The 56,969-nt window shown below is 60.7% G+C and carries 50 protein-coding genes and 2 pseudogenes; 31 read left to right on the forward strand and 21 right to left on the reverse strand.

From position 1 onward, the window contains the following. Window positions 1-97 precede the first annotated feature (97 nt). Together KGB29_RS05450 and KGB29_RS05455 are read right to left on the reverse strand one after the other, a co-directional pair. The gene (locus KGB29_RS05450; protein WP_150814370.1) at window positions 98-730 is read right to left on the reverse strand and encodes a response regulator; all 633 of its coding nucleotides are present in this window, start codon (window positions 728-730) and stop codon (window positions 98-100) included. 39 nt (window positions 731-769) lie between these two features. Then, complete coding sequence (locus KGB29_RS05455; protein ID WP_150814371.1) at window positions 770-2,128, reverse strand: cache domain-containing protein; 1,359 nt, start codon at window positions 2,126-2,128, stop codon at window positions 770-772. A 349-nt stretch (window positions 2,129-2,477) separates the two neighbouring features. Between KGB29_RS05455 and KGB29_RS05460 the strand changes: the two genes are divergently transcribed. From KGB29_RS05460 to KGB29_RS05475, 4 genes are all read left to right on the forward strand, one after another. Then, window positions 2,478-4,535, forward strand: coding sequence for a carbon starvation CstA family protein (locus KGB29_RS05460; RefSeq protein WP_150814372.1), 2,058 nt, complete (start codon window positions 2,478-2,480; stop codon window positions 4,533-4,535). 2 nt (window positions 4,536-4,537) lie between these two features. Beyond that, window positions 4,538-4,735 (forward strand): YbdD/YjiX family protein, encoded by a 198-nt coding sequence (locus KGB29_RS05465; RefSeq protein ID WP_007976534.1) that lies wholly within the window; start codon window positions 4,538-4,540, stop codon window positions 4,733-4,735. Between the two features lie 313 nt (window positions 4,736-5,048). Continuing rightward, complete coding sequence (gene katG / locus KGB29_RS05470; protein WP_150814373.1) at window positions 5,049-7,262, forward strand: catalase/peroxidase HPI; 2,214 nt, start codon at window positions 5,049-5,051, stop codon at window positions 7,260-7,262. Window positions 7,263-7,368: 106 nt separating this feature from the next. Continuing rightward, the gene (locus tag KGB29_RS05475; RefSeq protein ID WP_150814392.1) at window positions 7,369-7,563 is read left to right on the forward strand and encodes a tail fiber assembly protein; all 195 of its coding nucleotides are present in this window, start codon (window positions 7,369-7,371) and stop codon (window positions 7,561-7,563) included. A gap of 86 nt (window positions 7,564-7,649) precedes the next feature. On the opposite strand, the gene KGB29_RS05480 is transcribed toward KGB29_RS05475, so the two are convergent. From KGB29_RS05480 to KGB29_RS05495, 4 genes are all read right to left on the reverse strand, one after another. Continuing rightward, on the reverse strand, window positions 7,650-8,054 hold the full coding sequence (locus tag KGB29_RS05480) for a hypothetical protein (protein ID WP_150814374.1): 405 nt from the start codon (window positions 8,052-8,054) through the stop codon (window positions 7,650-7,652). A 661-nt stretch (window positions 8,055-8,715) separates the two neighbouring features. Continuing rightward, complete coding sequence (locus KGB29_RS05485; protein WP_150814375.1) at window positions 8,716-9,111, reverse strand: GtrA family protein; 396 nt, start codon at window positions 9,109-9,111, stop codon at window positions 8,716-8,718. Window positions 9,112-9,119: 8 nt separating this feature from the next. Further along, window positions 9,120-10,133, reverse strand: coding sequence for a glycosyltransferase family 2 protein (locus tag KGB29_RS05490; RefSeq protein ID WP_150814376.1), 1,014 nt, complete (start codon window positions 10,131-10,133; stop codon window positions 9,120-9,122). A 38-nt stretch (window positions 10,134-10,171) separates the two neighbouring features. After that, window positions 10,172-11,428, reverse strand: coding sequence for a hypothetical protein (locus KGB29_RS05495; RefSeq protein WP_150814377.1), 1,257 nt, complete (start codon window positions 11,426-11,428; stop codon window positions 10,172-10,174). Between the two features lie 648 nt (window positions 11,429-12,076). On the opposite strand from KGB29_RS05495, the gene KGB29_RS05500 reads away from it, so the two are divergent. Further along, the gene (locus KGB29_RS05500) at window positions 12,077-12,529 is read left to right on the forward strand and encodes a cupin domain-containing protein (RefSeq protein ID WP_150814378.1); all 453 of its coding nucleotides are present in this window, start codon (window positions 12,077-12,079) and stop codon (window positions 12,527-12,529) included. Between the two features lie 15 nt (window positions 12,530-12,544). On the opposite strand, the gene KGB29_RS05505 is transcribed toward KGB29_RS05500, so the two are convergent. Then, a complete protein-coding gene (locus KGB29_RS05505; RefSeq protein ID WP_150814379.1) occupies window positions 12,545-13,432 on the reverse strand; it encodes a LysR family transcriptional regulator in 888 nt (295 codons plus the stop codon). Between the two features lie 192 nt (window positions 13,433-13,624). Between KGB29_RS05505 and KGB29_RS05510 the strand changes: the two genes are divergently transcribed. From KGB29_RS05510 to KGB29_RS05540, 6 genes are all read left to right on the forward strand, one after another. Continuing rightward, window positions 13,625-15,043: an MFS transporter gene (locus KGB29_RS05510; RefSeq protein ID WP_371319471.1), complete on the forward strand. Its 1,419-nt coding sequence runs from the start codon at window positions 13,625-13,627 to the stop codon at window positions 15,041-15,043. A 157-nt stretch (window positions 15,044-15,200) separates the two neighbouring features. Continuing rightward, window positions 15,201-17,204, forward strand: a complete 2,004-nt coding sequence (locus KGB29_RS28705) for an aminotransferase class I/II-fold pyridoxal phosphate-dependent enzyme (RefSeq protein ID WP_150814381.1) — start codon at window positions 15,201-15,203, stop codon at window positions 17,202-17,204. A gap of 27 nt (window positions 17,205-17,231) precedes the next feature. Then, the gene (locus KGB29_RS05525) at window positions 17,232-18,014 is read left to right on the forward strand and encodes a transporter substrate-binding domain-containing protein (RefSeq protein WP_090456270.1); all 783 of its coding nucleotides are present in this window, start codon (window positions 17,232-17,234) and stop codon (window positions 18,012-18,014) included. A gap of 167 nt (window positions 18,015-18,181) precedes the next feature. After that, a complete protein-coding gene (locus KGB29_RS05530; protein ID WP_150814382.1) occupies window positions 18,182-18,895 on the forward strand; it encodes an ABC transporter permease in 714 nt (237 codons plus the stop codon). A gap of 5 nt (window positions 18,896-18,900) precedes the next feature. Then, a complete protein-coding gene (locus tag KGB29_RS05535; protein WP_150814383.1) occupies window positions 18,901-19,599 on the forward strand; it encodes an ABC transporter permease subunit in 699 nt (232 codons plus the stop codon). Then, window positions 19,599-20,603, forward strand: coding sequence for a DMT family transporter (locus KGB29_RS05540; RefSeq protein ID WP_150814384.1), 1,005 nt, complete (start codon window positions 19,599-19,601; stop codon window positions 20,601-20,603). Before KGB29_RS05535 ends, KGB29_RS05540 begins: the two co-directional genes overlap by 1 nt. Here KGB29_RS05540 and KGB29_RS05545 read toward each other — a convergent pair. Continuing rightward, window positions 20,559-21,044: pseudogene (locus tag KGB29_RS05545) on the reverse strand (TetR family transcriptional regulator C-terminal domain-containing protein); the annotation flags it as partial. The gene KGB29_RS05540 and the pseudogene KGB29_RS05545 sit on opposite strands and share 45 nt — an antisense overlap. Window positions 21,045-21,211: 167 nt before the next feature. Between KGB29_RS05545 and KGB29_RS05550 the strand changes: the two are divergent. Next, window positions 21,212-22,228 (forward strand): succinylglutamate desuccinylase/aspartoacylase family protein, encoded by a 1,017-nt coding sequence (locus KGB29_RS05550; protein ID WP_150814386.1) that lies wholly within the window; start codon window positions 21,212-21,214, stop codon window positions 22,226-22,228. Window positions 22,229-22,424: 196 nt separating this feature from the next. On the opposite strand, the gene KGB29_RS05555 is transcribed toward KGB29_RS05550, so the two are convergent. Beyond that, window positions 22,425-22,793: a type 1 fimbrial protein gene (locus KGB29_RS05555; protein ID WP_150814387.1), complete on the reverse strand. Its 369-nt coding sequence runs from the start codon at window positions 22,791-22,793 to the stop codon at window positions 22,425-22,427. Window positions 22,794-23,056: 263 nt separating this feature from the next. Here KGB29_RS05555 and KGB29_RS05560 point away from each other — a divergent pair, with 263 nt between their 5' ends. Both KGB29_RS05560 and KGB29_RS05565 read left to right on the forward strand, forming a co-directional pair. Further along, entirely contained in the window at window positions 23,057-23,518 is a 462-nt protein-coding gene (locus tag KGB29_RS05560) for a hypothetical protein (protein WP_150814388.1), read from the forward strand. A gap of 363 nt (window positions 23,519-23,881) precedes the next feature. Then, window positions 23,882-26,017 carry a calcium-binding protein gene (locus KGB29_RS05565; protein ID WP_150814389.1) on the forward strand — a complete coding sequence of 712 codons (2,136 nt, stop codon included), beginning with the start codon at window positions 23,882-23,884 and terminating at the stop codon, window positions 26,015-26,017. A 277-nt stretch (window positions 26,018-26,294) separates the two neighbouring features. Here the strand turns inward: KGB29_RS05565 and KGB29_RS05570 are convergent, their stop codons facing one another. The 8 genes from KGB29_RS05570 to KGB29_RS05605 all read right to left on the reverse strand — a co-directional run bounded on the left by KGB29_RS05570 (window position 26,295) and on the right by KGB29_RS05605 (window position 34,970). After that, window positions 26,295-27,395: a polyamine ABC transporter substrate-binding protein gene (locus KGB29_RS05570; protein WP_150815053.1), complete on the reverse strand. Its 1,101-nt coding sequence runs from the start codon at window positions 27,393-27,395 to the stop codon at window positions 26,295-26,297. A 131-nt stretch (window positions 27,396-27,526) separates the two neighbouring features. Beyond that, window positions 27,527-28,342, reverse strand: a complete 816-nt coding sequence (locus tag KGB29_RS05575; RefSeq protein WP_150815054.1) for a carbon-nitrogen hydrolase family protein — start codon at window positions 28,340-28,342, stop codon at window positions 27,527-27,529. A gap of 569 nt (window positions 28,343-28,911) precedes the next feature. Continuing rightward, window positions 28,912-29,679: a phosphonate ABC transporter, permease protein PhnE gene (gene phnE / locus KGB29_RS05580; protein WP_150815052.1), complete on the reverse strand. Its 768-nt coding sequence runs from the start codon at window positions 29,677-29,679 to the stop codon at window positions 28,912-28,914. Next, on the reverse strand, window positions 29,676-30,503 hold the full coding sequence (locus tag KGB29_RS05585) for a PhnE/PtxC family ABC transporter permease (protein WP_150815051.1): 828 nt from the start codon (window positions 30,501-30,503) through the stop codon (window positions 29,676-29,678). Before KGB29_RS05585 ends, phnE begins: the two co-directional genes overlap by 4 nt. Beyond that, window positions 30,497-31,294 (reverse strand): phosphonate ABC transporter ATP-binding protein, encoded by a 798-nt coding sequence (locus KGB29_RS05590; protein ID WP_150815050.1) that lies wholly within the window; start codon window positions 31,292-31,294, stop codon window positions 30,497-30,499. The genes KGB29_RS05585 and KGB29_RS05590 overlap by 7 nt, the downstream gene beginning before the upstream one ends. Then, entirely contained in the window at window positions 31,291-32,142 is an 852-nt protein-coding gene (locus tag KGB29_RS05595; RefSeq protein ID WP_090456250.1) for a putative selenate ABC transporter substrate-binding protein, read from the reverse strand. Before KGB29_RS05595 ends, KGB29_RS05590 begins: the two co-directional genes overlap by 4 nt. A gap of 276 nt (window positions 32,143-32,418) precedes the next feature. Further along, window positions 32,419-33,597 carry a trans-sulfuration enzyme family protein gene (locus tag KGB29_RS05600; RefSeq protein ID WP_090456246.1) on the reverse strand — a complete coding sequence of 393 codons (1,179 nt, stop codon included), beginning with the start codon at window positions 33,595-33,597 and terminating at the stop codon, window positions 32,419-32,421. Continuing rightward, window positions 33,594-34,970, reverse strand: coding sequence for a pyridoxal-phosphate dependent enzyme (locus KGB29_RS05605; RefSeq protein ID WP_090456244.1), 1,377 nt, complete (start codon window positions 34,968-34,970; stop codon window positions 33,594-33,596). Before KGB29_RS05605 ends, KGB29_RS05600 begins: the two co-directional genes overlap by 4 nt. A 276-nt stretch (window positions 34,971-35,246) precedes the next feature. Here KGB29_RS05605 and KGB29_RS05610 point away from each other — a divergent pair, with 276 nt between their 5' ends. The 7 genes from KGB29_RS05610 to KGB29_RS05640 all read left to right on the forward strand — a co-directional run bounded on the left by KGB29_RS05610 (window position 35,247) and on the right by KGB29_RS05640 (window position 43,401). Continuing rightward, window positions 35,247-36,608 (forward strand): flavin-containing monooxygenase, encoded by a 1,362-nt coding sequence (locus tag KGB29_RS05610; RefSeq protein ID WP_191626136.1) that lies wholly within the window; start codon window positions 35,247-35,249, stop codon window positions 36,606-36,608. Continuing rightward, window positions 36,608-37,018, forward strand: a complete 411-nt coding sequence (locus tag KGB29_RS05615) for a RidA family protein (RefSeq protein ID WP_003201555.1) — start codon at window positions 36,608-36,610, stop codon at window positions 37,016-37,018. The genes KGB29_RS05610 and KGB29_RS05615 overlap by 1 nt, the downstream gene beginning before the upstream one ends. A 10-nt stretch (window positions 37,019-37,028) precedes the next feature. Next, on the forward strand, window positions 37,029-37,703 hold the full coding sequence (locus KGB29_RS05620) for a DUF1028 domain-containing protein (RefSeq protein ID WP_090456242.1): 675 nt from the start codon (window positions 37,029-37,031) through the stop codon (window positions 37,701-37,703). After that, window positions 37,696-38,865, forward strand: a complete 1,170-nt coding sequence (argE, locus tag KGB29_RS05625) for an acetylornithine deacetylase (protein WP_150815047.1) — start codon at window positions 37,696-37,698, stop codon at window positions 38,863-38,865. Before KGB29_RS05620 ends, argE begins: the two co-directional genes overlap by 8 nt. A 35-nt stretch (window positions 38,866-38,900) precedes the next feature. Next, window positions 38,901-39,941: an ABC transporter substrate-binding protein gene (locus KGB29_RS05630; RefSeq protein ID WP_102671907.1), complete on the forward strand. Its 1,041-nt coding sequence runs from the start codon at window positions 38,901-38,903 to the stop codon at window positions 39,939-39,941. 852 nt (window positions 39,942-40,793) lie between these two features. Further along, complete coding sequence (locus tag KGB29_RS05635) at window positions 40,794-42,209, forward strand: purine-cytosine permease family protein (protein ID WP_150815046.1); 1,416 nt, start codon at window positions 40,794-40,796, stop codon at window positions 42,207-42,209. Window positions 42,210-42,333: 124 nt separating this feature from the next. Beyond that, entirely contained in the window at window positions 42,334-43,401 is a 1,068-nt protein-coding gene (locus tag KGB29_RS05640; protein ID WP_154947376.1) for a GGDEF domain-containing protein, read from the forward strand. Here the strand turns inward: KGB29_RS05640 and KGB29_RS05645 are convergent. From KGB29_RS05645 to KGB29_RS05660, 4 genes are all read right to left on the reverse strand, one after another. Next, a complete protein-coding gene (locus KGB29_RS05645; RefSeq protein WP_154947377.1) occupies window positions 43,398-43,757 on the reverse strand; it encodes a cupin domain-containing protein in 360 nt (119 codons plus the stop codon). The genes KGB29_RS05640 and KGB29_RS05645 overlap by 4 nt on opposite strands. A 13-nt stretch (window positions 43,758-43,770) precedes the next feature. Further along, window positions 43,771-45,168, reverse strand: coding sequence for an NAD(P)/FAD-dependent oxidoreductase (locus KGB29_RS05650; RefSeq protein ID WP_223616256.1), 1,398 nt, complete (start codon window positions 45,166-45,168; stop codon window positions 43,771-43,773). A 70-nt stretch (window positions 45,169-45,238) separates the two neighbouring features. Continuing rightward, window positions 45,239-46,513 (reverse strand): nucleotide disphospho-sugar-binding domain-containing protein, encoded by a 1,275-nt coding sequence (locus tag KGB29_RS05655; RefSeq protein ID WP_150815042.1) that lies wholly within the window; start codon window positions 46,511-46,513, stop codon window positions 45,239-45,241. 99 nt (window positions 46,514-46,612) lie between these two features. After that, window positions 46,613-47,545, reverse strand: coding sequence for a GntR family transcriptional regulator (locus KGB29_RS05660; RefSeq protein ID WP_150815041.1), 933 nt, complete (start codon window positions 47,543-47,545; stop codon window positions 46,613-46,615). Between the two features lie 198 nt (window positions 47,546-47,743). On the opposite strand from KGB29_RS05660, the gene KGB29_RS05665 reads away from it, so the two are divergent. The 10 genes and pseudogenes from KGB29_RS05665 to KGB29_RS05710 all read left to right on the forward strand — a co-directional run. Beyond that, window positions 47,744-48,799 (forward strand): spermidine/putrescine ABC transporter substrate-binding protein, encoded by a 1,056-nt coding sequence (locus KGB29_RS05665; RefSeq protein WP_150815040.1) that lies wholly within the window; start codon window positions 47,744-47,746, stop codon window positions 48,797-48,799. Window positions 48,800-48,881: 82 nt separating this feature from the next. Then, window positions 48,882-49,742 carry an ABC transporter permease gene (locus KGB29_RS05670; protein WP_150815039.1) on the forward strand — a complete coding sequence of 287 codons (861 nt, stop codon included), beginning with the start codon at window positions 48,882-48,884 and terminating at the stop codon, window positions 49,740-49,742. After that, the gene (locus tag KGB29_RS05675; protein WP_150815038.1) at window positions 49,739-50,545 is read left to right on the forward strand and encodes an ABC transporter permease; all 807 of its coding nucleotides are present in this window, start codon (window positions 49,739-49,741) and stop codon (window positions 50,543-50,545) included. Before KGB29_RS05670 ends, KGB29_RS05675 begins: the two co-directional genes overlap by 4 nt. After that, window positions 50,538-51,617 carry an ABC transporter ATP-binding protein gene (locus tag KGB29_RS05680; RefSeq protein WP_150815037.1) on the forward strand — a complete coding sequence of 360 codons (1,080 nt, stop codon included), beginning with the start codon at window positions 50,538-50,540 and terminating at the stop codon, window positions 51,615-51,617. The genes KGB29_RS05675 and KGB29_RS05680 overlap by 8 nt, the downstream gene beginning before the upstream one ends. Before the next feature lie 32 nt (window positions 51,618-51,649). Further along, window positions 51,650-52,933, forward strand: coding sequence for a nucleotide disphospho-sugar-binding domain-containing protein (locus KGB29_RS05685; RefSeq protein ID WP_150814623.1), 1,284 nt, complete (start codon window positions 51,650-51,652; stop codon window positions 52,931-52,933). After that, entirely contained in the window at window positions 52,926-53,294 is a 369-nt protein-coding gene (locus tag KGB29_RS05690) for a cupin domain-containing protein (RefSeq protein WP_008049636.1), read from the forward strand. Before KGB29_RS05685 ends, KGB29_RS05690 begins: the two co-directional genes overlap by 8 nt. Window positions 53,295-53,549: 255 nt before the next feature. Continuing rightward, a complete protein-coding gene (locus tag KGB29_RS05695) occupies window positions 53,550-53,894 on the forward strand; it encodes a cupin domain-containing protein (RefSeq protein ID WP_007976122.1) in 345 nt (114 codons plus the stop codon). 5 nt (window positions 53,895-53,899) lie between these two features. After that, entirely contained in the window at window positions 53,900-54,973 is a 1,074-nt protein-coding gene (locus tag KGB29_RS05700) for an aminoglycoside phosphotransferase family protein (protein WP_150814622.1), read from the forward strand. Then, window positions 54,954-56,462, forward strand: a complete 1,509-nt coding sequence (locus KGB29_RS05705) for an aldehyde dehydrogenase family protein (RefSeq protein ID WP_150814621.1) — start codon at window positions 54,954-54,956, stop codon at window positions 56,460-56,462. The genes KGB29_RS05700 and KGB29_RS05705 overlap by 20 nt, the downstream gene beginning before the upstream one ends. A gap of 27 nt (window positions 56,463-56,489) precedes the next feature. Further along, window positions 56,490-56,945 (forward strand): annotated as a pseudogene (locus KGB29_RS05710) (NTP transferase domain-containing protein); the annotation flags it as partial. Window positions 56,946-56,969: the final 24 nt, after the last annotated feature.

A 56,969-nucleotide genomic window follows, 5' to 3' on the forward strand; every position in this document is an offset into this window, starting at 1 on the left:
GGCGTCGGCATTGCCAGCAATGTTGTCGACTGACACAACGCCTTCGCGAGCAAGCCCGCTCCCACAGGTTTTTGCAGTGAACACAGGGTTCGCGGTGTTAGCGGGAAATAAGCCCATGATCGATCGCGTATTTGACCAGCGCCGCCGGCTTGTCGATGTTGAGCTTGCGTCGGATGCTCAGGCGATGGGTTTCCACCGTGCGCACGCTGATGTCCAGTTCCCGGGCCATTTCCTTGTTGTTCAACCCCTGCGCCATCTTCGACAACACCTGGCTTTCCCTCGGGGTCAGTTCGTTGTCGGTGTTCCTGTCGGCGATCAGCCGCTGGGCGATTTCCGCGCTGTAGAAGGTTCCGCCGCTGGTGATGGCTTCGATGGCGGCGATGATTTCCCGTGACGGGGCGTTCTTCAGCACGTAGCCGCTGGCGCCGGAGCGCACCGATTCACTGACGTATTCGTAATTGTCGTACATGCTCAGCACCAGCACCTTGAGCGACGGGTACTGGCTGCGCAGCACGCGGGTCAGTTCCAGGCCGTTCATGTCCGGCAGGCTGATGTCGACCAGCAGCAGGTCCGGCTGGCAACGTCCGACCATCTTGATGGCCGCGGCGCCGTTTTCCGCTTCACCGACCATTTCCAGGGGCGACATCACGGCCAGCAGCGCCTTGATTCCGTCGCGGACCAGGGAGTGATCGTCGACCAGGGCGACGCGGATCGGGGAGGGCAGGTTCATCGCAGCTATTCACTCTTGTAGTTTTGGGCCGGGTCAGCGTTATGCGTCTGGTTTCATTGGCAGCCGCACATCCAGCTCGCTTCTGCCCGGCATCGAGATCAATTCGAAGCGCCCGCCAAAATGTTCGACGCGTTCGCGGATGTTACGCAAGCCAATGCCAGCCTGACGACGTTCGACCTGGGCGACGTTGAAACCGATACCGTCGTCGACCACCGTCAGCCGCACGGACTCGTCGCAGCCGCGCAGTGTAATGGACACGTTCTTCGCCCGGGCGTGGCGTTCAATATTGGTCAGTCCTTCCTGGACGATTCGGAACAGCGAAACAGCCGCGCCGTCGACCAATTGGCAGTCGAATTCATTTTCGTCATAGGTCACGGTCAGCCCGCTGCGCTGTTCGAATTCGGCAGCCAATTGGCCGATGGCCGCCGGCAGGCCGAGGGTGTCGAGCAGGGACGAGCGCAGATCATGGGAGAGGCTGCGGACTTCGCCGATGGCATCGCCCAGGCGCTCGGTGGCGTCTTTCAGCGTGCTCAAGCCCTTGTCGGGGGCCTGTCCGCGTTCCAGCAAATGGCTGGCCAGTTCGAACTGGAACTTGATCGAGACCAGCACCTGGCTGATGCCGTCGTGCAACTCGCGGGACACCCGTGATCGTTCTTCTTCCTGCAGGCTGACGATGCGTTGGGTCAGGCGCTGCAGTTTCTTGTCCGCCAGGCGATGCTCGCTGACGTTCAGGGTCATGCCGGTGGCGAATACGAACAGCACCGCGACGAGGGCGACCACGGCAATCGCCATCATGGTCTTGCGGATGCCCATGGCCACTTCGGCACGGGCCTGCTGGGTGGCGCGTTCGACATCCTCGAGGTAGATGCCGGTACCGAGCATCCAGCCCCAGCGATCGAGCATCACCACGTAGGCGAGCTTGTCGGTCACCTGGCCGGAGGAGGGTTTGTTCCAGGCATAGCGTTGAAAACCTTCGCCCGATTGCGCGCTTTTGAGCAGCGCCTGGATCACCGGCAGGCCGTGGGGATCTTTCATGTCCCACAGGTATTGGCCCACCAGTTCCGACTGGCGCGCATGCATCAGGCTGCGGCCTTCGTGGTCGTAGACGAAGAAGTAGCCGTTGATGCCAAAGCTGAGCTTGCGCAGTTCTTCCAGCACTTGTTGTTGGGCACGGGCATCGCCGTGGCCGTCGTCGTACAGGGGCGCGATCAGGCTCTGGGCCATTTCCACGTAGTTTTTCAGCTCCGCGCGCTTGCTCGCCAGAATGCTGTCTTCGATCAGTTGCGCCTGTTGATCGCCCAATTGGCGATTGAGGGAAATCACCAGCGCGCAGATGACGGCAATGGCCAGCACCAGCGGCAGAATCCCGAGGGCGACGATCTTGTGTTTGAGCTGCATGTTGACTCCTGCCCGCGCGAAGGCTCGGGATCATATGCCAAAGATACATAGCCTTGTTGGACGGAATGACCATTGGCCGGGGTGAAATGCGAAACCAATGTGGGAGCGGGCTTGCTCGCGAAAGCGGTGGGTCAGCTGACATCAATATTGACTGATCCACCGCCTTCGCGAGCAAGCCCGCTCCCACAGGGAGATCGGCGTCATCTACGTAGAACTACGTAGACGCCACGTACGTAGTAACGCGGATTTATTTGTGGACGACATGCGCAGATATTGGGCCAGCTCCGCACTGCGGACACAATTATAAAAATTACCGCCGCAGTCACTGGCTGTCGGCAGGAGACACGCTATGCCCCGTCTGGCTAAACACCTCGCCTGGTTTGCCGTGGCTGTCCTGGGAGCGATTGCGCTGAGTGTCGTGGCCCTGCGCCGCGGCGAAGCGATCAACGCCCTGTGGATCGTAGTCGCAGCCGTCGCCATCTACCTCGTTGCCTACCGCTACTACAGCCTGTTCATCGCCAACAAAGTGATGCAGCTCGACCCCAATCGAGCCACTCCGGCTGTGCTCAATAACGATGGTCTGGACTACGTGCCGACCAACAAACATGTCCTGTTCGGTCACCACTTCGCGGCCATTGCCGGTGCAGGTCCGCTGGTCGGCCCGGTGTTGGCGGCGCAGATGGGCTACCTGCCCGGCACGCTGTGGCTGATCGCCGGCGTGGTGCTGGCCGGTGCCGTGCAGGACTTCATGGTCCTGTTCATGTCCACCCGCCGCAACGGTCGTTCCCTGGGCGACATGGTCCGTGAGGAAATGGGCCGCATCCCCGGCACCATCGCGCTGTTCGGCTGCTTCCTGATCATGGTCATCATCCTCGCGGTGCTGGCGCTGATCGTGGTGAAGGCCCTGGCCGAAAGCCCTTGGGGCATTTTCACGGTAATGGCGACCATCCCGATCGCGATGTTCATGGGCATCTACATGCGCTACATCCGCCCGGGTCGCATTGGTGAAATCTCGGTGATCGGCGTGCTGTTGCTGCTGGGCTCGATCTGGCTCGGCGGGCAGATTGCCGCGGATCCGGTGTGGGCCAAGGCCTTTACCTTTACCGGTATCCAGATCACCTGGATGCTGATCGGTTACGGTTTTGTCGCGGCGGTATTGCCGGTGTGGCTGATCCTGGCACCCCGTGACTATCTCTCCACCTTCCTGAAAATCGGCACCATCGTCGCCCTGGCCATCGGCATCCTGGTGACCATGCCCGAGCTGAGAATGCCGGCCCTGACCCAGTTCGTCGACGGCACCGGTCCGGTTTGGAAGGGCGGTCTGTTCCCGTTCCTGTTCATCACCATCGCCTGTGGCGCGGTCTCCGGTTTCCACTCGCTGATTGCTTCCGGCACCACGCCCAAGCTGCTCGCCAGTGAGGGGCATGCCCGTTACATCGGTTACGGCGGCATGCTGATGGAGTCGTTCGTGGCGATCATGGCCATGGTCGCGGCTTCGGTCATCGATCCGGGTGTGTACTTCGCCATGAACAGCCCGGCCGCCGTAGTCGGTGCCGATGCGGTCGCGGTTGCACAAACCGTCAGCAGCTGGGGCTTTGCCATTACCCCGGAAGCCCTGCAAGCGGTCGCCCATGACATCGGTGAAACCACCATCCTGGCCCGTGCCGGCGGCGCGCCGACCCTGGCGGTCGGGATCGCGCAGATCCTGCACCAGCTTCTGCCAGGTGAAAACACCATGGCGTTCTGGTACCACTTCGCGATCCTGTTCGAAGCGCTGTTCATCCTCACCGCAGTCGACGCCGGTACCCGTGCCGGTCGCTTCATGCTCCAGGACTTGCTCGGCTCTTTCGTGCCGGCGCTCAAACGCACCGAATCCTGGACCGCCAACCTGGTGGCCACCGCCGGTTGCGTGGCCATGTGGGGTTATCTGCTGTACCAGGGCGTGATCGATCCACTGGGTGGCATCAACACCCTGTGGCCGCTGTTCGGCATCTCCAACCAGATGCTGGCCGGTATCGCCCTGATGCTCGGCACCGTGGTGCTGATCAAGATGAAGCGCCAGCGTTATGTGTGGGTGACCTTGCTGCCGGCCGTATGGCTGCTGATCTGCACCACCACCGCCGGCTTCATCAAGCTGTTCGACGCCAACCCGGCGATCGGCTTCCTGGCCCTGGCGAAGAAGTACAGTGATGCGCTGGCCAATGGACAGGTGCTGGCCCCGGCCAAGAGCATCGACCAGATGCAGCATGTGATCTTCAACGCCTACACCAACGCGACCCTGACTGCGCTGTTCCTGTTCGTGGTGTTCAGCATCCTGTTCTTTGCGCTCAAGGTCGGCATCGCTGCCTGGGGCACCAAGGAACGCACGGATAAAGAAGCGCCATATCAAGCGCTGCCGGATGCCTGATCATGTTCAATGACCTGAGTCGCCTCGGTAAATACCTCGGTCAGGCCGCGCGCCTGATGGTCGGCATGCCCGACTACGACAACTACGTCGAGCATATGCAGACCAAGCACCCAGACAAACCGGTGATGGACTACGAGGCGTTCTTCCGCGAGCGCCAGGAGGCCCGTTACGGCAGTAAAGCCGGACCGAAGTGCTGTTGAGTGACATAAAAAACCGGCTGAAAGGCCGGTTTTTTATTGAATACAGGAATGCCCTGATGACAACGTCCTTGCAGCCAATGCTGCTCATCCACTGTGCAACTCGTTACTGATTTGAACTGTTTATCAGCTATCTCCAAAGATGAAGCGACAGTTTCCCCGACCGGGACTTTAATGGAGGGTCTGGAGCGACTGATCGCGGGGCTGTCATAGCCTCAAGGCTATGGATCCCATACCGAAAAGCTATTTCATCAATCGGTGATCCGGAGCCACGCTCAAAGGTGGTTAGCTGAAAACAAAATCAAGAGGAGATGCCATGTCAACTGAATCGAAATGCCCGTTCAATCACGCCGCTGGCGGTGGCACGACGAACCGCGACTGGTGGCCGAACCAACTGAACCTGAAGATCTTGAGTCAACACTCGCCCAAGTCTGACCCGCTGGGAGGCGACTTCAACTACGCCGAAGCCTTCAAGAGCCTGGACTTCCAGGCGCTGAAAAACGACCTGACTGCGCTGATGACCGATTCCCAGGATTGGTGGCCAGCGGACTTCGGTCACTATGGGCCTTTCTTTATCCGCATGTCCTGGCACGCCGCAGGCACCTATCGCACCGGTGACGGTCGGGGTGGTGCCGGTTCCGGCCAGCAACGTTTTGCGCCGCTCAACAGCTGGCCGGACAACGTCAGCCTCGACAAGGCCCGTCGGCTGCTCTGGCCGGTCAAGCAAAAGTACGGAAACAAAATCTCCTGGGCCGACCTGATCGTCCTCGCCGGCAACGTCGCACTGGAATCCATGGGCTTCAAGACCTTTGGTTTTTCCGCTGGCCGCCCCGATGTCTGGGAACCGGACGAAGACGTCTACTGGGGGGCTGAAGGCAAGTGGCTGGGTGGCGACGTGCGTTATGGCAAGGATGCCGGGCAAAATCCCGTAGAGCGCACTCTGGAAACCCCCCTCGCAGCCGTGCAGATGGGCCTGATCTACGTAAACCCGGAGGGCCCTGAAGGCAACTCCGATCCAGTTTCCGCCGGGATAGATATCCGTGAAACCTTTGCGCGCATGGCAATGAACGATGAGGAAACCGTCGCGCTGATCGCGGGCGGTCACGCCTTCGGCAAAACCCACGGTGCGGGTCCCGTCGATCATGTCGGACCTGAGCCCGAAGCCGCCGGCCTCGAACTGCAGGGCCTGGGCTGGAAGAGCACGTTCGGTACCGGTAAAGGTGGCGACACCATCTCCAGCGGCCTGGAAGTCACCTGGACCACCACGCCAACCCAGTGGAGCAACAACTACCTGGAGAACCTGTTCGGTTACGAATGGGAACTGACCAAGAGCCCGGCGGGGGCAAACCAGTGGAAGCCGAAAAACGGCGCGGGTGCCGGCACCATTCCGGATGCACACGATCCGTCCAAACGGCGCGATCCGACCATGCTGACCACGGACCTGTCGCTACGCTTCGACCCGATCTATGAACCGATTTCGCGGCGCTTCCTGGCCAATCCAGACCAGTTGGCCGACGCCTTCGCCCGTGCCTGGTACAAGCTGATTCACCGTGACATGGGTCCGCTCTCACGCTACTTCGGCCCGGAAATGCCGAACGAAGAACTGCTGTGGCAAGACCCGATCCCTGCCGTCGATCATCCGCTGGTCAATGACAGTGACGTGGCGGGCCTGAAAAGCAAGGTGCTGGCGTCCGGCCTGTCGGTCTCGCAGCTTGTATCTACAGCTTGGGCGGCGGCTTCCAGCTTCCGTGGCTCCGACAAGCGCGGCGGTGCCAACGGCGGGCGTCTGCGCCTGGCACCGCAAAAGTCCTGGGAGGCCAACCAGCCAGAGCAACTGGCCAATGTGCTGGCCAAGCTCGAAGGCATCCAGAACGAGTTCAATAGCGCGCAAACCGATGGCAAGAAAATCTCCCTGGCCGACCTGATCGTGCTCGCCGGTGGCGCGGGTGTCGAACAGGCTGCGAAAAACGCCGGCCACAGTGTGACGGTGCCGTTCAGCCCGGGACGCATGGACGCCAGCCAGGAACAGACCGATGTCGAGTCCTTCGGATTCCTTGAACCGATTGCCGACGGCTTCCGTAATTACCTGAAGCAACAGTACCGGGTGCCGGCCGAAAAATTGCTGATCGACAAGGCACAACTGCTGACGCTCAGTGCGCCGGAAATGACGGTATTGCTGGGTGGCTTGCGCGGGTTGGACATCAATGTCGGCCAGAGCAAACACGGTGTGTTCACCACGCGTCCGGAAGCCTTGACCAACGACTTCTTCACCAACCTGCTGGATATGGGCGTGGAGTGGAAGCCCGTGTCGGATGCCCAGCAAGAGTATGAAGGACGTGATCGCAAAACCGGTGCAGTGAAGTGGACGGGCACCCGGGTTGACCTGGTCTTTGGTTCCAATGCGCAGTTGCGTGCGCTGGCTGAAGTCTATGCCTGCGCCGATGCGCAGCAGAAGTTCGTCAAGGACTTCGTCGCTGCGTGGACCAAAGTGATGAATTTAGACCGGTTCGACTTAAACCGCACTGTCTAGAGGGGATGTTGTCATAACGCTGGCATTACCGGCAAAAAGTGCCTCGGCTCGCCCTCCGGCTCCGACATCAGCGGAGGGCATCCAGCGACCATAAACCTTGGCGATCATGGTCCAGTCTTTGTGGCCAAGCTCGTCGCTGGAAGAAATCAAGGCGTCGAACACTTCCACCAGGGACTTCCTGCTGGATCAAGCCACGCGAGCCATCAACCCGCTGCAGGACGCAGTGGATATCGATGACGCCACCCCTGACGATGTTGCGCTGCTGAAGACATGGAAGCAGTACCGGGTTGCTCGTCAGTAAATCAGTCTGACACTTTTGCCATTGCTGTCTCCAGCAGGGCTATCAGTGCCGCGGGGAGGTGGCAGAGTTGCTCTGCACCTACATAATCAAACGTTCGAGGCTGAGCGACTATTAATAGCTGTCACGAGAGGCGTCGGCGTATCCGGCGAGAGTTGCATTGGTTCGCTTTGACATACCAGTGATTTTTCAACCCTGCGCCGCTCACGCTGGCGAAAGGCTCTGATTGTCGGAACCGTCAGGACAAGGGAAAAAGGCCAGAGCACCAGGGCAGTCAGGATGACCATGACGCAGGTGAATCGGTCAAAACTGCTCGCACCAACAAACACCAGCACTTTTTCAAGAACTATGTTCGGTTCGATCGGTGAAGGGGTGTGGTTCATCCAATCATGACACCACTGCTTGACTTGGAAACATAACCCAACGAATAAGGCAAAAATCCAGACTGCCCCCAAAGAAAAGCCAATCAGCAGCGTGGTTATGATGATTTCCATTTAAGACCTATCCCTTTGAGAACTGATCAGCGTGCAAAGTTACTCTGGAGTTATGACAGCCGCAAGTGGCATATCGGTGGCCAGATCAATGGGAGATCGGCGGCCAACGCTTCCACTCTGAGCGGCTTGGAAGAAGTCGACAGCTGCCCGCGTCGCAGCTGTGCTTGCGGACGCGCTCAAGCGGGCTGACCAGCGAGCGAACTGGCTGCAATTGCTGACCATGCCCGAGCCAGGGGATTGACTTGCGAGCAAGCCTACGACTCGCATCACTGATGCCGATGATCCTGGATGATCCATTCAGGAATAACCCGGAATCGAGCACCTCTCTGCTGGCTTTCGATCTGGATGGCCAAGTCCTGTTTGTCGACGATGGTCCAAGTGTCAGTCCGATCGAAGGGGCTGTTGCTGGCGCAAGTCGGGCTAGCAGCTGCACCTTGCACGAACTGGTTCAACGCAGCCTTCATGCTTGCCAGGTCAGGCATGGATATGCGGAAGGCAGAAGTAGTGCAGATGCGCCTTCAGAGCGACATACGAAGTCGGGGCCCGCTTTAGCAGTTAGGGTAATGATCAATAGCAATACCAAATAGATCGCGACCTGATTCAGCGTGACCTGGCGATTCGGTAGCTCATGTCTTGTATTGATGATTAAAACTCCTTGTTCTCATGCCGTGTTTTCGCTAAAAACGAAGTACTTACATGTGAAGAATCCAAAAAACGCAACCGCTATTATCGCAAGAATCTGAATGATCTGATGGGGGTAATGCAGAATGTCGACAAGGATGTACAGGAGCATAAAGTTAATCAGGTACCCGGTTATATGCATCTGTACATAACGGGTTAGTGCTCCCCGATTTTTTTTCTGAGAAAATGTCCATTTGTAGTTGGCGATATAGCCAATGGCGACGCCTGTTAAATACATTAGCGTCATCGACAGTTTTTCACCTCTCCCGGAATACACAATCAATAGATACCCGAGGTAAAGCAAAGAGTTATTAACTAGACCGACGATGCCGTAGCGAATTAATTGGCCAAAAGAAGGAGAGGTGAAAAAGCTCATTCAGTCAACTACCTTCTATCTTCTTCGACGGGGGAAGCTGACGGTGAGCTACGTGCAGTTATGTCTTGTGTCTCTCGTCGCGATTCGTAGGTTTTCTGTCCTATGATGTACAAGGGACGCCGTTTGGTTTGGTCAAATGTCTTTCCGACATATATTCCAACGATGCCTTGTATTGATATCACAATGCCGCCAATGAAGAATATCGAAACCATGAGACTGGTCCAGCCTTGCACTACTGCACCATGGAGCATGGTGGTGAGTATGAGGTAGGCTCCGTAAATAAATGACAGTAAGGCCATGGAGAAACCAAGCTTTACCGCAAGTCGAAGTGGCTTGTCTGAGTATGCGATAATTGTTTCCATAGCCAAATTCCAAAGCTTTGAAAACGTATAAGTGCTTTTCCCATCCAGGCGTTCCGCGTGCTCAATCTCAATTCCTGTACTGGCAAAGCCTGTCCAGTGAACCAGTGCGCCAAAAAAGCGGAGTTGCTCTCGCATTTGACAGACGTTATCTACAACTTTTCGGGAGATGATACGGAAGTTTCCGCTGTCGCCATTATATTCAAAGTCTGCCAAGTAGCTGAACGTCTTGTAGAACAGCCAGGAAGTTGCTCGCTTAAGCGGGGGGTCGCTTCGTTTTCCCCGCAAAGCTAGAACAATGTCGTAACCTTCTTGGGCTTTGGCATAGAGGCGTGGAATTTCTTCAGGGCGATCTTGAAGATCGCAGTCCATTACGACAGCCCATTGCCCTCGGCAAGCGTCCAAGCCGGCGGTTATTCCATAGTGTTGGCCGAAGTTTCGACTTAACTGAATGCCGCGAACCCGCGGGTCGGCCTCAGCGAGGCGCTCTATAATCTGCCAGGAGCGATCGCCCCCACAGTCTTCGATCAACAAAATTTCAAAGTCGATCGAAATCCTTTCAAGGGACTTTCTTAATCTGGAGTAAAGCTCGTCAAGTGTGTTCTCGGCCTTGTAAACCGGAACAATGACTGAAATATGTGGCCCGACCGCTTTTGGTGTCATGGTTTTATGTCTTATTTAGTTGTGGGCTCGACAGGTTTTTACCAAAATTTCGCATTAAAAAGGAGCTCCTGCCTGTAAAAAAACAACCCGAAAGCTGCGTGCAAAAAGAATAATGCTAGACACAGAGTGTATTTTATTTTATCGGTTTTCTTTTTGGTAAGGTTTTTTGTGTTTTTAAACAAGAAGGCGACAGAAAACAGGAACACCAGGTACAGCCCCATTTGCCCGCTCCACCAGAAATTCCCGTCATACATTCTGTATCCGCTTTCTGCGAAAAAATACGTAAGAACTAAGCCCATGAAAAGGCAGCAGGAAGAAAAAATTATAGCTTTGTCTTGTATAAATCTTCTTGGGTAACACAGAAAAACCAGCAGTGGAAACGCTATCGATAGAATGAATTTCGGAAGCAGAAAGTTGGAGTAATGAGCCATTGTCTCAAAAGGCATAACCACGATATGGCTTTCCGTGTTGCCGGTAGCTTGTGAGAGGCCCTGGAAGAAAAATGTTTGGAAAAATTGCAGGCCAAGCACTGTGAAGATCGGGAGAAAAAATGAGAAGTATATGTATTTGCTCGTCAGTGCTGGCTTCAGTCTGTGGGTCACCAAGAGAAATAGCACGAAGGCAGGCAGCACAATCATTAAGAAATTCGGCTTTGAAATTCCGCAGAAAAACAAAGATAGAGCGAGTGCGATGCCACTGGGCAAGTCGTTGTTCGATGTGCTGTTTGCTGATTTGAGCGCATAGCAGAAAGCAAGGAGGGAGAGAGGCTTTAGAAGCAGCATGGTAGGGCTGTGATAAATGCTGATTCCGATGTAGCCGAAATAGAGGTGCTGGTCTATAGGGAAGAGTAGTTGCAATGGTGTAACAAGGAGGAGGCAGACTGAGAACAGTATGGCGATGATTGTAGGCGCGTTCTCTGTCAGTATTTTATAGTTTAAGGCTGAAAGAAAAAATATCGACAGCACTATTACGATAGTTGACGACTGTGCGTAGCTGATAAAAAATATGTTCTTTGCGAGAATAGTCAAGAGGTGGTAGAGCGGGTGCGGCAGTATCAGCTTTTGGCCTTCTTCCATTTCGCTTGCCCACTTCAAGTGAGCAACGTAGTCATATGCGTTTGCTGATAGCGTGCTTATCAATGGTTCGAATATAGCTATGCAAATTGCCAGCAGTGCGACATAGGCAATTAAGTTTGTCAGATGTTTCGATTTTGTATTAGAGATGGTGTCGAATTTGTTTGTGACGTGCTCCCCTCTATTATTGCTGATTGGTTCAGCCGGTTTAAGTGATGTCATTCTTGTTCTTCCCTCTATGTGTTTTGTTCTTGCACGAATTGTGAGGCGGAAAATAAATGGAAGCAGCGAGTATACCCGCTGGACGTTGACGCTGCTCCTTTCGGTGGCGCCACACGCCATGAGCTTCCGATTCGATGGTGAGAAATTCGGTCGGGCTCACAGCCCACCGCTGCTGGATGCTCGTCTGTCAGGAGGAGAGGCCAATGCTTCCACGCAGGCCGGTCTATGGGATGTCGTCGGCTACCTGTGTGCACGGTCGTGGTGGTGCCAGGCTATATATACGAACCCCAAAGGGGGCTTTTTGAGGGCCTGAAAACCGCAGCCTGCGCGGCCCTCAGGGCTACCCTTCACGATGATGAATCTGGATCGCTTCGATCTGGCGTAGTCAAAAGCCTGAATTTGCCGCGACCTGAGTGGGATCGGGTCGCGGTCACTTCATCTTCGGCATTGACCACGATGCCAGTGGTCATTTGGCGTGCCCACAGCTGCGGGTTTGTATCCGTAGGTATCCGCAACGCCCGCCGTTACCGGGGCATACAAAACCGCCGTTTCCCGACACCCGGGCGATACACGGCGGCCTTCAAATGGAACCACCGACACCGCGCCACTTTCGGCGCGGTCTGGCGTGGTTCAATTGGAGGAAAGACAATGTTGCGTATCCACACCCGTCACACCCTCGGCAAGCTTGGTCTGGCTCTGGCTGCCGCAGGACTCGCAACTGTAGCGAGTCTCTCTCAAGCCCAGGAAGCACAGCCGGCCCCGGCGATGAAAAGCTGGCAGCAGGGCCTGCATCGCACCGACCTGGTACGCGAAGACCTGGGCGCTGCCGATCGCGAAGTCCTTCAAGTACTCGTGGACTTCGATCACGGCGTGACTTCACCCAAACATGCTCACCCGGGCGTCGAGGTGGCGCACGTGATCAGCGGCACCTTCGAGTATCAACTGGAAGGGCGGGCACCGGTGACGCTCAAGGCCGGTGATTCGTTGTACATCCCTGAAGGCGTCGCCCATGTGGCGAAGAACGTGGGTGGAGGCAAGGCCTCGGAACTGGCGACCTACATCGTGAAGAAAGGCGAACCGCTGCTGATCCTGAAGGAGTAGGCGAGCGCCGCCGGGTCATTGCGCACTGCAAACCTCCCACACGCACCCGCGTAGCCAGCGATGGGCCGGGTCGGCGTCCATGCGCGGGTGCCACAGCATCGAAACAGTGATCGCCGGCGTGGCGAATGGCAGGGCAAAGCAATGCATTCCCTGGCACAGGTTGCCGACGTGCCGCTGCGGTACGCTGGCGACCAGGTCTGAAGCCCGCGCCAAAGCAATCGCCGAAGAGAAGCCAGCGACAATGGTGGCAATGTCGCGCGTCAGTCCCAGCTCATTCAAGGCGTCGTCCATGACGCCTTTTTCGTGGCCCCGGCGCGAGACCAGGATGTGCCGGGCGGCGGCATAACGAACCGCTGTCATCTCGCCTCGAGCCAGTGGATGACCCTTGCGCACCACGCCAATGAACCGGTCGCGAAACAGCATCCGGGTCCGCACTTCCGGGCTGGTCGATTCGCCGATCACACCGGTTTCCAGGTCCACCGAGCCGTCGCGCAGCAGGGTGCTGTCCTTGTTCAGCTTCTGCACGAAATTCAGGCGGACACCGGGTGCTTCCTGGTGGAGGCGGGCGATCAGTGGTGGTCCGAAATTTTCCACGAAGCCATCGCTGGTGCGCAGGGTGAAGGTGCGCGCCAGTTGATTGAGGTCCAGTGCCTCGGCGGGGCGCAGGACGGCTTCGGCATCCTGCACGAGTGCGCCGACGCGTTCACGCAGCTCCAGCGCCCGGGGCGTGGGAACCAGTCCGCGACCGGCCCGCACCAGCAGCGGATCACCCGTGGTTTCGCGCAACCGCGCCAGCGCCCGGCTCATGGCTGAGGGGCTCAGGCGCAAACGCTGCGCAGCGCGGGCCACGCTGCCTTCTTCGAGCAACACGTTCAGGGTGATCAACAGATTCAGATCGGGCATGGAGTGAATCCTTGTGGGAGCGAGCTTGCTCGCGATTGCAGAGTTTCAGTCGACATCAATGGTGGCTGGCGGGGCCCCATCGCGAGCAAGCTCGCTCCCACATTTTCGAGTGTGGCGTTGTATGCACGTATAAAGTGCAAATGCTGCGTCTTCCGCCATGTTAGGTGCGGGCTTAGGCTCCAGACAACCTATTTGCGGAGTCGCGAGAAAATGAAGTCCATATCGATTCGGGGTGCCTTGGCCAGCCTGTCGTTATCCATGTTGCTGTCGTCCCTGGGCACCAGCATTGCCAACGTGGGTTTACCGACACTGGCCGCAGCGTTCTCGGCCTCCTTCCAGCAAGTGCAATGGGTGGCGCTCGCTTACCTGCTGGCGATCACGGCGCTGATCGTGAGCGTCGGCCGGCTCGGCGACATCATTGGCCGTCGGCGATTGCTGCTGATCGGCATTGCGGTGTTCACCGTCGCCTCGTTCCTGTGCGCCCTGGCGGCCAGTCTGTGGTTGCTGATTGCCGCAAGGGCCTTACAGGGCATCGGCGCGGCCATCATGATGGCGTTGACCATGGCGCTGGTGAGCGAGGCAGTGCCCAAGGCAAAAATGGGCAGTGCGATGGGCCTGCTCGGCACCATGTCGGCTATCGGCACGTCGCTCGGCCCGACCCTCGGCGGTTTTTTGATTGCCAATCTGGGGTGGCAGGCGATTTTTCTGGTCAATGTGCCGTTGGGTGTTTTGGCGATTGGGCTCGCGCATCGTTTTTTACCGAAAGATTGCCGTGAGAAGAGGGTGGATCGAGCGGTTTTCGATGTCCTCGGCACCCTGGTACTGGTCTTGACACTGCTGGCCTATGCGCTGGCGATGACCCTCGGGCGTGGCAGTTTTGGTCCGCTGAACACGGCACTGTTGCTGGTGGCGATGGTTGGAGCGGGCGTGTTTGTGTTCGTCGAGCGCACAGCCGAGTCACCGCTGGTTCGACTGACGATATTCCGCAACCTGCAACTGAGCGCAGGTTTCGCCATGAGCATGCTGGTGACGACCGTGGTCATGGCCACCCTGGTGGTGGGGCCGTTTTATCTCACCGGCGCACTGGCGTTGAATGCAGCGAGCGTTGGCCTGGTGATGTCGGCGGGGCCGCTGGTCGCTGCACTGGCCGGGGTACCGGCGGGTCGATGGGTCGACGGATTGGGCGCACATCGATCCACCACACTCGGATTGATTGCCATGTTGACCGGCGCTTGCATCCTGCCCGCCGTGCCAACGGGCTTCGGTGCGTTCGGCTACATCGTGCCACTGGTGGTCATTACCGCCGGTTACGCGCTGTTCCAGGCGGCCAACAATACCGCCGTCATGTCGAATATTGCGACGCCGCAGCGTGGCGTGGTGTCCGGTTTGCTCGGGTTGTCGCGCAATCTTGGCTTGATCACCGGCGCTAGCGTGATGGGCGCAGTGTTCGCCTTCGATTCGGCCAGCAACGATGTTTTGCAAGCGCAACCCGAAGCCATCGCACAGGGAATGCGGTTGACGTTCGTGGTCGCCGCCGGGCTGATCCTCGTCGCCCTGGCGATTGGCGCAGTCAGCAAAATCGTTTCACGTCGCCTGATCGCGCCGTGCTGAAAAACGGCGCGACTGTCGTGAAAACGACCTGTTTGCGCTGAACGCGAAGCCTCGCGAGTTTTCTGTTGAACGAGTGTTCAGTCTGGACTATGTTGAGGGCCACCTTCCCCCGGCTGGTTGCGGGCTTGCGTTTCTTCAATTCGAACGAGGCACTGGCATGCGGTTTTCACCCTTTGTTGAACGGATCAGTGGCCAAGGCGTTGCCGCCTGGGATATCCACTACGCGGCCAGCGCTGCGCAGCGCAACGGCGAGGACGTGATCATCCTCAGCGTCGGCGACCCGGATTTCCCCACTCCCGATTTCATTACCGATGCCGCCATCCACGCCCTGCGCGAAGGGGATACCCACTACACCGAAATCGCCGGTCGCCAGGCCCTGCGCGAGGCCATTGCCGGCCGCTACAGCCAATTGATCGACCGCGAACTGCAGGCGACCAACGTCATTCTCACGGCAGGTGCGCAGAACGCCTTGTTCGCCACCTCGATGTGCCTGCTCGGTGCCGGCGACGAAGTGATTGCCTTCGATCCGATGTACGTCACCTACGAAGCGACCCTCAAGGCGTCCGGCGCCACGCTGGTGCGGGTGCCCTGTGCGGCGGACTCGGGTTTCCGCCTCGATGCCGCCGTGTTGGCCAAGGCCATTACCCCGCGCACCCGGGCGATTTTCTTCTCCAACCCGAACAACCCCACCGGTGTGGTGCTGGGTCGTGAAGAGCTGCAAGCCATCGCCGACCTCGCCATTGCCCATGACCTGTGGGTGGTGGTGGACGAGGTCTACGAGAGCCTCGCCTATGAGCGTGAACACCAAAGCCTGGCAGCGTTGCCGGGCATGGCCGAGCGCTGTGTGGTGATCGGCAGCCTGTCCAAATCCCATGCCATGACCGGTTGGCGCATCGGCTGGGTCGTGGCCAATCAAGCCCTGGTCAACCATGTCGAAACCCTGGTGTTGAGCATGCTGTACGGCTTGCCCGGGTTTGTCATGGAAGCGGCGCTCAAGGCCGTGCAGTCCCATGACGAAGTCACCCACGGCATGCGCGAGATCTATCGTCGGCGCCGCGATCTGGTGGTGTCCGGCCTGGCCGATTGCCCGGGCATCAGTGTGCTCAACCCCGATGCCGGCATGTTCGTGCTGGTGGACGTGCGCGGCACCGGCCTGACCTCGCTGGAATTCGCCTGGCGCCTGCTGCGCGAAGCCGGTGTCTCGGTACTGGATGCCGCGGCATTCGGTGAGCCGGCCCAAGGGTTTGTACGGCTGTCGTTCACCCTGAGTGATGAGCGACTGGCCCAGGCCTGCCAGCGCATTCGCGGCTTTGTCCAGGTACTCAATGGTGAAGCGCCCAGGCCGGTGATCGGCACGGTGACCAGCACCGCGACCGTCGAACCGGCCACCGCCAGGACCATGATCGAAGTCGATGGCCTGCACAAACGCTTCGGCAATATCGAAGTGCTCAAGGGTGTTTCCCTGACCGCCCGCGAGGGCGAAGTGATCTCCCTGATCGGTGCCAGCGGCTCGGGCAAAAGTACCTTGCTGCGCTGCATCAACATGCTCGAAGTGCCGGACCAGGGACGCATCCTGGTCGATGGCGAAAGCATTCACCTTAACCAGAATCGCCCCGGCGCACCGCTGGTGTCGGACGCCAAACAGCTTGTGCGCATCCGTTCCAGCCTGGGCATGGTGTTCCAGAACTTCAACCTCTGGCCCCATCGCACGGTGCTGGAAAACCTCATCGAAGCGCCGACCCAGGTCCTGCGTGAAAGCCGTGCGGAGGCCACTGAACGGGCCGAAGCACTGCTCGAACGCGTCGGGCTGGCGGCCAAGCGCAACGAGTACCCGGCGTTTCTCTCCGGGGGGCAGCAACAACGGGTGGCCATCGCCCGGGCCCTGGCCATGCGGCCCAAGGTCATGCTGTTCGATGAACCCACCTCGGCACTCGACCCGGAACTGGTCGGGGAAGTGCTGCGGGTGATCCGCTCCCTCGCCGAAGAAGGCCGGACCATGATCCTGGTGACTCATGAAATGGCTTTCGCACGCGATGTCTCTTCCAAAGTCGCCTTTTTGCACCAAGGGCTGATCGAGGAAACCGGTTCGCCGGACGAAGTGTTCGTACACCCACGCAGCGAGCGTTGCCGACAATTCGTCAACGCTCATCAGACTCGCTAACTCATCATAAAAAGACGGGAAAACAACATGGGAAATCGACGTTTTGCAAACTGGTTGACCGGTGCGGCCTGCGTATTGCTGGCCGGCATGAGCGCGGCCCAAGCGCAACCGATCAGGTTCGCGGTGGCAGCCGAACCCTATCCGCCATACACCGAAAAACAGGCCAATGGTGAGTGGAAGGGCTTTGAAGTCGACCTGATCCACAAGCTGTGCAGCGAAATGAAAGCCGATTGCGAGATCAAGGAAGTGGCGTGGGACGGCATCATTCCGTCGTTGCTGGCGAAGAAGATCGACGTGATTTTTTCCTCGATGTCGGTGACCGAAGAACGGGAGAAACAGATCGCCTTCAGCAAGGCCTACTACGATTCGGCGATTGCCGTCGTCGGCCCGAAAGAGGCGTCTGTGAAGAAGTACCCGGATGACCTCAAGGGCAAGATCATCGGCGTGCAGAACTCGACCGTGAGCGCCAGCTACCTGAAGACCTACTACGAAAAAATCGCCGACGTTAAGTACTACGACACCCAGGACTCGGCCAACGCCGACCTGATTGCCGGGCGCATCGACCTGATGATGGCCGACGGCACCGCCATGGCCGCATTCATCAAGACTCCGGATGCCAAGGACCTGGCCTACCTCGGCACCGTGCCTTATGACCCGATCTTCGGCAAAGGCGTGGGTGCCGGCCTGCGCAAGGACGACACCGAACTCAAGGCCAAGCTCGACAAGGCCATCCAGGAACTGCTGGCGAGCAAGGACTACGACGACCTCTCCCAAAGCTACTTCGGCACCAGCGTGAAGCCTGCGTTCTGACCTGAAAATAGAACCTGTGGGTAACACAAATTCCCTGTGGGAGCGGGCTTGCTCGCGAAAGCGGTATGACATTCAGCAATGATGTCGACTGACACACCGCCTTCGCGAGCAAGCCCGCTCCCACATGGGTTAAGTGGCGCTATCGAGGTCACTGACTGGAGAACGAAATGCCGGCAATGTTCGATCTGATCAATTTCACTGAGCAGGGATGGGGCAGTGCGCTGTTGAAGGGGCTCTGGATGACCCTGCAGATTTCCGCCGGGGCCTTTGTCCTCGGGCTGGCTATCGGACTGGTGGTGGCGTGTCTCAAGCTCGGCGCGCCGAAGCCGATTGCAGCGCTGATGCGCGGCTACACCACGTTGTTCCGGGCGGTTCCGGAATTGCTGTTGATTCTGCTGCTGTACTACGTCGGCTCCATGCTCCTCAATTCGCTGATGACCCGGCTCGGCTACGGTGTAGTCAATGTCAGCGGCCCGCTGGCGGCCATCGTGGTGCTTGGGCTGGTGCAGGGCGCCTACGCCTCGGAGATTTTTCGCGCGGCGATCCAGGCGATTCCCTTCGGCCAGATCGAAGCGGCCAAGGCGTTCGGCCTGAGTGGTTTTGGGCTGTTCCGTCGAGTCACGCTGCCGATCATGGCGCCGTATGCGATGGCCGGGATGGCCAACCTGTGGATCAACCTGATCAAGGACAGTGCGCTGATCAGCGTGGTCGGCACCAACGAGTTGCTGTACACCGCCAAGCAAGGCGCGGGGTCGACGCGCCACTATCTGTTGTTCTACCTCACGGCTGCCGCGTTGTATTACGCGGTGACGCTGGCGTCGAACTATCTGTCGGGTCGGCTTGAGCGACGTATTCGTCGCTGGATGCCTTTGGCTGAGTGAATGAAATGATTCCAGCGTGGATAGTCGAATACGCGGCACTGTTGGGCCGGGGGCTGCAAACCACCCTCGTCATTCTGTTGGTATCGAGTGTGTTCGGTTACCTGCTGGCGGTGCTGGTGGCGCTGGCACGGATCTCGAAAAACAAGGTGATCGCCAAGGTCAGCCTGTTCTACACCAGCGTGACGCGCGGCACGCCGTTGCTGATCCAGATCTACATCTACTACTACGGGCTGGGCAGCCTGTTTGCCCAGTTCCCGCTGATTCGTGGCAGCTTTCTCTGGCCGTACCTGCGTGATGGCTACTGGTACATCGTGTTCGCCCTGGTGGTGTCGATGGGGGCCTATGTCGGCGAAGTGATTCGCGGTGGCCTGCTGGCGGTGCCCAAGGGTGAGATGGAAGCCGCGTCGGCCTTTGGCATGACGGCGCGCCAATCGTTGTTGCGAGTGCGCTTGCCCCGAGCCCTGCGCCTGCTGTTGCCGACCCTGGCCGGGGAAACCGTGATGCTGCTCAAGTCCACGGCACTGGCCTCGACCATCGCCGTGATCGACCTGCTCGGCGCCGCCAACGTGGTCCGCGCGCAGACCCTGCAGGTGTACGAACCCTTGTTGCTGGTGGCCGCCGTCTACGTCTGCCTGACGTTCCTGATCGAAGCGCTGTTTGCCTTTGCCGAACGGCGCGGGACGCCCGTGCGCAGGTCAGTCTGATGAGTTCGCCAACGGTTGACCGTTCGCTGCAGGGCATTGGCCTGTGCACCCTGGGCTACGCGTTCCTGGCCTTGCAGGACGCGGTCATCAAATGGCTGGTGGCCGACTATTCGGTGGTGACCATCCTGTTCTGGCGCAGCCTGGTGGTGGTCGCCGCGGTATTGTTGGCGGGGCGCCTGCGCCTGATCCAGCGGGCGTGGCGTTCACCGAGCCGGCGCTTGCTGGTGGTGCGTGGTTTGCTGTCGATCGTCGCCTGGGTGCTGTACTACACGGCGGCCAGGGACCTGACCCTGGCCGAGATGACCACCCTGTATTTTTCCGCGCCGATCATGGTCACGGTGCTGGCGGCGGTGATCCTCAAGGAGCGCGCCAGCGGTTGGCAGTGGTTCAGCCTGGTCATCGGTTTTGTCGGGGTGGTCATTGCCTGTCGCCCCGACAACATGACCGATCCGTTGCCGATCGTCCTGACCCTGTTGGCGGCGATGTGCTGGGCGTTTACCTATATCCAGTTGCGTCAGGTGGATGAGCAGACCTCAGTGCTGGAGCAGATGCTGATCACCAACGTGGTGTTCGTGATTTGCATGGCGGTTGCCCTGCCGTGGACCCACACGCCATCACCGACGCCCGCCTGGCTGGGCATGCTCGGCGCCGGCCTGGTGGGTGGCATCGGCCAGTTCCTGTTGTTCGCCAGTTTCCGCCGCGCCACCGCCACCTTGCTTGCACCGTTCGAATACACCGGGCTGATCTGGGCGTTTGCGCTGTCGAGCCTGGTCTGGGGCACGCTGATGGACATGTCGCTGATGATCGGCGCCGGGCTGATCGCCGTCAGTGGCACCCTGGCGATGATCTTCGGCCGGCATTCTTCACAGGATGTCGTCGGTGCTGAATGCTCCGTGACGCAGCCCCTTTATCCAGCAACGGCAGATGTGGAGTCCGTTGGCGGCGCTGAAGGTCTCGGGGTTCAGGCACCACTCGAGCCGGAGACCGTCGAGCATCGCCGATAAGCCGATGGCGGCCAGGCGCGTGTCGTGAATCACGAAGCCTTCGCTGGCGGCCAGCCCGTCGAGCAACTGACGGATCAGGTCGAGGTAGGCGCGGTAACTTTTTTCGTGGGACTGGCTGACGTGTTCGGAGTGACGGATCAGGCTCCAGAACACCACCCACACGCCGAGCAGTTGCGGGTCCATGACCCGGGGCGAGAACGAGCCTTCCAGGAAGGCATCGATCTTTTGCGCGGGTGTCTGGGCCTGCTCGATTTCCTGGAGCAGGGCGGTGGTCAGTTCGTTCGCGAGCCGTTGATAGGTGTCGGCGATCAGTGCCTCGATGCTGCCGAAATGGTGGTTGAGCAACCCCACGGACACGCCGGCTTCGGTGGCAATGCGCCGTACGGAAATCCCGGCGTGACCGTCGCGGCCCAGGCAACGCAGAGTGGCGGCCACCAGCATTTCGCGACGGTCATCGGGTTCGGCGCGGCGGTTTTTCGGGGCATCGGTTGTCACAGGGGTGTCCTTGGGTGAGGTTCCACGATTCCGAGCTTAGTTGAACGTCTGTTCAATCACCAGCTACAGCAGCGATACCATGTTTTTCAGCATTCATGACGGGAGGAAAGCCAATGCCGCAGGATATTTCGTTCAGTGTTCGCAACAACAATGGCGATGCCGTGCGGGTCGGTGCCTGGCGTTATGCAGGCGACGGCAGCGGGCCAAACGTGCACCTGCAAGCCGGCGTACACGCCGATGAAATCGCCGGGATGCTGGTCCTGCACCTGCTGATGCAACGACTGCACACCGCCGAAACCCAGGGCCGGCTCAAAGGCAACATCACCGTGGTGCCGCAGGCCAATCCGCTGGGCATCGGGCAGTTTCGCCAGGGGCGGATCCTTGGCCGTTATCACGACGCCACCGGGCATAACTTCAATCGCTCGTTCGACCAGTCGGCGGCCATGGCGCGACCTTCGACCTGCGTTCAGCAATGGCAAAAGAAACTGGTGCAACTGGCCGCCACGGCCGATGTGATGCTTGACCTGCACACCGATGACGAGGCGCTACCGTACCTGTACGTGCACCGCAGTTTCTGGCCCCGTGGCCGCGAACTGGCGGCGGCGATGAAGATGGACGTGGCGATCATCTGGGATGACGGCGGCGATGGCTCCTTCGAGGAAACCATCATTGCCCCGTGGATACGCGACGGAGTCACAGCGGGGCGGATGGCTGCGACCCTGGAGCTGCGCGGGCAGGGCGATGTCAGCGACCGTTTTGCCGAACAGGATGCCGCAGGGCTGTACAACTGGCTGTGCGGTTGCGGTGTCATCGATGAGTCAGTGGCGCCTGCAGAATGGCCCGTCGAAGCCGTGGAAATGGGCAACATGGAAACCATCCTCGCCCCGCAACCCGGGGTGCTGATCTTCGAAAAAGAGCTGGGGGATTTCGTCGAAGAGGGGCAGCGCTTTGCACGGATTCTCAGGACCCCGGGCGACCCATCTTCCGAAGTGGTACTGCACGCCGAGCAAGCGGGGCGCCTGGTGACGCGCTATCGCGACCGACTGATACCCCAGGGCATGGGGGTGGCGAAATTCACCGGCAGCCGGGTGTCGCGCAACTGGAGCGGCGGGTTGCTGGACCCGAACTAAGCCTCACCTTCGCAATTGTAGTGTCATGACATTTGTGGCGAGGGGGCTTGCCCCCGTTGGGCTGCGAAGCGGCCCCCGCTTTTCTTCAGTCAGATAGTGCAGGCAGGTTTTGCGACGGCTTCGCCGCCGAGCGGGGGCAAGCCCCCTCGCCACAGGTTCAGTGTAAGCCTCAGCCAACATCAGCCCGGCTCAGTTGTCAGGGAATGCTGAGGGTAATCAGGTAGCTCCCCGAGCGGACAGGGGAGCCTGCATCATCCACCAACACATACTGCTGATCGAAATAGCGACCTTCCCGACCACTGTCAGCGAGCAGTTTGACGTTGACGCTGGATTGACCGACTGCGACCACATTGGCGGTTGGCGCGATGGTGTTTGCTTCAATCCCAATCGCGCGACTCTGGGCCGGGCATTGATAAAGTTCGAATGTGCCGTGCGTACCCACGCGTGACTGACAGCCCGGCTCCACAATGCTGCCTTGAAACCTGATGGTGCCCGGCGCCGCCAGGCACGCACCACTGAGTGCGAACAAAAGACTCAATCCCGCTGCTATACGTTTGCCGTTCATGCTTAACGCTCCTTGAGTTGTAAGGTCTAGGTCGTCAATGAACTCTAGAAGCTTGAGGCTTTTGTTGTATCGCCGTGTATCAGGGCGCCACATCTTCGTACAGCCATACAAAACCAGCTCCCCACGGATACAGCCCGGATACACCACTGGGGCCAAATGGACCTGCCAAAGCGAGAGGCACAACGCAGCTCGCAACCAGGTTTATCAACCCTTGTGGCACGACCAATAGTGGTCCAGCCGCGCAAATGATCCGGAGTATCAACATGTCTCGTATCCAGTCGAACAAAACCCGTATTGGCCTGCTCGCTGTTGCACTGGTCGGCGGTATCAACTTCGCTTCTACTGCGTTTTCCGCTGAAGCCTTGCCTCAGGGCTATCAACTGGCTTCCGCGGAGAAGACCAGCGAAGGCAAGTGTGGCGAAGGCAAGTGCGGTGCCAGCGAAGCCGGCGCGCAAAAGACCCAGGCCGAGGGCAAGTGCGGTGAAGGCAAGTGCGGCGATGCTTCGTTCGCGCGCACCGATACCGATGATGACGGTCGCGTGTCGCTCAAGGAACTGCTGGCGGTGGCGCCCAAGGGCACTGAGGAATTCAAGGCGATGGACACCAACGCTGATGGTTTCCTGTCCGAAGGTGAGGTGTACAAGTTCCGCACCAACCAGTACATCTCCAATGGCAAGAAAGTACCGACCGAGTTGTTCACCAAGTTGAGCCAGGCTAAAGACTGATCGGCCGCAAACAAAAAACCCTTCCTGTGTTGAATCGCAGGAAGGGTTTTTTTGCGTGGGCAGTACTGTATGGGAGAACTTTGTGAAAGTTCACTCAAGGAAGACTTATGTGTTTCTCAATATTTCATTACTTCACCGGGCAATGACCGCCTTTCAACCCCTCCTGCCCTGGAACTCTGGAGCTAGCCATGTGGCAGGGTGGAGGGTTGGCGAATGCTACAGGGCTCATCAACACGCGGCTGCATTCGCGATAAACGGTCAGGTCAAAGTGGCGCACTTGCGATCCCTTGGAGTTGTCTAACTAGCCTCAACCCGCTGTAACGCAGTTCACGCTTACCATCTCCATCAACGGAGGGTAGAACCATGGCTACTATCCCTGGCACCCTGGGTGATGACTTTCTGCTCGGTACCGAGGAAGACGACCAAATAACCGGCCTGGCCGGCAACGACAGCGTGTTTGCCCTTGGCGGCAACGACAATGTCGACGGCGGTGACGGCAACGATGACCTCTTCGGCGACCTCGGCAACGACACACTTCTCGGAGGCAACGACAACGACACTCTCGACGGCGGATCAGGCGCCGATATCCTCACCGGCGGTGCCGGCATCGACAGCTACTTCTGGACCGTGGAAACCGGTAACGAGTCCAGCTCCCTGAGCCAGGACCGCGTCACCGACTTCGAAGGTGCAGGTCAGGTCGGCGGCGACATCCTGCGGCTCTCCAGCTTCCCCAACCGCCTGGTCTTCCAGGGCGTCCGCAACGACGTACCCACGGTGGGAACCAGCCTCGGTTTCGGCAATAACGGCTTCACCGAAGTATTCTTCGCCCTCGGTGCCGCCAGCACCCTGCTGTTCGCCGACTCCAACGACAACGGCATCTTCGACGCCACTGACTTCGCTGTGCAGCTGGACGGCGTCCACAACCTGGACAGGAGCGACTTCGGCACCACCGCCTTCGTCCTGCGCGGCACTGAAGGCGGCGACGTGATCAATGGCACCAACGATCCCGACACCATCTTCGGCCTGGGCGGCGGCGATGTGATCAACGGCAATGGCGGCAACGACATCATCAATGGCGGCGACGGCAACGACACCCTGAACGGTGACGCGGGCATCGACCGGATCTCCGGCGGCACCGGCAATGACATTATCAATGGTGGCGCCGACCGCGACCTTCTGACCGGCAATGAGGGCAACGACATCATCAACGGTGGCGCCGGCAACGACACCACCCTGTCCGGCGGCGCTGGCAACGACGTCGTCAATGGCGGCGAAGGCAACGACACCCTCGACGGCGACGACGGCAACGACGTCCTCAATGGCGGCGTGGGCAACGACGACTTCTTCGGCGGCGACGGCAATGACCAGATCTTCGGCGAAGACGGCAACGACGAACTGTTCGCCGGCCCCGGCAACGACATGCTCAATGGCGGCGCCGGCAACGATCTGATCATGGGTGAAGGTGGCCAGGACAGTCTCACCGGTGGCGCCGGCGACGACGAATTCGAGTTCTTCACCGGCTTCAACCCCAGCTCGCCCTTCGCCACCTTCGACACCCTGGTCGACTTCCAGGGCGCTGGCGTCGTGGGCGGCGACACCCTGGAACTCAACAATGAGTTCTTCTTCCGCGGCCAGGTCAATGTCAACCCGCAACTGGGCGCCGTACTGGTGGGCGGTGGTAACGGCGTGACCGACCTGTTCTACAGCCTGCGCCCTGGCAACACCTGGCTGATCGCCGACGAAAACGACGACGGTGTGCTCGACAGCCTCGACTTCACCCTGCGCCTGCAGGGCACGCACAACCTGACGGCGGGCGACTTCGGTCGTAACACGATCCTCATCACCGCCGGCACCGAGGGGAATGACGTGCTCACCGGCACCGATGGCGACGATCGCATCTTCGGCCTGGGCGGTAATGACCAGATCTTCGGTCTGGAAGGAGCCGACTTCCTCGATGGCGGCAGCGGTGACGACGTCATCGATAGCGGCCTGGGCTTCGACGAGCTGCTCGGCGGTTCCGGCAACGACACCCTGATCGTCCAGGAATTCGCCAATGCCAGTGGCGGCGATGGCGACGACCAGCTGTTTGGGGGCGACGACCCCTTCGGCTTCCAGTCCAACCTCGACGGTGACGCCGGCAACGACACCCTGACCGCGGGCGCCAGCGGCGCCGTCATGGAAGGCGGCGTAGGCGCCGACGTATTGGTGGGCAGCAGTGTCGACGACTTCATGGTTGGTGACGTCTTCTTCGAGCCGAGCCTCGGTGCGGACAAGTTCCAGTTCGGTGCGGTGTGGGGAGCGGACACCATCTTCGACTTCGAGGACGGCACTGACCTGATCGACCTGAGCAATAGCGGTTTCACCTTCGCGAGTCTCGATATTGGAGAACAGTTCGGTGAGGCATTCATTACCGTCACTGGCCAGCCGGATGTGGGAAGTATCACCTTGACCGGCGTCCCACAGGCCGCGATCACCGAGGCGGACTTCGCCTTTACCTGAGTGATCGGCGCATGCTCACGCCGGGGATGGCGTGAGCATGCCGAGTCGCTCGCGTCTGGACCTGGGGCCTGGCTGGAGCTTTGTGGTAGCAGTGAAACCAGAAGGGGAAAGGGGACAGGGGAAAGGGGACCGGGAAAGGGGACTGATCTATTTTTTTACTCCGAATGTCGGGTCGATTTCAGCCGGTCGAGGAAGGCAGAAGTCAGCCATAAGCAGTCACTGTGGATCTTCAGGGCAGTGCGAGCAATGGCCCCTAATCGTCCTTCTGCAGGTACGATCAACTGCCAGTCCTGATCTTGCTCCAGAGACGGGTACGTACACGCTCCATTTTCAGCGATATCGGCTCCAGCGGGAACAGAGTATCCAAAACCTGCTTCGACGGATAAACGTCAGGGTTATTGCGAATATTCTCCTCGACCAGCGCGGTGGCGTCCTTGTTGGCGTTCGGATATGCCAAATAGTTGGAGGACTTAGCGATGACCTCAGGGCGAAGCATGTAATTGATGAAGGCCATTCCCTCCGCTGGATTCGGGGAATCGTTAAGCAGCACAAGGTTTTCCACCCAAACCGGGGCACCTTCGCGAGGAATGCTATAGATGATCTTGCGACCGTTGCCAGCAAGTCTGGAACTCTCTTGTGCCCCGAAAACTCCGCCAGCCCAGCCGAGCACAACACAGACGTCGCCATTGGCCAAGTCAGCGCTGAATTTAGATGAGTCGAAGTAACGGATGTACGGGCGCAGCTTCAGCAACAGCGCCTCAGCTTTGCGGAAGTCCTCAGGATTCTGACTGTTATAAGGCAGCCCAAGGTAATGCAGTACTATCGGAAAAATCTCGCCCGGTGCGTCCAGCATGGCCACGCCGCATTGGCTTAACTTGGCGAGGTTCTCCTCCTTTAAAATCAGGTCCCATGAATTGACCGGAGCATCCGGACCAAGAATCGACTTGACCTTGTTCGCATCATAACCAATCCCGGTGGTAGCCCACATATACGGAACGGCGTATCGATTGCCTGGATCGTTAGCTTGCAACTTGGCAAGGATATCCGGGTTGAGATGGTGATAATTGGACAATTGCGCCGGGTCTATTTCCTTGAGGACACCGGCCTTTATCAGGTTTGGCAATAGCCCATCGGTAGCAATTACCACGTCATAGCCGCTGCGGCCGGCCATGAGTTTACTTTGCATGACATCGGCGTTATCGAATGAGTCATACGTCGCTTTGATGCCGGTTTCTTCGTGAAAATTTTTCGTCGCATCCGGTGCGATAAAGTCGTACCAGCTGTAGATATTCATCTTGGGCTCAGCAGCCTCAGTACAGAGGATGCTTGTACTCAACAGTGAGGCAAGGACTAGCTGTAAACCGACTTTCGGGTTCATCTGGAGACTCCGGAGCGGTAGCGCTGTTTAAAAAAAAAACAGCGCTGCGCCTGCTGATTGTTAGATTTATATGGCAGGGCCGACATCGGCAAGATCAATAACGTATTACGGGGGAAAAGAATTCGAGCGACTCAAGGAATCAGCAGCTCGCGACGACCGTCCGTATGCTCAAGTTGTTCACCTGTCAGATGCAGGCGACGGTCGCTGAGATAGTCGTAATCCCGACGGGACTCCTTGAGCTGGTCAAGGTCAAGTGTGACCACCTGCTGACACTCCTCGCGGCCGGCCTCAAACATTATTTGTCCGAGCGGATTGACCACTGCGCTGCCCCCTGCAAACACCAGGCCGTCATCTCCTTCTCCCACCCGATTCACCATGACAGCAAACGCTTGGTTTTCCTGGGCGCGAGCCATGATTGCCGTGCGATGGACCGGGCCGTAGGGATCCATGTTGCCGTTAGTGACCAGTATCAACTCGGCGCCGAGCTGCCCAAGGGCACGGGCACTTTCCGGGAGTTCGATGTCGTAGCAAATCAGGATGCCTACACGCAGGCCCTTCCACAGTGCCGTGACATAGCGGTCACCCGGCTGGAACAGACCACGCTCCGATGGCCACAGGTGGGTCTTGCGGTAGCGCAAGGCGATACCTTCGGGAGTCACCAGCACCGAGGTGTTGTAAAAGATGCCGCCATCATTCTCCGCAATGCCGACGACGACCGAGACATTACGCTTGCGCACCAGCTGCTCGATGGCCTGCAAGGTGGGGCCATCCAAGGGTTCGGCAACACTCGCCAATTGCTCGGCATCGACAAATCCCGTCAGGTGGGTTTCCGGGAAAATCAACAGATCCGTGTCAGCCGCGCAGGTAGCGATGGCCTCCAAGGTACGCCCGAGGTTGTGAACGACATCGCCGTCACGGCCAGCCAGTTGCACCAATTCAATCTTCATCTCTGTTCCTTGCACAGTTAAGTAAGGGCCCAACCCGCCAGGGCTGGCCAGAGTATGGAGCGCGGTAGAGCGACATGTAATTACCCCCCAGGGGTAACCACAAATGAGTAGTGACGTGAAAGCGACATTGCAGGATAGGGTCGGAATTAAGTGAGCGCCCGTTAATCCAGACGGGGGACCGCCCCAGTTTCTGATTGACTCAGTCGCCCTGATGGACTCTACGTCCACATTAGGAATGGCAGCTCTGGGTCGGCTGCCACCCTTCGCGACAGGCAGCAAACGGCCGATTCTGTTGAAAAAGTCGGTTCTTCCAGACTGCTCGCAAACTGACCACTGAAAACGCCTTTTTCGCGCGCCGCCATGCGAAATCTGAACCCGGAATCCTCTGTTCAAAAAGTAAAGATTTCAATCTCAAGCGCGTACTTTTCTGTCGTGGAAACCATGGTCGATTTTTTCAACAGAATCGGTCGTTTTCTGCCGATCATAGCCATAAAACGTGGTAGTCAACTCCATACAAATGGTTGCTCAGCTCGAATGCAATCAGGTGAGCAAATCCATGCAATCCCCCATCACGCCTTAACCCAACGCTGCCGACTCCAACTACTCAACCCATCAACCGCAAACACCAGCACCAACATCGCCAGGATCACAGTACTAGCCTGGGCCTCCTGGAACAGGCTGAGGCTGACATAGAGCATCTGCCCCAAACCGCCGGCACCGACAAAACCCAGCACGCTGGCCATGCGGATGTTGTTTTCCCAGCGGTACAGGATGTACGCCAACAGCTGCGGAAACAGGTTGGGCAGGGTGCCGTAACAGAAGGCCCAGACGACGTTGCCGCCCTGCAGACGGATGGCTTCGGCCGGTTGCGGCGGGGTGTTTTCCAGCGCTTCGGCGAACAATCGACCCAGCACCCCGGTGGTGTGCATGGCCAATGCCAGGGTCCCGGCGTTGGGGCCGAGTCCGGCTGCCAGCACCATCAGCGCGGCCCACACCAGTTCGGGAATTGCGCGCAGGGCGTTAAGCACAAGGCGCGACGCACTCTGCAACGGCCAACCGAAACGACCGGCCGCCGGCAAAGCCAGGACCAGGCCGAATACCGCCGCGAGCAGGGTGCCGAGGGCCGACATGGCCATGGTTTCCACGGCGCCACGGCCGATGGCTTGCAGATGGCCGGTGCTCAGGTCCGGGCTGAGAAAACGCAGCACGTAGGCGCCCATCTGCTTCAGGTTACCGCTGCCCGTCAGCTCGCCGAGGTCGATGCCCAGGTAGCTGAACGAGGCCACGACCGCCGCGCAGATACAGAAGATCAGCAGCAGGTTGAAAAGGCGATTCATGCGAACCTCCAGCGCAACAGGCGGCTGATCTGATCGGCGAACAGCACCAGGACGAAAAAGGTCAGCAACATGCTCGCCACTTCACCGCCGGCGAACATGCGCAACGACAAGTCGATCTGCTGGCCCAGCCCGCCGGCGCCGACGAAGCCCATCACCACCGACGCGCGGATCGCGCATTCCCAGCGATATACCGTATACGACAGCAACTCTGCCCCGACATTGGGCAGGATGCCGTAGCAGAACGCCGCCAATCGGCCACTGCCGGCTTGCAGCAGCGAGTGGGCGGGACGCTGGTCCACCGATTCGAAAATCTCCGCGTAGACCTTGCCCAGCATGCCGCTGTAGGTGATGGCAATGGCCAGCACCCCGGCCGTCGGGCCAAGGCCGACGGCGCGCACGAACAGCAAGGCCCAGACGATTTCCGGCACGCTGCGCAGGAAAATCAGCAACCCGCGCACCGGCCAGCGCAACAACCGGCCCAAGGCACTCGGGCGACCGCTGCGCGAAGCCGCCGACAACGAGAGCGCCCGGCTGGCCAGCAGGCTGGCGGGGATGGCCAATAGCAAGGCCAGGGCCATGCCGGCGGTGGCGATGGCCAGGGTTTGCAACGTGGCTTGCCACAGCAACCGGAGGAACTCTTCGCCATGGGCCGGTGGCCAGAAGGCCGAGACAAACCGGCCCATCTCACTCTGGCTGTCAGCCTGGAGCAGCACACCCAGGTCCAGTTCGCTGAAATGAATACCGGGCCACAACAGGGCAAGCGCCAACAGACTGAGCAACAGGCGGGGCAGGGTGGCCGGGTCTCGTGTATCGCGGGTCAGCATCGTGGAATCTGCAGGCTCAAGGGCGCCACCGGCGCGGGCGGCGACAGCAGTTGCTCGTTGGCGTAGAGCTTGTCGAGCAAATCATGGTCGACGTCGCTGGCGGGAAGATCGAACAGGATCTGCCCTTCACGCAATCCGATGATGCGCGAGAAGTGCGCCAGGGCCAGTTCCACCGCATGCAGGCTGGCGACCAGCGTCACCTGGTGTTCCCGGGCGTGTCGGCAGAGAACTGACAGGGTGTGCCCGGCCAGCACAGGGTCCATCGCCGACACCGGCTCATCGGCCAGCAGCACTTCGGGCGCCTGGTACAGCACCCGGGCAATGCCCACGCGCTGCAGTTGGCCGCCGGACAATTGCTGGCACTGGGCGAACAGCTTGTCACCCAGGTCCAGCTTTAGCAGCGCCGCCCGCGCGCCCGGCACATCCACCGGATGCAACAGGCTCAACAGGCTTTTGGCAAAACCCCATTGCCCCAGCTTTCCGGCCAGCACCGCCGTGACCACCCGTTGCCGGGGTGGCAGGGGTGGTGCCTGATGCACCAGGCCGATCCGCGCCCGCAACTGCTGACGTCGACGCGCGCCGAGCTGCCAGGCGTGTTCGCCGAGCACCTCGACCGCGCCGTTGTCCGGGCGCAGGGCGGTGGCCAGCACGTTGAGCAGGCTCGACTTGCCGGCACCGGACGGGCCGATGATTGCGACTTGCTCACCGGCGCCGATGTGCAGGTCGACCTCATGCAGCGCACGCACGCCGTTACCGTGGGTGATGCTGACCCGGTTCAGGTGCAAGGTCATTTCAGCAGGTCGGCAGCGCGTGCGGCTTCCTCGATGCCCTTGTAGTTCTCAGGCTTGGTCTCGATGAAGCGGCTGGCGGCTTGCAGGTCCAGAATCGCTTTTTGCTCCGGGTTGGCCGGGTCGAGCGCGAGGAATGCCGCCTTGATTTTGCCAGCCAGGGCCGGGTCGAGGGTGCCGCGCACGGTCCAGTTGTAGTCGAAGTAGGCCGGTGTGGTGGCGAAGACCTTGACCTTGTCGGTATCGACCTTGCCGGCCTTGACCAGTTTTTCCCAGACGCTGGCATTGAGTACGCCGGCGTCCACTTTGCCAGCCTGAACCCAGGCGACCGTGGCGTCGTGGGCGCCCGAGTAACCGACGCGACTGAAATAGGTTTCCGGCTTGATGCCGTCCTGCAGCATGAAGTAACGCGGCATCAGACTGCCCGACGTCGATGAGACCGAACCGAAGGCAAAGGACTTGCCCTTGAGGTCGGCCAGCGACTTGACGGCCGGGTCGGCGGTGATGAATTTGCTGGTGAACTGGGCGTCCTGTTCACGCTGTACCAATGGAATGGCATTGCCGGTTTTCAGTCGCGCCTGCACGAAGGTGAAGCCGCCCAGCCAGGCCATGTCGATACGGTCGGTGGCCAGCGCCTCGACCACCGCGGGGTAGTCGGACACCGGCACGAACTCGACCTTCATGCCCAGTTGCTTCTCCAGATACTCGCCCAGGGGCTTGAACTTGCGCAGCAATTCGGTGGGGGCTTCGTCAGGAATGGCGCTGACCTTGAGGGTATCGGCGGCCTGTGCCAGCAGGGTGGAAAAGGATAGGGTCAGGCCGACGGCCAATGCCAGGGTACGTTTGAGCATGGAAGTTCTCCGGTTCAATAGCGGAAAAATGTCGATGCGCCCCGCACAAGCTGATTGCTGCACGACGCTTCGTGAGGGTAGACGAAAACGGCGCGATTATAGGGGCTCTTGCGTACTTGACCAGCGTTGCAACAAGACCTAAGGCCAAAAAAAGACCTGTGGGAGCGGGCTTGCTCGCGAAAGCGGCGTGTCAGTCATATCGATGTTGGATGTGCCGCCGTCTTCGCGAGCAAGCCCGCTCCCACAGGTTTTGCGGTGTCCCACCATTCAGGTGATTTACATCCTTGCCAACGCCTGCGCCAGATCGGCACGCAGGTCCTCGACATCCTCGACGCCCACCGACAACCGCACCAACCCATCGCCAATCCCCAGTTCCGCGCGGGTATCGGGCGGGATGGTGGCGTGGGTCATGATTGCCGGGTGTTCGATCAGGCTTTCCACGCCGCCCAGGCTTTCGGCCAGGGCGAAGATCTGCACGCTTTCAAGGAAGCGTTTGGTACCGGCCAGGTCACTGTTGAGGTCGAGGGAGATCATCCCGCCGAAACCGCGCATTTGCCGCTGGGCCAGTTCGTGTTGCGGGTGCGACGGCAGGCCTGGGTAGTAGACCCGTGAGACTTGTGGCTGGCGCTCCAGCCACTGCGCCAGCTCCAGTGCGTTGCTGCAATGTCGCTCCATGCGCAGCGCCAGGGTCTTCACGCCGCGCAGGGTAAGGAACGCATCGAACGGGCCGGCGATGGCGCCGACGGCGTTTTGCAGGAAGCCCAGGCGCTCGGCCAGTTCGGCGTTCTGCCCGACCACGGCGATACCGCCGATCACGTCGGAGTGACCGTTGAGGTATTTGGTGGTCGAGTGCAGCACGATGTCGAAGCCAAGCTCCAGCGGGCGCTGGATCCACGGGCTGGCGAAGGTGTTGTCGGCCACGCAGATGATGCCGCGGGCGCGGCAGGTGCGGGCGATGGCGGAGAGGTCGGTGAGGCGCAGCAGCGGATTGCTCGGGGTCTCGACCATGACCATGCGTGTGTCGTCTTGCAGGGACGCCTCGAACGCCGCCAGGTCGGTCAGGTCGACGAAGCTGAAGCGGTGCCCGGCGCTGCGCTGGCGCACCTTGTCGAACAGGCGGAAAGTGCCGCCGTACAGGTCGTTGCCCGAAACGATGTGCGAGCCGGCGTCGAGCAGTTCGAGCACCGTGGAAATGGTCGCCAGCCCCGAGGCGAAGGCAAAGCCCCGGGTGCCGCCTTCGAGATCGGCCACGCAGCGTTCCAGCGCCCATCGCGTCGGGTTGTGCGAACGCCCGTAGTCCAGGCCTTTGTGCACCCCGGGGCTCTGTTGCAGGTAGGTGGAGTTGGCGTAGATCGGCGGCATCAACGCCCCGGTCGAAGGGTCCGGCGCTTGCCCGGCGTGGATCACCCGGGTGGCGAAGCCCTGTGGCGGGGCGTTTTTATCCTGTTGACTCATGGCAGGGATCTCCGCAAATGGTTGAGCATGTCGGTTCGGGTAATCAGGCCGTGAAAGCCCGAGGCATCCTGGATGATCGCCACCAGTCCCCGGCCCAGCTCGGCTTCCAGTTCAGCCAGGGTGGCATCGGGGGACAGCGTTTGCAGTTTGTCGGTCATGGCGCTGGAGACTGCCCTGCGAAAGTGCGCAACGTCTTCATGCACGCCCAGCAGGATGTCGGACTCGTCGATCACGCCGACCAGTTGCTGCCCCTTCACCAGCACCGGCAGCTGCGAGACATCCGCCAGGCGCATGCGCTGGAAAGCCGTCAGTAGCGTGTCATCCGGGCCGACGCTGATCACTCGGCCATCCTCGAAGCGCCGCGCGATCAGGTCGCGCAGGTCGCCGTAGTGCTTGCGTTGCAGCAGGCCCTGATCGTTCATCCACTGGTCGTTGTAGACCTTCGACAGGTAACGCGTACCGGTGTCGCAGACGAAGCTGACGACCCGTTTCGGCTGGGTCTGTTCGCGGCAGTAACGCAACGCCGCCGCCAGCAAGGTGCCGGTCGACGAACCGCCGAGAATCCCTTCGGCGCGCAGCAGTTGGCGGGCGTGATCAAAGCTTTCTTCGTCGCTGATCGAATAGGCGTGGCGCACGCTGGACAGGTCGGCAATCGACGGGATGAAGTCTTCGCCAATGCCTTCCACCGCCCAGGAACCGGGGGTGGGGAGGGTGCCACCGCGGCTGTATTCGGCCATCACCGAGCCGACCGGGTCAGCCAGGACCATTTCCAGGTCCGGCTGTACCCGTTTGAAGAAACGGGTCAGCCCGGTGAGAGTGCCGGCCGAACCGACGCCGACGACGATGGCGTCCACATCATGCTGGGTTTGCGCCCAGATCTCCGGCGCGGTGCTGCATTCGTGGGCCAGCGGGTTGGCCGGGTTGTTGAACTGGTCGGCGAAGAACGCATCGGGAATTTCCGCCGCCAGCCGTGCGGCGACGTCCTGGTAATACTCGGGATGGCCCTTGCCGACGTCGGAGCGGGTGATGTGCACCTCGGCGCCCATGGCCTTGAGGTGCAAGACCTTCTCGGTGGACATCTTGTCCGGCACCACCAGCACCACTCGGTAACCCTTGGCGCGGCCGACCAGGGCCAGGCCGAGGCCGGTGTTGCCGGCGGTGGCTTCGACGATGGTGCCGCCAGGGCGCAGGCGGCCATCGCGTTCGGCGGTGTCGATCATCGCCAGACCGATGCGGTCCTTGATCGAGCCGCCGGGATTCTGGGATTCGAGTTTGAGAAACAGCGTACACGGGCCGGTATCGAATCGGCTGACGCGTACCAGAGGTGTATTGCCGATCAGTTCGAGCACGGCAGGGCGGGAGTTGTCAGTCATGTCGTCACTTCCTTGCGCTATTCGCACTGGGTGGACATCGACCGGCGCTGTGCCATCAGGCGTCAATCGCCGGCATTGCATCGCTAGGACCATAGGCCGGGATCAGGCCTCCCGCAACCTTGCACAGCCGACCGGTCGGCTCGACGCTTTTTCCTCGCCAGCAACCACAAAAAACATAATTTCGCTATTTCCCGGCTCCGAACAGAATGCGGCCAACACCCTGACACCGATAGCCGCAGCAGAAGAACAACAGTGATCAGAATCGAGGCGGCAGCCATGACCGACCTGAATCAAACCACCTTTCAGAAGTGCACAGCCATGACAGTTGATAAAACCGAAATTGATACGCTTGTTGTTGGCGCCGGCCAGGCCGGCGTGGCCATGAGTGAACACCTGAGCAAGCTCGGTGTGCCTCACCTCGTTGTGGAGCGCAATCGTATCGCCGAAGCCTGGCGCACCGGTCGCTGGGATTCGCTGGTAGCCAACGGCCCGGCCTGGCACGACCGTTTCCCGGGGCTGGAATTCGACGGTCTGGACCCGGATGCCTTCGCCGGGAAAGAGCAGGTGGCTGAGTACTTCGAAGCCTACGCCCGCAAGTTCAACGCGCCGATCCGTACCGGCGTGGACGTGAAGAAAGTCGAACGTAACATCGACCGTCCCGGTTTCACCGTTGAAACCTCTGATGGCGTGATCGAGGCCCGGCATGTGGTGGTCGCCACCGGTCCGTTCCAGCGTCCGGCCATTCCGCCGATTGCCCCACAAATCGCCGGCATCGCCCAGATTCACTCCGCCCAATACTACAACCCGCAGCAACTGGCCGAAGGCGCGGTGCTGGTGGTGGGCGCAGGTTCTTCGGGCGTGCAGATCGCCGATGAACTGCAACGTTCCGGCAAGCAGGTGTACCTGTCGGTGGGCGCCCACGATCGTCCGCCGCGTGCCTATCGCAACCGTGATTTCTGCTGGTGGCTGGGGGTGCTTGGCGAGTGGGATGCCGAAGCCATGCAACCGGGCAAGGAACACGTGACCATCGCCGTGAGCGGTGCCCGTGGCGGCCACACCGTGGACTTCCGCCGGCTGGCTCACCAGGGCATGACCCTGGTCGGTCTGACCCAATCGTTCAACGACGCCGTGGTGAGTTTCGAAAACAACCTCGCTGACAACATCCAGCGTGGCGATGAAAACTATCTGGCACTGCTCGACAAGGCCGACGCCTACATCGAACGCAATGGCCTGGACTTGCCGCTGGAACCCGAAGCCCGGGCCATGCTGGCGGACCCGGATTGCGTGACCAATCCAATCCTGGAGCTGGATCTGCTCAAGGCCGGCGTCACCACGATTATCTGGGCCACTGGTTACTCCACCGATTACAGCTGGCTGAAGGTCGATGCCTTCAAGGAAAACGGCAAGCCGCAGCACCAGCGCGGTGTGTCGGCCGAGCCGGGGGTGTATTTCGTGGGGTTGCCTTGGCAGTCCCGTCGTGGCTCCGCGTTTATCTGGGGCGTTTGGCACGACGCCAAGCACATCGCCGACCACATCGTTAAACAGCACACCTATCTCAACTACCGGGATGCGACCCAGCGTCAAGCCGAAGCCGCCCGTGCACCTATTCACAAAGCCAGCCTCATGGGAGTTCGTTAATGCCTACTCATACCCGCATCCGCATGTTCAACACCAAAGACACCTACCCGAACCAGACGCTGGACAACGATTTGTGCCAGGCCGTGCGCGCCGGCAACACCGTGTATGTGCGTGGTCAGGTCGGTACCGATTTCAACGGCCAACTGGTGGGCCTCGGTGATCCGCGCGCCCAGGCCGAGCAGGCCATGCGCAACGTCAAGCAACTGCTGGAAGAGGCGGGCAGCGACCTGAGCCACATCGTCAAGACCACCACCTACCTGATCGACCCGCGCTATCGCGAGCCGGTGTACCAGGAGGTCGGCAAGTGGCTCAAGGGCGTGTTCCCGATTTCCACCGGCCTTGTGGTCAGCGCCCTCGGCCAGCCGCAGTGGCTGATGGAAATTGATGTGATCGCTGTCATCCCTGAATAAGGAATTCGCCATGACTTTTTCCATCGTGGGTCGCTGCGCCGAGACCGGCCAGTTGGGCATTGCCATCAGCTCTTCGAGCATTGCCGTCGGCGCGCGCTGCCCGTGGCTGCGGGCCGGTGTCGGCGCGGTGTCGAGCCAGAACATCACGCTGCCGGCCCTCGGCCCGCAGATCCTCGATGAACTGGCCAACGGCTCGGCGCCGCCCCAGGCGCTGGACCACTCATTGACCCGCAACGGCTACAGCCAATACCGCCAGGTGGCGGTGGTGGATGCCCACGGGCGCACGGCGGTGTTCAGTGGCAACCATGCCCTGGGCATCAATAACGCTGTGGCCGGTGACCAATGCGTGGCGGCCGGCAACCTGCTGGCCAACAGTGGGGTGATCGAGGCAATGGTCGCGGCGTTCGAAAACAGCGAAGGCTGTCTCGCCACCCGGCTGATGAGCGCGTTGCAGGCCGGGCAGGACGCTGGCGGCGAAGCCGGCGCGGTGCACTCGGCAGCGTTGTCGGTGGTCGGTGACCTGACCTGGCCGATTGTCGACCTGCGGGTGGACTGGGCCGAGGAAAACCCGATTGGCGAGCTGGGCAAACTGTGGACGGCCTACGAGCCGCAATTGCAGGACTACCTGACCCGCGCCCTCAATCCGACCCTGGCCCCCGCGTATGGAGTGCCAGGCGATGAGTGAGTTGCGCAGCCGCGCCATGCTCGCGCGATTGATCGGGTTCGCCACGGTCAGCCGCGATTCGAACCTGGAGCTGATCGAGTTCGTGCGCGACTACCTGCACGAACTGGGCGTGGATTGCGAACTGATCTACAACGCCGAGCGGACCAAGGCCAATCTGTTGGCCACGGTCGGCCCGTGTGTGGCCGGCGGCATCGTGTTGTCCGGGCACACCGACGTGGTGCCGGTGGACGGCCAGGCCTGGACGGTCGAACCGTTCTGCCTGAGCGAGGCGGACGGCAAGCTTTACGGTCGCGGCAGCGCGGACATGAAGGGCTATCTGGCCTCGGTGCTGGCCGCTGTGCCGATGTTTCTCTCCAGCCCTTTAAAGCGCCCGGTGCACCTGGCGTTTTCCTATGACGAAGAGGTCGGTTGCCTCGGCGTGCGCGGCTTGCTGGAAGTGCTGCCCCAACGCATCCCGACACCAGCGCTGTGTTTGATCGGCGAGCCGACCGAACTCAAGCCGGTGCTTGGCCACAAGGGCAAATTGGCGATGCGGTGTCACGTGCGCGGCGCCGCCTGTCATTCGGCCTACGCACCTTACGGGGTCAATGCCATCGAGCAGGCCGCGCGCCTGATCGGTCGGCTGGGGGACATCGGCGCCACCCTGGCCCGGCCGCCATTGCACGACAAGCGCTTCGATCCTGCGTTCTCGACCGTGCAGGTCGGAGTGATCCAGGGCGGTACGGCGCTGAACATCGTTCCAGCGGACTGCCGTTTCGATTTCGAGATCCGCGCCTTGCCGGACTTCGCCCCGCAAGTGGTCGTCGATGAGTTGCAGGACTACGCCGAACAAACGTTGCTGCCGGCCATGCAGGCCGTGGACACCAATACCGGTATCCGCTTTGAAAAAATCTCGGCCTATCCCGGCCTGGCGACACCCGCCGACAGCGCAGCGGCCCGGCTGATTGCCCAGCTGTGCGGCAGTGACGAGTTCAGCACCGTGGCCTTTGGCACCGAAGGCGGGCTGTTCGATCAGGCCGGGATTCCATCGGTGGTCTGCGGTCCCGGCAGCATGGACCAGGGGCACAAGCCCGATGAATTTGTCAGCGTTGATCAGATGGCGGCCTGTGACCGCTTGATGGATCGCCTGGCGGCTTACTTGAGTGAATCCGAACACCCATAACAACAACGGGCCGACAAGCCCCGAGGAAGCGATCCATGTCCAGATCCTTGCGTTGCAGTGTTCCGTTTGCCCTGGCGTTGTTGAGTGCCAGTGTGTGGGCGGCCCCCCAGGACCTCACCGTGATTTCCTTCGGTGGTGCTACCAAACAGGCCCAGGATAAGGCCTACTTCCAGCCCTTCAACGCCAGCGGCGCGGGCAACATCATCGCCGGGGAGTACAACGGCGAGCTGTCGAAGATCAAGGCCATGGTCTCCGCCGGTCACACCAGCTGGGACGTGGTGGAAGTCGAAAGCCCCGAGTTGTTGCGTGGCTGCGAAGAGGGCCTGTTCGAGAAGCTCGATGCGGGACGCTTCGGTGATTCGGCGAACTTCGTGCCGGGTGCGCTGACCGAGTGCGGTGTCGCAACCTATGTCTGGTCGATGGTCATGGCCTACGACCAGAGCAAGCAGGCCAAGGCGCCGCAGTCCTGGGCCGACTTCTGGAACGTCGCCGACTTCCCGGGCAAGCGCGGCCTGCGCAAGAGCGCCAAGTACACCCTGGAAATCGCGTTGCTCGCCGACGGAGTCAAGGCGGACGACGTGTACAAGATCTTGAAAACCCCGCAAGGCGTGACGCGGGCCTTCGCCAAGCTCGACCAGATCAAGCCGAACATCCAGTGGTGGGAGGCGGGTGCGCAGCCGGCGCAATGGCTGGTGGCCGGTGACGTAGTGATGAGCGCGGCCTACAACGGCCGGATCGCTTCGGCGCAGAAGGAAGGGATGAAACTGAGCATCGTCTGGCCGCAGAGCCTGTACGATCCGGAATACTGGGCGGTGGTCAAAGGCACGCCGAACAAGGCATTGGCGGAAAACTTCATCGCCTTTGCCAGCCAGCCGCAGACGCAAAAAGTCTTCTCGGAAACCATCCCCTACGGGCCGGTGCATCGCCAGACCCTGCCATTGCTGCCCAAGGATGTGCAGGACCAACTGCCGACCGCCGAGGCCAACCTGGCCGGCGCGCGGGCCGTGGACGCGGAGTTCTGGGTTGACCATGGCGAGGAACTTGAACAGCGCTTCAATGCCTGGGCTGCGCGCTAACACAGGCACCACATAACCCCTGTGGGAGCGGGCTTGCTCGCGAAAGCGGTATGTCAGTCACATCGATGTTGGATGTGCCGCCGTCTTCGCGAGCAAGCCCGCTCCCACAAAAAAGCCTGGTGCAAACCCTCAGGTTCAAACTTTGCCGCCTTCGCGCAGTGGTGATGGTAGTCAATTAAAACGCAGGACCCTGTGGGAGCGAGCTTGCTCGCGAAAGCGGTACTTCAGTCACATCGATGTTGGATGTGCCGCCGTCTTCGCGAGCAAGCCCGCTCCCACAAAAAGCACAGTGCAATACCTCGGGTTCATGCTTTGCCGACTTCGCGCAATGGTGATGGTAGTCAATTCGGACGCAGGACCCTGTGGGAGCGAGCCTGCTCGCGAAAGCGGTATGTCAGTCACATCGATGTTGGATGTGCCGCCGTCTTCGCGAGCAAGTCCGCTCCCACAAAAAGCACAGTGCAATACCTCGGGTTCATGCTTTGCCGACTTCGCGCAATGGTGATGGTAGTCAGTTAAAACGCAGGACCCTGTGGGAACGAGCCTGCTCGCGAAAGCGGTACTTCAGTCACATCGATGTTGGATGTGCCGCCGTCTTCGCGAGCAAGCCCGCTCCCACAGGGATTTCGTCGTTCAGTTGTCATGGTGTTCTGATCAATATTTTATTTTTATTGGTTTTTTCTGCCGGTTATTCCGGAAAACCACGCAATCTTTTTTAAGGTTTAAAGGCACAAATTAACTAATTTTCCTCCCCGCGCTCTTTGTCCATGATCGCCTCCAACAAGAAATGCGCAGGTATGCCCGCGCACACCGAAGTACGAACACGTACTCATCCTTGCCTTGGAGTTCGTCATGTCCACCACCGCTTCATCCGCCCCGCTCATCGAGAAACACACGATCGGGTACGTCCCCCCTGAGGATCGCCACGGAAAGGTCAAAGATCTGTTCACCCTGTGGTTCGGCGGCAATATCGCGCCGTTGCCCATCGTTACCGGTGCGCTTGGCGTGCAGTTGTTTCACCTGAACCTGGTCTGGGGCATTGTCGCGATCATCGTCGGCCACCTGGTCGGCGGTGTGCTGATGGCGCTGCACTCGGCGCAAGGACCGCAGATGGGCATTCCGCAGATGATCCAGAGCCGCGCTCAGTTCGGTTCGCTGGGCGCGTTGCTGGTGGTGGTGATTGCCGGCGTGATGTACATCGGTTTCTTCGCTTCCAACATCGTCCTGGCCGGCAAGTCGCTGCATGGCGTGGTCGAGAGCGTGCCGGTGTCGGTCGGCATCGTCCTCGGCGGCCTTGGCTCGGGGATCATCGGCATCATTGGCTACCGCTTCATCCACGTGCTCAATCGCATCGGCACCTGGGTGCTGGGCCTCGGCATCGTGCTCGGCTTCGGTTACATCCTGACCCACGTGCAGACCGATGACTTCCTGACCCGTGGCAGTTTCAACATTTCCGGCTGGCTGGCCACGGTGTCGCTGGCGGCGCTGTGGCAGATCGCTTTCGCGCCCTACGTGTCCGACTACTCGCGCTACCTGCCCAAAGACGTGAAGGTCAGTTCGACGTTCTGGGCGACCTACCTCGGCTCCTCGCTGGGTTCAATCCTGTCCTTCGTGTTCGGTGCCGTCGCCGTGCTGGCAACGCCGGTGGGCATGGACACCATGGACGCGGTGAAACTCGCGACCGGCGCCATCGGCCCGCTGATGCTGGTGCTGTTCCTGCTCAGCGTGATCAGCCACAACGCCCTGAATCTGTATGGCGCCGTGCTGTCGGTGATCACCTTGCTGCAAACCTTCGCCCATCGCTGGATTCCGACTGCTTCAAGCCGAGCGGTACTGTCGCTGATTATCCTAGCCGGTTGCTGCGTGGCGGCCATCGGCGCCTCGGCGGATTTCATCGGGCATTTCGTCGACCTGGTACTGGCGTTGCTGGTGGTGCTGGTGCCGTGGACCGCGATCAACCTCATCGACTTCTACGCGATCCACAAGGGCGAGTACGACATCGCCTCGATCTTCCGTGTCGACGGCGGCATCTATGGCCGCTTCAACCCGCAGGCGCTGTTGGCCTACGCCATCGGCATCGTGGTGCAGATCCCGTTCATGAACACGCCGATCTACACCGGCCCCGTGGCGGTGCACATCGACGGTGCGGATTTATCCTGGCTGGTCGGGCTGGTGGTCACCACACCGCTGTACTACTGGCTGGCGAACCGTGATACGGCTTACCGTCGGCGCCAGAACATGGCCGGGATGATGCCGACCAACAGTTGATCGGACCTGTGGCACAGGCGTACCGGGTTGAAATGATTGTGTAATTCGGGATGGTCGTTTGCCGGGCGTATGGCTATGCTCAGCGAGTTTGCCAAACGCCAATGATAACAATCACAGTGAAACCATGAGCCAATCAGACACGCGTGCGACTGTTCTAGCGCTGTATCCAGAAGACTCCCGCGAGGCGGCGGCATTGCTCAAGCAGGCAGTGCCGCTGATGGTTCGTCACAACATTCCGCCCAACCCGGTGCACTACGCGCTCTGGTACACCTACAGCAAGGGCCAGGAGCCGGAGCTCAATCGGCACCTGGACCGGGTGGTCAATGACTTCGACTACTTCCCGCCGGAGTCGGCCGCCAAACTGTTTCGCGAGTACATCATCCGCGATGAACTGGCGGACGCCCGCTCCGGGCAGCAGGACGCGATCAATCTGGTCGACGACATGGAGCGCGATGTATCGCGCAGCGTGAAGGGTAACCAGGATTTCCAGGCCAGCCTCGGCCAATACCTGCAGATGCTTGAAGAGCCCGCCAGCGAGCGCTTGCCGAGCATCCTGACCCAACTGCAACAGAGCACCCGGCTGATGCAGGGGCAGCAGGAACATTTCCTCGCCCAGTTGCAATCGGCACAGCATGAAATCAAAAGCCTGCGTGACAAGCTGGAGCGCGCCCAACTGGCCGCGACCCTCGATGGCCTGACCGAATTGCTCAACCGCACCACCTTCAACCGCCAGCTTGAACAGGCCTTGAGCAACGTGGCGACGGGCGTGGCGCTGGTCATGCTGGATATCGACCACTTCAAGCAATTCAACGACCAGTACGGCCACCCCTTGGGCGACCGCGTGCTTCAGCATGTCGCCCGGGTGCTGCGTGATTCGCTGCCTGGCGAAGCGTTCGCGGCACGTTATGGCGGCGAGGAGTTTTGCGTGGTGCTCAAGGATTGTCCGGACCTGGCCGCCGCGGGCGCTTTTGCCGAGCGCCTGCGTTTGAAAATCCAGTCGCTGCGGGTCAAGGCCCGGGGCACCGACACGGTGCTGGACACCATCACCGCCTCGTTCGGCGTGGCCCATGCACAACCCGGCGATACACCGGAAAGCCTGGTGACCCGCGCAGACGACGCGCTGTACCAGGCCAAGCGCAACGGGCGCAACCAGGTCTGTCAGCAGACTGACGTAGCGGTCGGGGCCGTTTAGCCAAGGATGAAGTAGACCTTGCGCACCGTGGTGAGGTTTTCCCAGGTGCCATTGAATCCGCTGGCGACCACAAAGGAATCACCGGGGCCGAACGTGCGCGCGACGCCCTCGGCATCGGTCAGGCGCACGGTGCCTTCGAGGATGTGACACAGCTCATCGTAATCGCACTGGCAATGCTCCCGGTGCGGTCCTGCCTCCCAGATACCGGCCACGGCGTTTTTCTCAGGCGTCACAAAGTGCCGCCAACTCTTGCTGCGGTAAGGCGCGTCGACCACGGCCGGGTCGTTGATTTCAGTTTCACGGGGGGCAAGGTCGTTGGCGAAGTCGATGACGTGCCGGGGCAGGGCTGTGGACATGGTGGTCTCCGGATCAGGAATCGAAACCGATGCCAAAGGCATCGAAGGTCTTGAGCAGCAGGTCACGGTGACCGTCGCGGTCCTCCCGCGCCAGTGAGCGCTGAGCCAGTTTCACGCCGACGTAACGCAAGGGTTCGGGCGGAAAGCGGAACGGCGCCTTGGAGGTCATCAGCAGTTCGGTGTGTTCGGTGCGCTCGCCGGCCAGCAGGTCGAGCATGTTCAGCGCGGCGAAGCGGCTGGCGGACACCCCTTGTCCAGTGAAGCCCAAGGCATAGGCGACGCGGCCCTGGTGTTCGCAACCGGTGAACATCGTGGTGCGCGCCGAGGTGTCGATGATGCCGCCCCAGGCATGGCTGAAGCGCACATCGCCAAGGGCCGGGAAAGTTTGGTGAAACTGCTCGGCCAGGCGCTGGAAGCTTTGCGGTCGCTGGGTCAGGGCTTCGTCGCGGCGCCCGCCGAAATGGTAGATGGCATCAAAGCCGGCCCAGAGAATGCGGTTGTCGGCGGTCTTGCGCAGGTAGTGGAACTGGTTGCCGGCGTCGGCGATGCCGTAGCGACCGGTCCAGCCGATGGCTTGCAGCTGCGCATCGCTCAATGGTTCGCTGACCAGGCTGTAGTCGTAGACCGGGATCACGCTCGATGCCAGATGGCCGAGCAGCGGCGGGGCGATGTTGGTGGCGAGGGCGATTTGCCCGGCGATGACTTCGCCGTCGGCAGTGGGCAGGCACAGGCTGTCGCGGCGGGCATCGAGTTTCAGGACCGGGCTGTTTTCGAACAGTTGGACCCCTTGTTCAAGGCAAACGCGGCGCAGCTCGGCCGCCATTTTCGCCGGGTTGAGGAGGGCGTAATTGGGTTCGAACAGGCCGGCCGCATACGCCGGGGAGTCGAGTTTCTGCGTCAGAGCGCGGCCTTCCAGCCACTCGCAGTCAATGCCGAACCGCGCGTAGTTACGCTGCATCGAGCGCAACCCGTCGACCTGCCACGGTTGGCTGGCGACGTTGAGTTTGCCATGGCGTTCGAACTCGACGTGCATGCCAAAGCGTTGCAGGTCGGCGGCCAGTTCATCGAGGTTCTGCCGGCCGAGGCGGATCAGTTGCGCGGCTTCATCCGGCCAGCGCTTGAGCGCATTGGACACCCCGTGGGAAATGCTCGGCGCGCAGAAACCGCCGTTGCGCCCGCTGGCCTCACCGCCGCAGCGTCGTGCCTCGATGATCGCAATGCTCAGCCCGGGGTTGCGCTGACGCGCCAGCAGGGCGGTCCACAATCCGGTGAATCCGCCGCCGACCACGGCCAGGTCGCATTGCACCGTGCCGGTGACGGAAGGTGCGGCGGGCGGCGGGGTGACGGTGTCCTGCCAGAAGGGATGGGGCAGGACATGGTCAAGCGCATCGAGAAGCGATGGGGCATTCATGCTGAAACTCCGGCGGTGTGTCGGGCAGCGACGATTGCGTTCGGTTGCCCGACGGTTTTTGTTGTTATGGCTAGAGTGCCAGGATCGCCCGCGCGGCAATGTCGGTGCCGCGGGTCGCCTGCATGCGCTCGCTGAACGATGTGAGGCGTTGTTTCATCGCTTGATCGGCCAGCAGTTGTTCGAGGGCGGCGGGTAGGGCGGCCAGGGGATCGGCAAAGCGCGGCAGGTAGCGGCCGACGCCGGTTTCCTCGGCGCGGGCGGCGTTGTCGTGGCCGTCCCAGCAATAGGGGATGATCAGCGATGGCAGGCCGAAGTACAGCGCTTCGCAGAAGCTGTTGTTGCCACCGTGGTGGATGAACAACTGGCATTCCTTGAGCACCGCCGGCTGGGCAAACCAGCTGTCCAGGTACACGTTGTCCGGCACGGTGGTGTACATGTCGCGGTAGGCGCCGACGTTGACCAGGAAGCGGTACGGCAAGCTTTCGATCGTGCTGATCAGGCGTTTCATCATCCCTGTGTCGGCGGCGCCGAGGCTGCCGAAGCTGAGGTAGATCAGCGGCGCGTCGTTGTGCCGTGGAAAGTCCGGGACAATGTACGGCGCTTCGCGGCGCACGCAACCGTCGAGGTACACGTAGCGTTGCGGGTCCAGCGGTTGCTGGCGCTCATAGCGCACTGGCGTCGGTGACAGCAGCAGGTTCAGCCATGGCGAGTCGGTGAGGAACTGCCCCGCTGGGCACGGCGCGGTGCCGTTGCCGAGGAGAAAATGCGAAAAGCGTTCATGGGCTGGCGCGACAGCCTTGAGGTACTGCTCGGTGTAACGCTCACAGGCCTGGGTGTCGCTGGTCAGGCACCCGGACAGGTACGGCGGAACGGCCGCATCCGGCAGTTCGGTTTCGGCGCAGGACACCACCCGCACCCATGGGCAACCGACGTTGGCGATGGCCGGGAACATCACCACGTTGTCGAGCACGATCACGTCGGGCTTGAGGCGGCCGAGCAACTGCTGCAAGGGTTTTTCCGCTTCGATGGCGGTATCGATGATGGCTTCCCAGGCCGGCGCCACATAGCTGTCGATCTGTGCCAGCGGGGTCTGGTCGAAGTAGGGAATGCTGCGCTCGATGAAGCGTTCCCAGTAGTGCTGGTGTTCCGCCGCCGACAACGGGCTCGCTTGCGGAATCGGGTACTCGTCGAAACCGTATTCGGCGAACAACCCCTGGAAATGTTCATGGCAGATGAACACCGGCTTGGCGCCCAGTTCACGCAGCGACTGAGCGATGCCAATGCAGTTCAAGGCCGCGCCGAAACTGGCTTCCGGAAACAGGGCGATCAGTTTTTGTTTTTGCATGGCGAGGACTGTCCATGGCGGGTCAGACCCGCCGCTCCTGAAGGTGTTTTTGATGCTGTCTTATTTTCAAAAAAAAATCATCATGTTTTTGCGAGCCGGTTAGCGACGCCCGAACAGATGGCTTTGCGGGATGCCACGGTTGGCGGTTTGCGGCCGTTGCGCGGCGCTCAGGCGCAGGTGCAAACGCAGCAGGTCGGCGGCGATCTCCATCTGCCCGCGTTCGATCTGCGCGATGATTTGCAGGTGTTCGCGTAGCGCTTCCTGCAGGCGGTGCACGCTCACCGATGGCAGCAGGTTCGGCAGGCGGCGCAGGCCCTGATGCTGGAGCAGGGCGTCGCTGATGAAGCGGTTACCGCAGCTCTGGGCCAGCAGTTCGTGGAAGCTGATGTCCAGTTCGCGAAATTGTTGGATGTCGAAGTCTTCCACGGGGCGGGCGAGCAGGCTTTGCGTGGCGCTGCGCAACAGCGCCAGGCGTTGCGGATCGGCATTGAAGCTGGGGCTGAGCAGGGCTTCAGGCTCAAGGATCAGGCGGAATTTCAGGCTTTCTTCGAGGGCGGCCAGGCTGTTCAGCGACGGGCGAAACAGCCAGGACTGGCCGGGGCCGCGTTCGATGGCCTGGCTTTCGCTCAATTGCTGCAGGGCCTTTTGTGCCGCCGGCCGGCCGATGTCGTAGCGGCGCATCAGTTCGCTGATGCTGATGCTGTCGCCCAGGCGCCCGGCCATGCGGTCGCGCAGCACCGAGGCGGCCAATTCTTCTTCCTCGGCTTGCGGCAGGGTGGCGTTGAAGACTTGGCCCGCCGGCGAGGCCAGCAGTCGGTAGCCCTTGCCGGCTTCGTGGCTCAGCAGGTTTTCTTCCAGTAGCACTTTCAACGCGCCGCGAATCAGCGTGCGCGAGACCTGGAAGGTCCGGGCCAGGGCTTGTTCGGCCACCGGGTCGCCGGCCACCATTGCGCTTTCCTGGGTGTGCTCGAGGATGCGGCGGGCCAGCTCCAGGTGATTGGTGCGCGGTTTTTTTTCGGCTGTCGTGCTCAAGCGTCTTTTCTCGTTGTGATCCGCTGTCGGACTCAGGTGCTCATCTTATGTCATGCGCTGGCGAAGCGTCAGGCCGTAAAAAAGCGTTGACATCTTTTGATACTGGTCCTAATTTCTAAAAAAAAACACAAGCAATCGTTTCTCGTTTTGCCGTACTGCCTTCGAACACAACAATAAACAATCGTCGGGTGAGTATTTATGAGCAAGCTGAATGATCTTCTGTGCGTGGGATTGGCCGTTTCCCTGGCGATCGCTTCACAGGCTGCAAGTGCGAAAGACATGGTGATTTCCATCTGGGACGGCTACATGGCCCCGGATGCGCTGGAGAAGTTCAAGGCTGCCAGCGGTGTGGACGTCGACAAGGCGTTGCACGCCACCAACGAAGAAATCATGGGCAAGCTGATGGCCTCCGGTGGCGAAGGGTATGACGTGGTGTTCGTCTCCTCGCCTTTCGCCGAAGTCCTGCACAAGCAGGGACTGCTGGCGGACATCGATCCGGTCAAAGTCCCCAACCTGAAAAACCTCTACCCCGAAGCCACTCACCTGGAATATGACCAGGGCAACCGGTTCTCCGTGCCTTACACCTGGGGCACCACCGGCATCTGCTACCGCTCCGACAAGGTGACACCAGCGCCACAGAGCTGGAACGAGCTGCTCAATCCGAGCGATGCCCTCAAGGGCAAGGTCACGATGCTCGCCACCGACCGCTGGATGCTCGGCGCCGGTTTCCTCGCCAAAGGCTGGTCGGTCAACGACAGCGACCCCGCGCAAATCGCCGCGGTTCGCGACCAACTGATCGCCACCAAAAAACGCATCCTCTCCTTCGACGACACCACCTTCTATTCCAAGCTGGCCTCCGGCGAATCGCTGATGGCCCACGCCTGGGACGGCTGGTGCAACTACGGCACGCAAGCCAACGCGGCGATCAAGTTCGTGGTGCCCAAGGAAGGTTCCGACCTGTGGGTGGACACCATGGTGGTGCTCAAAGGTTCGAAACACCAGGACGAAGCCTTCAAGTTCATCAACTTCATGCTGGCCAAGGACAACCACGCCTGGGTCGCTGAAAACATCCTCTACAAAGTCCCCAACCAGGCGGCTATGGCCGGGTTGTCCGCTGACTTGCTCAAGCAATACCCCAATCTGACCATCGCCCCCGCCGAGCTGCTGAAAATGGAGCAGTTGCGCGACCTGGGCGGCACCACGCAAAAGGCCTACACCCGCGCCGTCACCGAAATCATGGCGGCGCAGAACTAACGCCACGTCGATCCGAGGCATGCCCGGCATGCCTCGCCACGCTCGCAAGCCGCCTCTGTCCTGAGGCGGGAGGATATGGGTAATGAGTGCTTTGCATGCTGACAGGCGTCTGTCGGCCTGGCTTCTTGCGCCCGGCTTCGGCTGGCTGCTGATGTTCCTGGTGATTCCGTGCCTGCTGGTGCTGGTCTACAGCTTCGTCGAACGGGGTGCGTATGGCGGCATCGACTGGTTGTTCACCTGGGAAAACTACCAGCGTGCGTTCGATCCGCTGTACCTGGGCATCCTGCTCAAGTCGGCGAAAATCGCCGGGCTGGCCACGGTGTTCGCGGTGTTGATCGGCTACCCGGCGGCCTATGCGATTGCCCGCGCGCCACGGCGGCGTCAGGCGGTGTATCTGTTTCTGGTGATGCTGCCGTTCTGGAGCAACTACCTGATCCGCACCTACGCCTGGATCGTCCTGCTCAACCGCGAAGGCCTGATCAACCGCATGCTGCAATTATTCGGCTACAACGGCGAACCCATCAGCCTGCTGTACACCGAGTCGTCCGTCGTGTTGGGGCTGGTCTACAACTACATCCCCTTTGTGATCCTCGCGATTTTCTCGTCGCTGTCGCGGATCAACAACGAACTGTGGGACGCCTCGAAAGACCTCGGCGCCTCGGGCTGGATGACCTTTCGCCGGATCATCCTGCCGTTGAGCGTACCGGGTATCGCCGCCGGTGCGGTGTTTGTCTTCGTGTTGAGCATCGGCAACTTCATCACTGCCGATCTGCTGGGCGGCAAGCAGGTGCAGATGGTCGGCAACCTGATCTATTCGCAATTCCTCACGGCACGGGACTGGCCGTTCGGTGCGGCGCTGAGTTTCTTCCTGATCGCAATCATGCTGATCCTGTTGTTCATCCAGGCACTGGTGGCCCGTCGTGCAGAAGGGGCGCGCTCATGAGTCAGTCTCGTTCTGTCAGCAGCACCGTGCTGGGTTCGCATCTGGGGTTGGTGTACGCCTTCCTTTATATACCGATCCTGGTGTTGATCCTGCTGTCGTTCAACAAGTCCGGATTGCCCACCGCCTGGGGCGGCGTATCGCTGAAGTGGTACGGGGCACTGGCGCACAACACGGCGATTCTGTCGGCGGCACTCAACACTCTGGTCGTTGCGTTGTCAGCAACCTTCATTGCCTGCGTGCTTGGCACGTTCCTGGCGCTGGGCATCGAGTTGCGCCGCAAGGGCAACGACAAAGGCCAGGTGGTCGACACCTTGCTGATGGCGCCGATGATCATTCCCGACATCGTGCTGGCGATTGCGCTGCTGAGTTTCTTCAACCTGCTCAAGGTCGGCCTGGGGTTGCACTCGATCATCATCAGCCACGCGGTGTTCAACATCGCCTTCGTCTGTGCGGTGGTGCGCACGCGGCTCAAGCACTTCGATTATTCGATCCTCGAAGCCTCGATTGACCTGGGTGCGAGCTGGTTCACCACCTTGCGCCGAGTGCTGCTGCCGGTGATTTTTCCCGGTGTGCTGGCCGGCGGTTTGCTTTCGTTCACCCTGTCGGTGGACGAATTCATCATCGCTTTTTTCAACTCGGGCTCCGGCCAGGCCTCGACCACGTTGCCCATGCAGATCTACGCCATGATCCGCTTCGGCGTCACCCCGGAAATCAACGCTCTGGCGACGCTGGTGATGCTGGTCAGCATCACCGCGCTGCTGGCTTCGCAGCGTCTCAACAAGGCTCCTCGCACCCATGAATAATTCACCCGCGGTACTGATCCTGGATAAGGTCAGCAAGTCTTATGGCAACGGTCTGGCGGTCAACGAGGTGTCGCTGAGCATCCGCGAGAACGAGTTCTTCGCGTTGCTCGGGCCGTCCGGCTGCGGGAAGACCACGCTGTTGCGCATGCTCGCCGGTTTCGAGACCCCCAGCGGTGGTTGCATCTACCTGGACGGCAATGACATTTCGCCGCTGCCGGCCAACAAGCGTCCGCTGAACCTGATGTTCCAGTCCTACGCGCTGTTTCCCAACATGACCGTGCGCAAGAACATTGCCTACGGCCTGGAAATGGAGCGTCTACCGGAAACCGAAATCCGTCGCCGGGTCGATGAAGTGTTGAGTACCGCGCAACTGGGTGAGCTGGCCGAGCGCAAGCCCGATCAACTTTCCGGCGGTCAGCGTCAGCGGGTGGCTTTGGCCCGGGCACTGGTCAAGCGTCCGCGGGTGTTGTTGCTCGACGAGCCCTTGGGCGCCCTCGACAAGAAGCTGCGGGAAAAGATGCAGCTGGAACTCAAGCGCCTGCAACACGAGAGCGGCATCACCTTCATCATCGTCACCCACGACCAGGAAGAAGCCCTGGTGATGTCCGACCGCATGGCCGTGCTCGATGGCGGCAAGGTGTGCCAGTGCGGCAGCCCGACCGAACTCTACGAAAACCCCAACAGCCGCTTCGTCGCCAACTTCATCGGCGTCAGCAACCTGCTCGAAGGCGTGCGCTCGGGCCAGCACTCGGTGCGGGTCAACGGCCAGGAACTGAACGTCGAAACCGACGCGCCGCTGGTGAGCGGCCAATCCGTCGCCGTGGTGGTTCGCCCCGAACGCCTGCTAGTGCTGACGGAGCAGGGCGGCGATTGCGCCAATCAGGTCAGCGGCAAGATCGTCGAAATCGCCTACCACGGCCTCGACACCAACCTGCACGTGCAGACCCCCCTCAGCGACAAACCGCTGATCGTGCGCGTGCCGTCCTCGCAGTTTGAATTCGCCCATTTTGCAATCAACACGACCATCCGGCTGGGCTGGCAGGCCCGGCATGCCCGCGTACTGACGCGCTGAACAATAAAAAGACCAGGCAGGAGCAGCACTCGATGAAACAGAAAGTGATCGCATTCTTTCCGGAAGCCGCCTACGGCCCGGCGCTGAACTCAGTGGGTATCGCCCAGGCCTGTGAAGCCCTGGGGCATAAAGCGGTGTTCCTCACCGACCCGGGCATGAGCGGTGTCTACGCCGGTTATGGTTTTGAAGAGCACATGGTCAACATGTCGGCGCCGATGCCGGCCGAAGAGATGGCCCGCTACTGGGTGGATTTCATCAACGGCCACATTCCGAATTTCCGCAAGTCGCCGCTGGAGCAGATCGACAACTACGTCAAGGAATGCTGGGCGGCCATCGTCGAAACCGCCAAGTGGGCGCAAAAGGACCTGCCGGCGGTGCTGGACAAGGTCAAGCCCGACCTGATCTGCGTCGACAACGTGATCTTGTTCCCGGCAATCAAGCAATACGGCAAGCCGTGGGTGCGGATCATTTCCTGCTCGGAAAACGAGATCGAAGACCCGGATATCCCGCCGCACCTGTCGGGCATGAGCATCGACGACAAGGCGGGCCACGCGCAATTCCGCCAGCGCTTCGAGGAAGTGGTCGGGCCGATCCACGAGGACTTCAACCAGTTTCTGCAAGCTCATGGCGAGCAGCCCTATCCGCTGGGGACCTTCTTTGAAGCCTCGCCGTTCATGAACCTGCTGCTGTACCCGGATGCGGTGAAGTTCGACCGACGCCATCCATTGCCGGCCGAGCGCTTCCATTACCTGCAAGGTTGCGTGCGCCACGACACGCCGTACGAGATTCCGCAGTTCCGTGCGAACAACGACAAGCCGCTGTTGTACGCCAGTTTCGGCAGCCTCGGTTCCGGCGATGTCGAGCTGCTCAAGCGCCTGATCAAGGCGGTGGGCAAGCTGCCTTACCGGGCGCTGTTCAACGTTGGCGAACACCTCGACGAATACCCGGACCTGCCGGACAACGTGCAGATTTCCAACTGGTTCCCGCAGCCGTCGGTGATTGCCCAGGTCGACGCGGTGATCCACCACGGCGGCAACAACAGTTTCACCGAGTGCCTGTTCTTCGGCAAACCGGCGATTGTCATGTCGTACGTCTGGGACGGCCACGACAACGCCATGCGCGCCGAAGAAAGCGGCCACGGCTTCAAGCTCGATCGCTACGAATGGAGCGAAGAACAGCTCGCGGAAAAACTCCACGCGTGCCTCAACGACGGGGCGATGCGCCAACGCCTGCAGCGCACCAGCGCGCAGATGCAATCACGCAAGGGGCCGCAAGACGCGGCCGCGATTCTCGACAAGGTGCTCAACGATGCCTGATTCATCCACCACGGCGGGTATCACGCCGTACCTCGAAGCCGTCAGCAGCCGCACCGACCTGGTGGACTGGGGCGTGCAGAGCGACGCCGTCGAAGGTGTCTCGCATTCCAGCGGCCGCTTGCTGTTCAAGGGCCCGAACAACAGCCCGGAAACCGGATTGTGGGTGTGCACCCCCGGTCGCTGGCGGCTGTCGATTCCCCGGGACGAGTTGTGTCACTTCATCGCGGGGCACGCCACTTACCGTAACGACAACGGTGAAGTGATTGAAGTGCGCCCCAACACCCTGGTGCTTTTCCCGGCGGGCTGGACCGGCGAATGCCACGTCCGGGAAACCCTGCGTAACGTTTATATGCTGGCTTGAACCTGTGAGAAACACTGCAATCCCTGTAGGAGCCAGCCTGCTGGCGAAGAACGTCAGGACAACGTGGTCATCCAGACAGCACGCGTCATCGTTAACGTCCATCGCGAGCACACAACCTGAATAACCATGTAGGAGCGAGCCTGCTCGCGAAAAACGTCAGGACAACGTGGTCATCCAGACAGCACGCGTCATCGTTGACGTCCATCGCGAGCAGGCTCGCTCCTACACACACACACACAACCTGGAGAGCAACACATGACTACCCCGTTTCTGTACGACCCGCTGAGCATCACCGACGTCAAGGATTGGGGCGTGATCCCGACCATGCTTGAAGGTGAGTCCCGTGTATCCGGCGTGGTGCTGCACAAAGGGCCGGAAGGCCAGTCCGAATGCGGTATCTGGATCTGCACCCCGGGCAAGTGGTTCTGCCATGTCACCAGCGACGAGTTCTGCCACTTTCTCGAAGGTCGTTGCACGTACGTCCACGAGTCCGGTGAAGTAATCGAGATCAAGCCGGACACCGCCGCTTTCTTCGGCAAGGACTGGAAGGGTGTGTGCACCGTCCACGAGACCATCAAAAAGGTCTACATGATCCGGTGACTGCCATGAAAGATGCACTGGCGTCATTGCCAACCCGTGACGACCAGCGCGCCGCCTTTCTGGCCCGCGCCGGTTTCGCCGGGACCTTGCTGGTCGCCTTGCCGGCGGATGCTTCGAGTCGGCGCTATTTCCGTCTGGACGGCGCGGGCCTGCTGCTGATGGATTCGCCGCCCGACAGCGAGCCCATCGGCCCGTTCGTGCGGATCGCCCGGCAGTTACAGGGGCTGGGCCTGTCCGCGCCGGCCTTGCTGGATGTGGACGAAGCAGCGGGGCTGGCGTTGATCGAGGATTTCGGTCACGACACCTACACCCGGCTACTGCTGGCCGGGCATTCGGAGTCGGCGTTGTATCACCTGGCGGTCGATACGCTGGTGGCGTTGCATTGCGCAACGCCAGCCACGGAACTGGCGCCTTACGACGAACAGCGACTGGCGGCCGAGTACGCGCTGTTCATCGACTGGTACATTCCGCTGCTGATCGGCAAAGAGGCGGCGCACAACCTGCGCGATGAATATCTGGCGTTGTTCGCCGACGCCTGCCGCGATGTCGCAAAACGCCGCGAAGCCCTGGTGCTGCGCGACTTTCACGTCGACAACCTGATGCTGCTGCAAGGCCGTGAAGGTGTCGCCGCCTGCGGCTTGCTGGATTTCCAGGATGCCCTGGTCGGGGCGGCAGCCTATGACCTGATGTCGCTGCTCGAAGACGCCCGGCGCGACGTGCCCGAAGCGCTGCGCAAGGCACTGATCAGTCATTACCTGTTGCAGCGCCCGGAGCTGGATGCGTCGGGCTTTCTCGAAGATTACCGGCGCCTGGCCGCCCAGCGTCACGCCAAGGTGCTGGGGATTTTCGTGCGCCTGGCCGGCCGAGACGGCAAGCACGGTTACCTGGCGCATCTGCCGCGCACCCTGAGTCTGTTTGTCCGCGCCCTGGACGCCGAGGCCTTTGCGCCGCTGCGCCAATGGCTCGACCGGCACGTGCCGGGCTGGCGTGAAGAACTGCCCGCCCAGACCCTGGCGACGTTGCGTGAAACCCCTTATCGATTGGTTCAAGGATCATCCCATGGCCACGTTCAACACTGACATTACATTGCGTTTCATCAACCCCGAGTTCCTGCCGCTGACTGAGGGCCGCGTGCGCGAAGTGCTCGACCCGGCGACCCTGCAACCGGTCGGGCAAGTCGGCGTGTGTGGCGAAGCCGATGTGCAAGCCGCCACCGATGCCGCCACCGCCGCGCAACGCCAATGGCGCCTGATCGACGCGAAAAGCCGCGCCGCGCGCCTGCATCAGCTGGCCAACGCCATCGAACAGAACGCTGCCTGCAACCGTGAAGTCGCGCGCCTGATGACCCTGGAAATGGGCAAGCCGTTTCCCGAAGCCATGGGCGAGCTGGCCAACTGCGCGCCGATCTTTCGCTACTACGCAGAAATGGCCCGGGACGATGCCGGCAAGGTCGCCGGCACCACGCAGATCGGCTCGTTCCAGCATGTGCGTTACGAGCCGTATGGTGTCAGCGTGCACATCATGCCGTTCAACTTTCCGATCCTGCTGATGTGCTGGACGGTCGCCGCGTCCTTGGCGGCGGGCAACGCCTGCATCATCAAACCGGCGGAAGCCACGACCCTGTGCACCCTCAAGTTCATGGAGCACTTCACCGCGTTGCTGCCTGGGCTGGTGTCTTGTGTACCGGGCGATGCGGTCACCGCGCAGTTGCTGGTGCAGTCGGCGCAGACCCACGCGGTGGCCTTCACCGGCAGTGTGGCGGCAGGCAAAGCGGTGGCCGTGGCCTGTGCCGAACGGATGAAACCTTGTGTGATCGAGGCCGGTGGCAGCGATCCGCTGATCATCTCCAGGCATGCACCGCTGGAAGTGGCAGCGGCAGGCGCGGTGACCGCGGCGTTCCACTTGAGCGGGCAGATCTGCACCTCGGCGGAACGCTTCTACGTCGTCGATGATATCCATGACGAATTTGTCGCGAAATTCGCCGAGCGTACCCGTGCCTTGCGCATTGGTCATGGCCTGGAACGCTCGGAGATCGGGCCGATGGTCAGCGAAGCCGCGCGCAATAAAGTCATGCGCCTGGTCGATGACGCCGTGGCCAAGGGCGCGAAAGTGGTGTGTGGCGGGCGCATTCCACCCGGGCACAGCGTCGGCTGGTTCTATGAACCGACCATCCTCACCGGCGTGACCGGTGACATGGCGATTTTGCAGGAAGAGTGCTTCGGCCCGGTGGCGGCAATCTGCCGGGTCAGCGATTTCGATGAAGCGGTGCGGTTGGCCAACGACTCGCCGTTCGGCCTCGGTGCCTCGCTGTTTTCCACTGACCTGGCCGAAGCCATGGAAGCCGCCGAGCGTCTGGAGGCGGGGATGGTCTGGGTCAACAATCCGCTGATCGATAACGATGCGCTGCCGTTCGGTGGCTGGAAGATGTCTGGCCTTGGGCGCGAACTAGGGCGTCAGGGGCTGGAAGCGTTCCGCCGTTCGAAAATGGTCATCATCGACCACCAGCCGAAGATTCAGGACTGGTGGTACCCGTACGCCGACGATGTGTTCTATCGCGATCCGGCCTGAAGCCGGGATGCACGCAGGAGGATGGTGATGAGCGACAACTTTGGTTGGCCGACGCTGGCGGTGATTCTCGCGGCCGGGCAGGGCACGCGCATGCGTTCGCCGCTGCCCAAGGTCTTGCACCCGGTGGGCAACCAGCCGCTGCTCGGTCATGTGCTGGCGGCGGTGGCGGCGGCGGGTATCGAGCAACGGGCTGTGGTGGTGGGCGCTGGCGGCGGGCAGGTGGCCGAGTACCTGCAACAGGTGGCACCGACGGCGCAGGTGTTTACCCAGCACGAACAACTGGGCACGGCCCACGCGGTGCTCGCGGCCCGACCGGCCTTGCAGGCGCACGAACAGCAACAGGGTTGTGTGCTGGTGCTGTTCGGCGACTCACCCTTGATTACCCCGCAGACCTTGAATCGCTTGCGCAGGGCATTGATTGACGGCGCGGCGGTGGCGGTGGCGGGTTTCCACACCCAACAGCCCGGGCCTTACGGGCGGCTGCTGGTGGAGCAGGGGCGCTTGCGG

It is taken from the genome of Pseudomonas sp. BF-B-30 (assembly GCF_019956305.1).
Lineage (GTDB): Bacteria > Pseudomonadota > Gammaproteobacteria > Pseudomonadales > Pseudomonadaceae > Aquipseudomonas > Aquipseudomonas jessenii.

Excerpts from the sequence above, each read along its gene's own strand:
- KGB29_RS05450 (WP_150814370.1), bottom strand. The coding sequence starts at position 730 with ATGAACCTGCCCTCCCCGATCCGCGTCGCCCTGGTCGACGATCACTCC.
- KGB29_RS05455 (WP_150814371.1), bottom strand. The coding sequence starts at position 2,128 with ATGCAGCTCAAACACAAGATCGTCGCCCTCGGGATTCTGCCGCTGGTG.
- KGB29_RS05460 (WP_150814372.1), top strand. The coding sequence starts at position 2,478 with ATGCCCCGTCTGGCTAAACACCTCGCCTGGTTTGCCGTGGCTGTCCTG.
- KGB29_RS05465 (WP_007976534.1), top strand. The coding sequence starts at position 4,538 with ATGTTCAATGACCTGAGTCGCCTCGGTAAATACCTCGGTCAGGCCGCG.
- katG (WP_150814373.1), top strand. The coding sequence starts at position 5,049 with ATGTCAACTGAATCGAAATGCCCGTTCAATCACGCCGCTGGCGGTGGC.
- KGB29_RS05475 (WP_150814392.1), top strand. The coding sequence starts at position 7,369 with ATGGTCCAGTCTTTGTGGCCAAGCTCGTCGCTGGAAGAAATCAAGGCG.
- KGB29_RS05480 (WP_150814374.1), bottom strand. The coding sequence starts at position 8,054 with ATGGAAATCATCATAACCACGCTGCTGATTGGCTTTTCTTTGGGGGCA.
- KGB29_RS05485 (WP_150814375.1), bottom strand. The coding sequence starts at position 9,111 with ATGAGCTTTTTCACCTCTCCTTCTTTTGGCCAATTAATTCGCTACGGC.
- KGB29_RS05490 (WP_150814376.1), bottom strand. The coding sequence starts at position 10,133 with ATGACACCAAAAGCGGTCGGGCCACATATTTCAGTCATTGTTCCGGTT.
- KGB29_RS05495 (WP_150814377.1), bottom strand. The coding sequence starts at position 11,428 with ATGACATCACTTAAACCGGCTGAACCAATCAGCAATAATAGAGGGGAG.
- KGB29_RS05500 (WP_150814378.1), top strand. The coding sequence starts at position 12,077 with ATGTTGCGTATCCACACCCGTCACACCCTCGGCAAGCTTGGTCTGGCT.
- KGB29_RS05505 (WP_150814379.1), bottom strand. The coding sequence starts at position 13,432 with ATGCCCGATCTGAATCTGTTGATCACCCTGAACGTGTTGCTCGAAGAA.
- KGB29_RS28705 (WP_150814381.1), top strand. The coding sequence starts at position 15,201 with ATGCGGTTTTCACCCTTTGTTGAACGGATCAGTGGCCAAGGCGTTGCC.
- KGB29_RS05525 (WP_090456270.1), top strand. The coding sequence starts at position 17,232 with ATGGGAAATCGACGTTTTGCAAACTGGTTGACCGGTGCGGCCTGCGTA.
- KGB29_RS05530 (WP_150814382.1), top strand. The coding sequence starts at position 18,182 with ATGCCGGCAATGTTCGATCTGATCAATTTCACTGAGCAGGGATGGGGC.
- KGB29_RS05535 (WP_150814383.1), top strand. The coding sequence starts at position 18,901 with ATGATTCCAGCGTGGATAGTCGAATACGCGGCACTGTTGGGCCGGGGG.
- KGB29_RS05540 (WP_150814384.1), top strand. The coding sequence starts at position 19,599 with ATGAGTTCGCCAACGGTTGACCGTTCGCTGCAGGGCATTGGCCTGTGC.
- KGB29_RS05550 (WP_150814386.1), top strand. The coding sequence starts at position 21,212 with ATGCCGCAGGATATTTCGTTCAGTGTTCGCAACAACAATGGCGATGCC.
- KGB29_RS05555 (WP_150814387.1), bottom strand. The coding sequence starts at position 22,793 with ATGAACGGCAAACGTATAGCAGCGGGATTGAGTCTTTTGTTCGCACTC.
- KGB29_RS05560 (WP_150814388.1), top strand. The coding sequence starts at position 23,057 with ATGTCTCGTATCCAGTCGAACAAAACCCGTATTGGCCTGCTCGCTGTT.
- KGB29_RS05565 (WP_150814389.1), top strand. The coding sequence starts at position 23,882 with ATGGCTACTATCCCTGGCACCCTGGGTGATGACTTTCTGCTCGGTACC.
- KGB29_RS05570 (WP_150815053.1), bottom strand. The coding sequence starts at position 27,395 with ATGAACCCGAAAGTCGGTTTACAGCTAGTCCTTGCCTCACTGTTGAGT.
- KGB29_RS05575 (WP_150815054.1), bottom strand. The coding sequence starts at position 28,342 with ATGAAGATTGAATTGGTGCAACTGGCTGGCCGTGACGGCGATGTCGTT.
- phnE (WP_150815052.1), bottom strand. The coding sequence starts at position 29,679 with ATGAATCGCCTTTTCAACCTGCTGCTGATCTTCTGTATCTGCGCGGCG.
- KGB29_RS05585 (WP_150815051.1), bottom strand. The coding sequence starts at position 30,503 with ATGCTGACCCGCGATACACGAGACCCGGCCACCCTGCCCCGCCTGTTG.
- KGB29_RS05590 (WP_150815050.1), bottom strand. The coding sequence starts at position 31,294 with ATGACCTTGCACCTGAACCGGGTCAGCATCACCCACGGTAACGGCGTG.
- KGB29_RS05595 (WP_090456250.1), bottom strand. The coding sequence starts at position 32,142 with ATGCTCAAACGTACCCTGGCATTGGCCGTCGGCCTGACCCTATCCTTT.
- KGB29_RS05600 (WP_090456246.1), bottom strand. The coding sequence starts at position 33,597 with ATGAGTCAACAGGATAAAAACGCCCCGCCACAGGGCTTCGCCACCCGG.
- KGB29_RS05605 (WP_090456244.1), bottom strand. The coding sequence starts at position 34,970 with ATGACTGACAACTCCCGCCCTGCCGTGCTCGAACTGATCGGCAATACA.
- KGB29_RS05610 (WP_191626136.1), top strand. The coding sequence starts at position 35,247 with ATGACCGACCTGAATCAAACCACCTTTCAGAAGTGCACAGCCATGACA.
- KGB29_RS05615 (WP_003201555.1), top strand. The coding sequence starts at position 36,608 with ATGCCTACTCATACCCGCATCCGCATGTTCAACACCAAAGACACCTAC.
- KGB29_RS05620 (WP_090456242.1), top strand. The coding sequence starts at position 37,029 with ATGACTTTTTCCATCGTGGGTCGCTGCGCCGAGACCGGCCAGTTGGGC.
- argE (WP_150815047.1), top strand. The coding sequence starts at position 37,696 with ATGAGTGAGTTGCGCAGCCGCGCCATGCTCGCGCGATTGATCGGGTTC.
- KGB29_RS05630 (WP_102671907.1), top strand. The coding sequence starts at position 38,901 with ATGTCCAGATCCTTGCGTTGCAGTGTTCCGTTTGCCCTGGCGTTGTTG.
- KGB29_RS05635 (WP_150815046.1), top strand. The coding sequence starts at position 40,794 with ATGTCCACCACCGCTTCATCCGCCCCGCTCATCGAGAAACACACGATC.
- KGB29_RS05640 (WP_154947376.1), top strand. The coding sequence starts at position 42,334 with ATGAGCCAATCAGACACGCGTGCGACTGTTCTAGCGCTGTATCCAGAA.
- KGB29_RS05645 (WP_154947377.1), bottom strand. The coding sequence starts at position 43,757 with ATGTCCACAGCCCTGCCCCGGCACGTCATCGACTTCGCCAACGACCTT.
- KGB29_RS05650 (WP_223616256.1), bottom strand. The coding sequence starts at position 45,168 with ATGAATGCCCCATCGCTTCTCGATGCGCTTGACCATGTCCTGCCCCAT.
- KGB29_RS05655 (WP_150815042.1), bottom strand. The coding sequence starts at position 46,513 with ATGCAAAAACAAAAACTGATCGCCCTGTTTCCGGAAGCCAGTTTCGGC.
- KGB29_RS05665 (WP_150815040.1), top strand. The coding sequence starts at position 47,744 with ATGAGCAAGCTGAATGATCTTCTGTGCGTGGGATTGGCCGTTTCCCTG.
- KGB29_RS05670 (WP_150815039.1), top strand. The coding sequence starts at position 48,882 with ATGAGTGCTTTGCATGCTGACAGGCGTCTGTCGGCCTGGCTTCTTGCG.
- KGB29_RS05675 (WP_150815038.1), top strand. The coding sequence starts at position 49,739 with ATGAGTCAGTCTCGTTCTGTCAGCAGCACCGTGCTGGGTTCGCATCTG.
- KGB29_RS05680 (WP_150815037.1), top strand. The coding sequence starts at position 50,538 with ATGAATAATTCACCCGCGGTACTGATCCTGGATAAGGTCAGCAAGTCT.
- KGB29_RS05685 (WP_150814623.1), top strand. The coding sequence starts at position 51,650 with ATGAAACAGAAAGTGATCGCATTCTTTCCGGAAGCCGCCTACGGCCCG.
- KGB29_RS05690 (WP_008049636.1), top strand. The coding sequence starts at position 52,926 with ATGCCTGATTCATCCACCACGGCGGGTATCACGCCGTACCTCGAAGCC.
- KGB29_RS05695 (WP_007976122.1), top strand. The coding sequence starts at position 53,550 with ATGACTACCCCGTTTCTGTACGACCCGCTGAGCATCACCGACGTCAAG.
- KGB29_RS05700 (WP_150814622.1), top strand. The coding sequence starts at position 53,900 with ATGAAAGATGCACTGGCGTCATTGCCAACCCGTGACGACCAGCGCGCC.
- KGB29_RS05705 (WP_150814621.1), top strand. The coding sequence starts at position 54,954 with ATGGCCACGTTCAACACTGACATTACATTGCGTTTCATCAACCCCGAG.